The sequence below is a fragment of the Ruminococcus sp. OM04-4AA genome (assembly GCF_003462585.1).
Classification (GTDB): domain Bacteria; phylum Bacillota; class Clostridia; order Lachnospirales; family Lachnospiraceae; genus Mediterraneibacter; species Mediterraneibacter faecis.
The window spans coordinates 1-57671 of the sequence record NZ_QTZH01000010.1 but is presented as its reverse complement, the minus strand read 5'-3'; the positions used below and the strand labels follow the sequence as shown (position 1 = coordinate 57671).

Here is a 57671-nt window from a genome sequence, read left to right as displayed (position 1 = left end):
CCACTGTAACAAGCTTGTCTCATTCTTCTCTTCCGGCGGAAGTTTCGACAATTCTAAGATATGCATCTCCATAAGGTCTGTATACTCTTTTCCTGTCTTCGTATCACAAAATGCGATTCTCCGATAACACTCTTTATCATCTAGAAAATGATCATATGCAAGAATACTCACATGGATACACTTCTTCAGGCAATCGTATCCATCGCCTTCTTTTATTTCACTTGTATACATCTTACTCAGATAATAAACAGAACGATTTGCCCAGCAATCAAATGCTTCTACCTGCATCTCAAAGTCAATCTGTTCTCCATCTTTCAGTTTCACCCGGACATCTAAAATCCCATACTTATCATCTTTCGATTCTTTTCTAAGAATCGTAGGCATAAGTTCCGTGTTCTCTACCTCACTGGATGGAACATTTAATAGTGCTGCAATAATATTCTTGCGGATGTTATCATTCTGCATTAATTCCTTGAAACAGAAATCTACTGTTGGAAGCATGATAAAGTCTTCTTGCTTCTCTTTCGATGCTTTACAATGTGATGATACGCTCTTAGTTGATACACTTTTCTTGTTTTCTTTCATAGAATTCTCCTCTCTTCTGTGCGATGAATCTTCGCTTGAGGAAAGGATTATAAAACTACTTCCATCTTAACATAAGATTACTTTCTATGGAAGTGATTGGATAGCAGAATCGAAGACTGAAGATCCGTAAAATCTCAGAATCAAAAGTATCAGAACTTTTTAATCATATAATCTCTCAAACAATATTCATCTTTTTTCGGTTGTCATCGGATTATCTGCTCAAGATACTGAGCTTATTGAATAATTACCGATTTGGTTAATAGATCTTTTTGCAGTCCACCAGAATGTGGACTGCATGGTATTAGATTAACATGAGAATCCTATTATTGCAAGCTGAATTATTTTTGAGATCAGAACGGTATTTTATTACCTGTATCTAAATTTTTGTTTCCGTGGCAAACCCATACACGTTGATTTCTTAAGTGTTACTAACCTCATGAGCTGTCACTAAATTAATCAACTTTCCATCATCCTTTCGATTCCCCCTGGTCTGACAATATAATTTTTAAATCCATCAATTATATCCCGGCCCAACATTGGCTCTCCGATTACTGCCGGTACTTCAGCTTCAATTGCCATAGCTATCGTACTGCAAGGTTCATAGTATTCTGCATTTTCCCGAATTTGTAACTGTGTTTCAAATTTCGGTGACTGCAACTTTACATGATCAGCACTTTCCAGATATGCAAGTATGACTTCTATATTCTCATTTTTGAAATGAGTAATCTCATCCAACATTCTGCATACTGAAAAATGGGTAACATATAAACAGTCAAATTTCTCTAAAATCTCTAATTTTTCTACAACTGCAAGCAAATACAATCCCCACACATCGATTGCGATTGACCTTTGAATTTCATATTTCAATTTCTTTGCAATGCTCTCTGGTGAAATATGCCACTCTTCCCTCTCAAACAATTTCCTCGCTTCATTTGCTCTTTGGATATTAATTGCTCTCCATTTCATTTCCATATGTGGTGGATATTTTCTCTGCCATATCAGAAACTGCGCACCCTCATTTGTTAAAGCCGGAATGTCTTCTCCTTCCCCTCCAAACTTTCCAAACAGTGGATTTTTTTACTAAAATGTTTCCACGCATTATCACTGTCAAGATTACACATGTATGCAACCAATGAAATTCGATGAAATTCCTCTTCCGGCATTAATCCCTGCTCCACCAGAAGCTTTCTTTCTTCTTCAAACTGTTTTGGATTATTAAAGCTGTTCGTGCACATCATCAGTTCTGATTCCCAAAACTCTCTGATGTCCCCATCCTTCATTTCATCCTTATGCATCGTGTAAAATTGTAAAGCTTTTTTCAAATCCCTTTGATAATCAAGAATGTAAAGAATATATACTCTGTAGATATATTCCGGTTCACTTTCTACATATTCTTTATGCTCTGTAAAAAGCTTTTCAAACATTTCATCTGCTTTATCAAGCATATTATTTCTTTTATAGAACTGTAGAATTTCCTGCCATAACTCAAAGGACGGATTTTCTTCCCAACTCCTGATATATCTTTTCTCTGCCTCTTCCGATTCATGGGAACATTCATAGATAAAGTTATCAAACGTTGTAATCATTTTCTGATTTTTGGTACTCTTTATATACTTCATATGCTCTTTCATCCGGGAAATCACATTCCATCCAAAAAGATATTTTCCCCACCTGTAAAGATTAAGTAGCATCGATATCACAGAAATCTGTTCTTTCTCATCTATTTCTGAAAGTTTTCGCTCTGTATTTTCTATAACAGCATATAACCTTTTATCCAGATTCGGTATACTCTTCAGACGAGCATGGCTCTTAAAGTCAAGTATATGAAGCATATTGATTTCTTCTGCCAACACAAAAAGCAAAGTTTTGTCTTTCGCAGTTAAAGCACGAAACTGTGTCAGATTAATTGAACCTGACTGGCATACCGTTCTTGCATACTTCATCTCAAAATCACGTCTCATCTTTGCATCATCATCCGGCAAATTCTTCATCAAAATCGGATAAAGTGTCAAAATACGATAATTGTCTTGCTCGAAATAAAATGTATTGTAAATAACACCACCTTCCCGTTTCATCATTGCTGCAAGATACAATTCATCTGCTTTATCCAGAAGAATCAGAAAACATTCCCTCGCTTTATAGAGTGAAACACGATCCATTTTCTCTATATCTACAGTATCATCCTCCTAAGTGCATCCTTAATTGCCAGAAAATAGTATGCACATCCAAGTGTTTCCAATACCGCATGATCCTGTTCCAAACGGTATGCACGGTTCAAACACCGGACTGCTTTCACATATTGCTTATAATGCTCTCCATATGCATATCCAAGCATTTGATAAACAAGAGCTTCCGTTCCCATATCATTAATCCTTATAATCAGACACTCTTTTTCATCAAGAAACTTCCCAATCGTTTCCTCTGCCGGAACATTTTCCACATAGGCTCTGCTGATACTTGCATAGACCTCCGCAATTATTTTTACATTCTCCTCAATTTCTTCTTTTTTCAGGAGTTCTTCTGTAAATGCAATCGTTTCTTTAAAATTCCTTTTTCCAAAGTTTAATGTGATCCAACGCAGTGGATCATGACCTTCCAGAAAACTTCTCCTCTGCATTTCCTTCTCCAGCTCGCCATACTCTTCATATAATAAGCATCCCTCATAACAATATAGTAAATGCTTCATATGTTTAGATGCCACTATTTTGCTGCACTTTACAAACCGACCATCATTTATCGCACTTTTTGCAGTATCAATTGCACTCTGAAACTTCACATCATCAATATAAGCTCTGACCTTTTCTGTTTGTCCAACTAGCCACTCATCATATACATTACTGATTTCTGTTTCTTCCTCTTCACTAAAACAGGTTGAATTTTCTCTTTCAGGTGCAACATCTTTCTCGGGAATTCCAAGTATTCGCGTTTCCATTCTTATCTGAAAAAATATCTTCATAATACTTTTTATCGCTTCTATTTTTACAGCATGAACCTTCCCCCTATAAATCGTCCTTCCAACTCCATTGGTAAATAAACCAACAATACTCTTCTCATTATCCTCCATATTCCAAACAGGCGAACCTGAAAAACCATTTAATTCATACACCCGATTTCCCGGATCTAAATGCAAATCCTCTATCTGCCACAATATATTCTCTTTGTCAGCAGCATTGTGAAGTACCTTTCCATACGTCCCTTCTACATAATCCAACAATTCCTCTACCTCTGTCTCCTCTCCCGGAAATCCCTGGGCTAGTATATTTGCATTATTAATAACTGCATTACAATACTTTTCTCCATAAATTTCCAATTCCATCAAAGTTAATATTAAACTAAAGATATGGTGCAATTGACTATTTCGTAGGTAGTCTGGATTTATCAACGTGTCAAATTGTTGGGCAAGCTTTAAGTTATTTGTCATTATTAGGCCGCAGGTGGGTCCCGGTAAAGTTTTATGCGTAGCACCCATTAATATAAACTTTTGATCATTATTAAACCATTTCAGCGGATTTTCTATACTTTTTGTTGCTATTAATCCTAATATCTGCGTTGCATCGAAAATTAGCACACAATCCTCAGGCAAGTTTATTCTATTCAGCTGTGGCATAATGATGATATCTGAAAGACAGATCAGTATACCTTCAATTTTTTGTGAGTTCAATATTTCATTTATTTGACAATAATCAAAATCATATAAATCATAATTGTACGGCATTTCAATAGTTTTAATTCCTAATCTTTGACAGATTTTAGGCATAGATCCATGTCCGCCACACTCTTCAGAAGAAATTAGTATCGTATCCCCAGCAGAGAATAAACTCATCAGCAAAGTCATGACTGCATTTACTCCGGATAGAGTTCGTGCATCCGCATATTTGCATCCATATAACTTATTGCATTGTCGAGATAACAATTCATATATTTTGAATAGCTTTTTGCTTCCAACAAAATTACTATGATTTTGATATTCCATTACACCACCCATTATGTATTTTTCTTGCAGAAATGTATCAAGAGGAATTTTACTGAAAGGTGAAGCGACATTTTCAGCAGCACATAGTGGTAATAATTTGTTTTCTTGATTAGAAATATCTGCACATAAGCTGATTAAATCTTCAAAATATTCTGGTTTCATAGGGTGCCTCCTCGCATTTGTATTGTATATCCAAATTGCTCAAATTCTAATAGCTCAACATAACGGATAACTCAGAATTATCTATCACTCATATTATAATATATCTTCGCAATTTAATCATTAAAATATCAAATCTTTTTTCCATCACATATTAAGATGTTACTGTTCAAAGGTCAATGATATTCGTTATCTAAATATCATTGGTTCAGTTACTACTTCCCTTATACATAAAAAGAGCCTTAATATCTTCCACAGTACCCTCGTATCGTTCAGATATTAAAGCTCTTTTTATTCCTTTTATTTTTCTTTTCTTATACTACAGCTTCTATGATCGTCTTAGAATCCACTTCTACCTGCCGCACTCCGATCTCTTTCTTCTGATTAAAACTGAATGTCACCATATAGCCCTTATCCAGATGCTAGCTGCTCAAGTAATCAACCATAATTACCGACTCCATTAATAATTGGTCTGAGATACAACAGAAAGTATTTTCGGCCTTCTTTTTCAATGAATTTCTCATCCCGATCTCCGTAAATATCATGAAAATGAACAACAAACCGTTCTAAGATCAAATCCATGTTCAAGTGCCCATTCATCACAAATTAATTTTTGTCCTGCACATTTTCCTACTTAAGATTCTACCATTGCACCTTATAAAAGGCAAGTTTGTTATTTTCTGTCTTGTTCTGCAAAAAATACATTTTATCGTCCACTCTCCGCCCTGCCCTCCTTGAATTTTCTCCTGAAAAATGGTATAACGTTAAATGTATAATGATTAATCTGTTAATTCTAATTAATCAATTCACGTTACTGTCTGATTTCTTAAGACGGTTAAAAACTAATTCACACTGAGGAGAAGAAAATGACGAACATCGAAATGTTAGAAAACACACTCCCGATTGCACCTCTGAAACTGATTGCTATGGAGAGCTGCAAACCTCTGGGACAGAAGGTAAATGATTATATTGTTTCCTTCCGTGAGAACACGATCAACGAAGTAACAGAATCCCCACTTTACAGAAACTATAAGGCCAACAATTACCAGGTAGACTGTAGTTGTCCGAGATTCGGTTCCGGTGAAGCTAAGGGTATCCTGAAAGAGACAATCCGTGGTACTGATCTTTTTATCATGACTGATGTATGCAACTACAGCCTGACTTACACAGTAAACGGACATCTTAATCATATGTCTCCAGATGACCATTATCAGGATCTGAAGAGAATTATCGCTGCTGCAACAGGTAAGGCTCGCCGTATCAATGTTATCATGCCTTTCCTTTACGAAAGCAGACAGCACAAGCGTACAAGAAGAGAGTCTCTGGACTGTGCTCTTGCACTGGAAGAACTGGACGCAATGGGCGTTTCCAACATCATTACATTTGATGCTCATGATCCACGTGTACAGAATGCAATTCCACTTAGTGGATTTGACAGCTTTAACCCACAGTATCAGTTCTTAAAAGCACTGTTCCGTGAAGTACCGGATCTGAAAGCTGACAAAGAACACCTGATGATCATCAGCCCGGATGAAGGAGCTATGCACCGTGCAGTATACTTCTCTAACGTACTTGGTGTTGATATGGGTATGTTCTACAAACGTCGTGACTACTCTACAGTTATAAACGGAAAGAACCCGATCGTTGCCCATGAGTTCCTCGGTGATGATGTGACAGGAAAGGATGTTCTTATCGTTGACGATATGATCTCTTCCGGAGAAAGTATGCTTGATGTTGCAAAACAGCTGAAAGAGCGTAACGCCGGACGTGTCTTTGTATGTACAACATTCGGACTGTTCACAGACGGATTTGATAAATTCGATGAGTATTATAATAAGGGATATATCAGTAAAGTTATTACAACAAACCTTACATATCTCCCACCGGAACTTTATGAGAAACCTTACTTTGTAAAAGCTGATATGAGTAAGTTCATCGCACTGATCATTGATTCCCTGAACCATGATGTGCCGATCAGCTCTGTTATCAGCCCGACTGATAAGATTCATGCTCTTCTTGAGAAGCGTGAAAAAGGACTTCTGTAATTACAAGGGCGTGTGAAGAAAATCACGCGCCCTTGTTTTTGGACTATTCCTCTTTCACAGCCCTTTATAGTTTAGTCTGATAGCTTTCTAATTGATGAAAAATCCCCAGTACATTCACAATATCCTCTCTTATATCAAAAACAATAATATATGCCATTTCTGAAATAATAGCTTCATGATACCCTTTTGCTGAAAGGTAAAAATCTCTACTTTCAGGAAATTGAAATGGATTTTCCTCAAGTCTATCATAAATACTGTCCACGCTATCTAAGAGATGCTTTGCCGCCTGTTCATTTTTTAAATTATTAACCAAATAATCCACTAAATGATCTAACAATTCATCCGCATGTTCTGTTACATTCAATTTATAAGCCATATTTTGCCCTCGTTTCTCTGAGTGCCATCCTTGCGTCTTTTACTTGTCCTGTTTCAATTTGTCTTTCAGACATCTCCAAATCTCGATACATAGCATATCTTCTTATTGTAGATTCATAACTTTCCATGCTCATGATCACCATATCTCCATATCCATTTTTTGTAATATAAATTGGTTCTTCTGTCCTATGACACATATCAGAAATCTCTGAGGTGTTTTTTAAATCTTTTATTGGTATAATTTGTGGCATAATCAGTACCTCCTTTCTATTATAATTATACCATAATTATGGTATAATTCAATCTATTCATATTAAAAATCCCTTCTTTAGAAATATGTTGAATATTACTTTTTCAATAACTATTTCATATTCTAAAGAAGGGGTTCTATTATTTCATCTCCGCAACACGGTCCTGAATCGTCTTATTGAAATTCTCAATCTGTCTGGAATAAGGCTCGTTCATGAACTTGGAGTTCAGCATGAAGTCTGCTGTTGCAAGGTTGTTCGCAACCGGAATGTCATATACTACAGCAATTCTAAGAAGTGCCTTAACATCCGGGTCGTGTGGCTGTGCCTCTAACGGATCCCACAGGAAGATCATGAAATCGATCTGTCCTTCTACGATCTTCGCACCGATCTGCTGGTCTCCACCAAGTGGACCACTGCAATATCCTTTTACCGGAAGTCCTGTTTTCTCTGCGATCAGACGGGCTGTTGTTCCTGTTCCGCAGAGGAAATGTCCCTGTAATACTTCTTTATTTCTATCGCACCATTCAATCAGTTCTTTCTTTTTTCCATCATGAGCTACAAGTGCAATGTGTTTTGCTTTTCCAATTTCCATTGTTACAAAATTATCTGTAAGCATTTTCGTGTCCTCCTTCAAGTCTTCCTGTTGTTGATTCTTTTTATCATTTTCAACAGTTTTTCTTCTGATGTCTATTATATTTTCTTTTTCCTGTTACTTCAACCTGCTTATTGATTCTTAACAGAATTTTTACGGTTATCGTTCGCAGATTTTTACTCTTCCGTATTTCGATGTTCTTCATCGTAGAATTTCATCAACGCCTGTGTTCCGAGATCTCCGTATCCTTCCTGCTCAAGTTCTTCGTAATTGGCAAGAACCATACTGAGTACATCGAGGGAAAGTCCTTTTCTGTTTGCTTCGATCAGTGCAAGCTTCATATCTTTGATGAAGTGTTTCATAAAGAATCCCGGTGCATAATCATCTTTTAAGATCTTTGGTCCGAATGTGTCAAGCTGCTTGCTTCCTGCTGCCCCTGTCGCAACGGACTTCATGAATACTTCCGGATCCAGTCCCTGTTCTTTTGCATAAGTAAGTGCCTCGCACACACCGGACAGTGTTCCGGCGATCATGATCTGGTTCGCCAGCTTACAGTGCTGTCCGCATCCAGCCTTACCCTGATAATTAATGTTTGTTCCCATTGCCTCAAAGAGTGGCATACAGGCTTCGTAATCTTCCTTTTCTCCACCAACAAGAATGGATAATGTTCCGGCTTTTGCTCCTGTATCTCCACCTGTGACAGGTGCATCCATCACATGGAAACCTCGTTTTGTACCTTCCTCGTAAATCTTCTCAGCAATCTGCGGACTTGTTGTTGTCATATCGATCAGATAAGCGCCTTTCTTTGCACTGTCTAAAATATTTTCCCCGTCAAAGTATACTTCTTCTACATCCTGTGGGAAACCGACAATTGTGATAACTGCATCACAATCCTGCACGCAATCCTTGATTGACTCATGGAACTGTGCTCCTTCGCCGATCACATCTTCTACTTTACTCTTTGTTCTTGCATAGATATGTAATTCAAATCCGGCTTTCATGAGATTTCTGACCATGGATTTTCCCATGATTCCTACACCGATAAAACCTACTTTATTCATCTGCTTTATTCCTCCTGTCTAAGATAGCTCCCATGTCATCACACAGGAGCCATTCTTATCATTTTCTATTTTCAACTATCTTTCTTCTTTTGTCACAACTTCACCCTGTTTTTTGTAAATGCTGTTTGCCGGAACGAATCCACGTACAGAAGAAAGTGGATAGATGTTGCTGTGATTTCCAACAACTGTTCCCGGATTCAGAACGCTTCCGCATCCTACTTCTACTTCATCTCCAAGCATTGCGCCAAACTTCTTCATTCCTGTCTCAATCTTCTCTTCTCCGGCTTTTACCACAACAAGTTTCTTATCTGATTTTACGTTAGATGTAATTGATCCGGCTCCCATATGAGATTTGTATCCAAGAACAGAATCACCTACATAATTATAGTGCGGAACCTGAACTTTATTAAAAAGGATCACGTTCTTAAGCTCTGTGGAATTTCCTACAACAGCTCCTTCTCCTACGATCGCATTTCCACGGATAAATGCACAGTGACGAACCTCTGCATCCTTTCCGATGATTGCCGGTCCATTGATAAATGCAGTCGGAGCAACCTTTGCAGATTTCGCTACCCATACATTTTCCCCGCGTTTCTCGTATTCGTCCTCGCTCAATGTAGCTCCAAGCTCAAGGATGAAGCTGCTGATCTTCGGAAGTACTTCCCACGGATAAGTAACTCCGTTGAAGATATCTTTTGCGATTGTCTGGTCTAATGAATAATTTTCTTTTACTGTTAATGCTTCTAACATGGTAATTCCTTTCTGCCGGTTAGAACCGACTTACATTTTATGCCTTTTTATAGAATCCTGCTGCTTTTTCATAGCAGGCTCTAAGCTGATATTGATTGTTCAGTCCTTTCACCCCAACGGTTCTGCTGGTGATAAAATGATCTAGTTTTCTCATATATTCATCTGATGTGATGGAACCTTCTGCCACATAGTTCAGTCCCTTCTCCCAGCTTGCTGTAAGTTCCGGGTTCAGGAGTGACCGGATGGAATGATCAACAACATCATAGATCATCTCTCCTTGCAGCGTCGGTGTGATCACCTGTGTCTTCTTGTTCAATGCGAGATACTTGATATTCACAAGCTTTTTCAGAATCTCTGCTCTTGTCGCACTTGTTCCGATTCCGCTTCCTTTGATCTGGGCACGAAGTTCTTCGTCCTCGATCAGCTGTCCTGCATTCTCCATTGCCAGGATCATGGAACCGGAATTGTAGCGCTTCGGAGGTGATGTCTCTCCTTCTTTGATATCCAATGCTCTGACCTGAAGGACTGCTCCCTTCTTTAATGACTTGATCACTTCGAACAATCCGGTGTCCAGGCTTTGATCGGAAGAATCGGGACCTGCCTCGTCATTTGTATCATTGTTATTATTCTCACTGTTTCCATTACTGCTATCTTTTGTGGCTGTCTGAGAAGCTTTCTTCTTCGGAATGCCTGCCACTTTCAGATAGCCTTCCTCTACCAGCACTTTGAAGCTTGAAAAGAAGCTTTCTTCTTTCATCTTCGTCACGATAGCAACCTTTTGGTAAACTGCCGGTGGGTAGAAGATACTTAGAAATCTCCGCACGATCAGGTCATACACGCCCTTTGCAGTAGATGAAACAGTACTCAATGCATTCAACCCTTGCCCTGTAGGAATGATTGCATAATGGTCTGTGATCTGCTTGTCATTCACATAACGTGTCTTTGCAAGTGTCTTATAACTTCCGAAATTCAAGATATCCTGCATATACGGTGCCGCCATCGGATATTTTGACAGCCCGTTCAGATTTCTTGTGATTTCCTTTGCCACTGCGGTAGACAGAACACGGGCATCCGTTCTTGGATAAGTCACAAGTTTTTTCTCATACAGTTCCTGCACGATTCGCAGTGTCTCATCCGGACTGATCTTAAATCTCTTGGAACAATCATTCTGAAGCTCTGCAAGATTGTATAAAAGAGGAGGATTCTTCTTCTCTTTCTTTTTCTCAATCGACTCAATCCGACAGTTTAATCCTGATTGTTCCTGCATTCCTGCTGCCACATTTACAGACTTTTCATCCGGTGTCTGCAGATATTGAATTAATTCTTCTGCTTTCTTGCGCTCTTTGAATCCGTTTTCCTTATAAAGATCATAAGATTCAAAATAGCGAGAACCTTTCACTGCTCTCCATTCACCCTCGAACGTATGCCCTTGTGCATCGATCGTACTGAGTACACGGTAAAACGGTGTCTTGATGAAATCACGGATCTCGCGTTCTCTGCGCACGACCATCCCAAGAACACACGTCATGACACGACCGACTGAAACTACAGAGTACTGCGTATGCAGGAAATTTGAAATACTATTTCCATACTTCAAAGTCAGCAGACGGGAGAAGTTAATTCCCATCAGATAATCTTCCTTGGCACGCAGGTAGGCAGATGCACTGAGATTGTCATACTCTGACAGATCTTTCGCCTCACGGATCCCTCGAAGAATCTCTTCCTCTGTCTGGGAATCAATCCACACTCTCCGGCGCTTTTTTCCCTCAACGTGTGCTTCCTGTTCTACGAGACGATAGATGTATTCTCCCTCTCGCCCGGAGTCAGTACAGACATAGATCGTATCTACATCTTCCCGGTTCAGGATCCCACTGACGATCTGAAACTGTTTCGCCACTGACGGAATGACTTCGTATTTGAATTCTTCCGGGATAAACGGCAGTGTCTGCAAGTTCCATCTCCTAAGTGCCGGATCATATTCCTCAGGATAACTCATCGTCACCAGGTGACCTACGCACCAGGTGACAATGGCTTCGTCTGACTCAAGATATCCGTCCCGTCGTTTTGTATTTAGTTTCAATGCTTTTGCGAATTCCTGGGCAACGCTCGGTTTCTCCGCAATGTATACTGATTTTCCCATAAATTAATTATTTGTCTTCCATTCAATTATTTTACACGGAATCTGTAGGCAGTACGAGTATCATATTTCTCGCCTTTCTTACAGATCGGTCCCGGGAAGTTTTCATGGTGGATTGCATCCGGATAGTACTGTGTCTCTAGACAAATGGCATCTCTCATCTCATAAACTGCACCGTCTCTTCCTTTCTCTCCGTCAAGAAAGTTCGCAGTATAGATCTGCACACCCGGAAGGTCTGTCAGTACACTCATATGGATTCCACTTTCATCCCCGGCCACTTCTGCTACTTTATCAAATTTGCCTTCATTTTTCAATACCCAGTTGTGGTCATAACCTTTTCCGAATACCAGCGGTTCATAGTCTGCTTCAATGTCTTTTCCGATTGTCTTATCTATTCTGAAATCCATCGGAGTTCCTTCCACACTGCGGATCTCACCTGTCGGAATGGATGCTGCGTCTGCCGGTGTAAATGCATCCGCATTCAACCATAATGTATGATTCAGAACATCTCCGCTCTTATGTCCGTTCAGGTTAAAGTAACTGTGATTTGTCATATTGATGATCGTATCCTGATCCGGCTCTGCTTCGTAGTGGATCATCAAAGTATTCTCTTCATCCAGAGAATAGGTCACTTTCATAACAAGTGCTCCCGGATATCCCTGATCCCCATCCGGGCTGTCCATCTCAAATGTTACATGAGTATCATCTGCATCCGCAACCTTCCACATTCTTCCGTGATAGAAATCAAGTCCGCTGTGCAAGTTGTTCTCTCCGTCATTCTTTGTCAAGTGATATTCTGTTCCATTGATCTCGATCACTGCCCCACCGATACGGTTTGCGTTACGTCCGACAGATGCTCCGAATGCATTTCCAAGTCCGGCTTCATATCCGGTTGCATCATCATATCCAAGTGTTACTTCTACCGGATTGTTATCCTTATCCGGAACAAGAACGCTTGTCAGTGTTGCTCCGAAGTCGGATACACTGATCTGCATTCCTGCTTCATTTTCCAGTGTATATACGGTAGCCAATTCCCCTTTCGATGTCTTTCCAAAGTCTTTTTTCTGTAACGGTTTCATCTTTCTCTGCTCCTCCATCTCTCGTCCTTCTATTGTTTTTTTCTGAAAATCTTCCGTACGGTTGTTAAGAATCCTTCTTTTTTCTTCTTCGATACAGCGGCTGCAGCCGGACGTTTTGCCTGTGATGCTTCTCGCATAAAGGTCTCCTGTGCATTCACAAGACTTGCTCCGTCTTCCACCGGTTTCTTCATATATATTCCGTCACTTGTCATCGCACGGGCTTTCACATTGTCAGAAAGCATTACATGAAGCTGATGGAACAGGCGTTTCCGGATCTCTACATCATAGACCGGGCACGCGACTTCTACACGCTTCTCTGTATTTCTTGTCATCATATCAGCAGATCCAATATAAACTGTTGCATCTGCTCCTTTTCCGAAGACGAAAAGTCTTGGATGCTCCAGATATCTTCCGACGATACTTGTCACACGCAGATTCTCTGTCTTTCCCTTGATTCCCGGGAGGATACAGCAGATCCCACGCACGATCAGATCTATCTTCACCCCTGCCTGAGATGCTTCTGTTACTTTGCGAATGAAATCCATGTCCGTAACAGAATTCATTTTCATAATGATTCTTCCGTTCTCACCTTTTGCAATTTCTTCATCCATCAAGGCAAGTACTTTCTGTTTCAGGCTTGTCGGTGAAACAATCAGATGCTTGTAAACTCCATTCAGATTGCTGATCGACATATTCTGGAAAAAGACTGCTGCGTCTTCACCAATCTCTTGTCTGCTTGTCATCAGCGAGTAATCGGTATACATCTTCGCTGTCTTTTCGTTATAATTTCCGGTTCCAATCTGTGTAATGTAATGAATTCCGGTACGGTTTCTGTATGTGATCAGGCAGATCTTGGAGTGTACCTTATAACCCTCGAATCCGTACAGAACACGGCATCCGGCCTCTTCCAGACGCTCGGACCAGTCAATGTTATTCTGCTCATCAAAACGTGCTCTCAGCTCGATCAGGACCGTAACCTCTTTTCCATTCTCAGCCGCTGCGCAGAGATATTCTACAAGTCGTGCTTTCTTCGCCAGACGGTAGATTGTGATCTTGATCGTCAGAACTTCCGGGTCTGTTGATGCTTCTTTGATCAGCTGGAGGAACGGTTCCATGCTTTCGTATGGATAGCAAAGAAGTACATCTTTCTTCTTTATCTGCGGAATCACCTTACCCTCTGCAAGCATGGAAGACGGTTGCGGAGAAAATGGTACATCCACGAGCGTTTTTTTCTTCGAATCCGGAAGTTTATCAGCGATTGCAAAAATAAAATCCAGCTTCATCGGCATCTTTGTTCGGAAAATGCATTCCGGACGGATATTGAATTTCTCACAGAAATATTTCTCCATCTCTTTACTCAGAGAATTGGCTGCCTCAAGACGGACAACGGCCATCCTTCTTCTCTTATGAAGTGTCTCCTGCATCACATGACGGAAATCTCCGCTGTCTGCATAAGCTTCATCATCCGGTGATACATCTGCATTTCTCGTTACACGGATATAGTTCTTGTCTGAGATCTGATACTGGTCAAAAACAAGATCAATAAATTCCAGGATAATCTTTTCCATACGGATATAACGGATGTCATACCCCGGAAGATAGAGAATATTAGAAATATATTGTGGTACCGGGATGATTCCGAGCATCGTCTTGTCTCCCTGCTTCAGATTCGCAACCACATACAGTTCTTTACTTAACAGATGTGGGAACGGATGGTTCGCATCTACGATCTGTGGGGAAAGCACCGGCATTACTTCTTCTTTGAAATATTTCTTTACAAACTTCTTCTCCTGCTGTTCCAGTTCCTTGAAGTCAAGACCGCAGACACCATACGGACTTAACTGTTTCTTGATCTCTGCATATGTCTTATCGCGTTCCTTGTAAAGTGGGGAAACAGCTCGATAAATTGCATCTAATTGCTGTTTTGCTGTCATACCGGATCGCTGATCGATCTTTTTGCTGTCTGCTGATGCCATATCATACAGACTTCCTACGCGGATCATAAAAAACTCGTCTAAGTTACTTGTGAAAATAGCTACGAATTTCATACGTTCCATCAAAGGAACTGTCTCGTCCCGTGCTTCTTCGAGAACGCGCTGATTGAATCGAAGCCACGATAATTCACGGTTCTGAGTTTCTTCTAAAATCTCTCTCATATAACTCAACTCCCTTTTCTCTCTTCTTTTAACAAGTCGATTTATTTTTATTACTGTTCAAGATACTTCAGCATTTCTTCTGTCTTTCGCTCCATCAGATGATATCCATGCTCATAAAATGCATGCAGGACATCCGGATGCTGTTCGAGCCGTGACACTGGTTTTACATGTGGACGAAGGACATAGATCTCTCCACGCTTCTCAAGCTGGTCCAGATAATTCATCGTTTTATTATAGATAAAACTTCTTCTGAAGATTGTCCGGACTGCATTCGGATAGGACTTATATGCCTGTCTGTAAAGCTTCTGCACTGCCGTTGAGATCACTTTCTTACGATAGCCCTGATTTCTCGTCAGGATCACTATGATCTTCTCATTCCCAAGCTTCTGTGCACGACGGATCGGAACAGAATCTGCAAGTCCGCCATCCAGATACGGGACACCGTCAATATTCACCATTGGAGTCACAAGCGGCATACTGCTTGATGCACGACAGATCTTCATCAATCGGTCAGGATCTTCTGTTTCCGTCATATATTCTGCATTTCCAGTCAGACAGTTTGTCGTTACCAGCTCACAGTGCATCTCTGACTGAAAATATGTATCAAAATCAAATGGGATCAGTTCATTCGGATATTTATCAAAAATCAAATCCATATTCATCAGACTTTTCTCCCTGATCGTATCTTTCACTCCATTAATATACTTCATATCTTTTGTATTCGGAATCATACAGTCTCTTGTACGTCCCGGCTGTCTGGAAACATAATCTACTGCATTACATGCGCCGGCAGACACACCGATCACATCTGAAAAATAAATATCCTGTTCCATAAGGTAATCCAGAGCACCAGAAGTAAATATGCCTCTTGTTGCTCCACCTTCCAGTACGATTGTTGCTTTCTTAAGTGCCATGGTTTCTCCTCTTTTCTACTGCTATTTATATTGTGAGATTCTTAGTAACATTATAACTTTTTACAATGGAAAGAACAAGGATTAGTTCTTATACATTTTCACACAGTTTACCCTGTTTTTTCGTATGCATTTTTCTATTTCAGTACTTGTCAGCACCCTTTCTTCTATGTTAATATATGGATTGGTATGTTCTTATTCACACGTATTTGAAAAAGGACAATTATAACAACGTAATCACAATTCTAATTTATTTACAAGGAGACTTTCAAATGATTAGTGCAAATAACGTAACCCTTCGCGTCGGGAAAAAGGCGCTGTTCGAAGATGTTAACATCAAATTCACAGAGGGGAACTGCTACGGAATGATCGGTGCGAATGGTGCCGGTAAATCTACATTTCTTAAGATTCTTTCCGGACAGCTTGAGCCGACATCCGGTGATGTAGTTATCTCCCCGGGCGAGAGACTTTCTTTCCTTCAGCAGGACCATTTCAAATATGACGAATTCCCTGTTCTTGATACAGTTATCATGGGAAATGCACGTCTGTATGAAATCATGAAAGAGAAAGAAGAAATTTACGCAAAAGAAGATTTCACAGATGAAGACGGAATCAAAGCAAGTGAGTTGGAGCTGAGTTCGCTACAATGGATGGATGGGAAGCAGAATCTGATGCTGCCAACCTTCTGAACGGACTTGGTATCGAGACAGAACTTCATTATAAATTGATGAAAGACCTGACAGGTTCTGAGAAGGTCAAGGTTCTTCTTGCACAGGCACTGTTCGGAAACCCGGATATCCTGCTTCTTGACGAGCCTACCAACCACTTGGATCTTGATGCAATCGCATGGCTGGAAGAATTCCTGATCAACTTTGACAACACAGTTATCGTTGTATCCCATGACCGTTACTTCCTGAACAAGGTATGTACACAGATTGCCGATATTGATTACGGTAAGATCCAGCTTTACGCAGGAAACTATGACTTCTGGTACGAGTCAAGCCAGCTGCTGATTCGTCAGATGAAAGAGGCCAACAAGAAAAAAGAAGAAAAGATCAAAGAGCTGCAGGAATTTATTTCCCGATTCAGTGCGAACGCTTCCAAGTCCAAACAGGCTACTTCCAGAAAGCGTGCCCTGGAGAAAATCCAGCTTGATGAGATCAGACCTTCCAGCCGTAAATATCCTTACATTGACTTCCGTCCGAACCGTGAGATTGGTAATGAAGTTCTCACTGTAGAAGGACTTTCCAAGACAATTGACGGCGAAAAGATTCTTGATAATCTTACATTCACACTTGGCCGTGAGGATAAAGTTGCTTTCGTTGGTGGAAATGAATTTGCTAAGACAATCCTCTTCAAAATCCTGATTGGCGAGATGGAACCGGATGAGGGAACATATAAATGGGGAGTTACAACTTCTCAGGCTTACTTCCCGAAGGATTTCGGCGGAGAATTCGACAATGACTACAATATCACAGAGTGGCTGACACAGTACTCTGAGGAAAAAGATGTAACTTATGTTCGTGGATTCCTTGGAAGAATGCTCTTCTCCGGTGAAGACGGAGTGAAGAAAGTTGCTGTACTTTCCGGTGGTGAGAAAGTTCGCTGCCTGCTCTCCAAGATGATGATCTCAGGAGCAAATGTACTGCTTCTTGATGAGCCAACGAACCACCTGGATATGGAATCTATCACAGCACTCAACAATGGTCTGATCAAGTTCCCTGGAGTACTTCTCTTTACATCAAGAGACCACCAGATCGTACAGACAACAGCGAACCGTATCATGGAGATTGTTCCGGGCGGTAAGCTGATCGATAAGATCACAACTTATGATGAATATCTTGAGAGCGATGAGATGGCCAGAAAGAGACAGACTTACTCTGTACAGACAGATGATGAGGATTAAGATATAATTCTTTAAGATTTAATAATATTTTTATTAGAATAGTTACGAGGTCGGTCTTACTGTTGCAACAGTAAGACCGACCTCTGTTAATTTACAAATATTGGATTTAATTTATGTTTCAGTTAAGCCTATATAAAGCAGTCAATATAGGCTATTTCCGTACAGTCATAGGAACAAATTCTATTTTCAGAGCCATTCCCATTCCGGCGGCTAATCTTTTAAGCATTTTTAATGACGGGTTTCTTGTTCCGTTTTCAAGCTTGCTAATATCTGCTTGGTTGATTCCTGTTCTTTCAGCAAGTTCTTTTTGCGTTAGATTTTGAGCAATTCTATTATCAATCATTGCTCGAATAACATCCATTTCCGGTTGAATGTCATCCCATTCCTTTTTAAACTCTGGATCTTTAAGTTGTTCATTTAACAAATCTCTAAATTCACTCATTTTATTTACCATTCCTTTCTATAAAATCTTTTCGACTTTCTTTAGCAATTTTAATTTCTCTTGGTGGAGTTTTTTGAGTCTTTTTAGTAAAACCATTCGTTAATATTATTCTCCCTTCATAATAGAAAAAATATATAGGCGTTTGCGAAACGCCAAACACCGCATAAATACGGCATTTTTTTGTTGTTAAAATAAAATATCTCCTCAAGGTTTATGGTAAAATAGAGTTGACTAGAAACTAAATACCAATCCACCTAAAGGAGATATACCTATATGATAACACATAAGCAACTCACTTTGGCAGAAGTTTTTGAAGATTATCAAAATAAATTCGACAACGATAAATATCAGTTTCTTTCTCTTCTTGACGAAGCCATTAACCTCGATGAAATTGTTCCTGTTTCTTTTGTTTCTCATTTTCATGCTCGAACCGGAAGGCCACGCAAGCACCAGCTTTATCCTATGCTCAAGGCACTTCTGCTCCAGCGTATTTTTTCAATCCCGACTGACACGCTCCTGATTGTGTTTTTGAAATACTCTCAGGAACTGCGTGATTTCTGCGGCTTCGATGTTGTGCCGGATGGTTCAAAATTCACTCGATTTAAACAGGATTTCTTGGCAGACTTACAATCTATGTTCGATTATCTTGTAGACCTGACTGAACCGATATGCCAAAAACTGAATCCTGCTCTTGCCGGCATGACAATCTTTGATACCTCCGGTATTGAAGCATGGGTTACGGAAAATAATCCGAAGTATGCCAACCGTATTATTAAACAGCTGAAGGTTTTTAAGAAATCCCATAACCTTGATGATTCCTATGATCCTTACAAAGCAGCTTATGGTTCCATGCCAACCCATGCTGCAGCCACCCCGGCAATCCAACAGATGTACATCAATGGTCACTTCTGTTATGCCTATAAATTCGGTATCGTCACAAATGGACTTGGTATTGTCCGCGACATATCTTTCTACAACAAGGATTTTCTAACTGCACATCCTGACATTATTGTAGAAAAGAAATCAGATTCTCCAGATGAAGATAAATCTCTTGCCGACTCAAAAGCTCTGCTTCCTGTTTTAATTGATTTTTTTCAAAAGCATCCTTTGATTGAACCAAAGACGTTTCTTGGAGATGCCGCTTTTGATACGATTGAAATCTATAAGTCTCTTTTCGAAGATATCGGATTCCGTAAGGCTTTTATTCCTCTCCGGGTGAAACTATCCATGGAAGGGACGGACTACACAGTAAATGAAAATGGCATTCCCTGCTGTCCACATGATTCGTCACTTCCCATGAAACGGGAAGGAAGTAAATCTCATTTACGTAGCAAGCTTCCTACCATGAAATTTGTATGCCCAAAAATGAAATGGGAATACAATCCTGCCGACAAGTCAAAACGTCGGGTGTGTCACTGTGATAATCCATGCACCACTTCTTCCTGCGGACGAATGATTTATATTTATTCAGAGAAGAATCTCCGCGCCTATCCTGGTGTAGAACGAGGTTCACAGGAATGGGACGACACTTACAAGATCCGTGTAAATGTCGAAAAATCAATCAACCAATTCAAGGATAGTTTCTGCATTGCGAATCGCAAAACACAGAACGAAAAAACACTTCATGCTGATTTACTTCTTGCCGGAATTACACAGCTTGTTACCGTACTTGTTGCTGATAAAATCCACCAGCATCAATATATACGAAGTTTAAAACCTTTGATTGCCTGACCTTTTGGTATTTATAGCATTTTCTTCGCAGTCCATCTGGGAAGTCTTTTTGTCATGTCTAATTTTGATATCACCTGCTTCTCATCTTAAGAATCCTGCATTGCAGGATTCTTACCGCATTTTTAATCAGGATTGCGAACTTGTTTCGCAATTACCTATAGAAAAAATATAACACTCTTGTAATATCTGTTCCTAATTTACAACGAAGCTCAAATATACCGTCACCTAAATGTTTACTGTATGGTTCTCTTAATTCATTGCCATAATTTTCTAACATATCAACCAAGTGAAACATTTTCGCTTTCATTTTTGGTTCTAGAGTTATACAATAATTTCTTCTATAAAATATTGCAAATAATTTTTGATCTGCATTTGATAAAAGGGCACTACACCAGCAATTTGCCAAGTCTAGTACCCTTTATTTTTGTCATTATGCAATCTAATTATTCACTCCATGGTGCGCTGCCACACTATCAACGGTCAGTCCTTTGAATGTATATCCCTGACTTCTATAGTAATCAATAATCTGTGGCAATGCCTGTACGGTTGTATCTTTTGCATCTGTATCATGCATCAGAATATCAACATGATTTGCCGTGCAGGATGTTGCGTTTGAAACCAGTTTTTCTACTGGCACATTATTTCCGCTTGCGTCAGTAGAATCACAGTTCCAGTCAAAATACTGATATCCTTTGTCTCTCACTGCTTTCGTAAGTGTTGTCATCAATCCTTTGACATATTTTGCACTGACGGTATTGCTGGAACCTCCTGGGAAACGAATGATCATGGATTTCGTTCCTGTGATACTCTCTACCAGATCTGATATTTTCTGCAAATCTGCGAAGTATGCATCTTCGGATGAGTAAACTGTTGCATAATCATGTGTATAGGTATGAAGTCCAATCGAATGTCCTTCGGAAAAGGCTCTTTTAATCATATCATCATGTTCCCGATTATTTCCTGTAACGAAGAAGGTTGCCTTTGCATTTTTTTCTTTCAAAATGTCAAGAATCTTTCCGGTATTCTCTGACGGACCATCATCGAAAGTCAGATAAACAACTTTCTCATTCCAATCCGGATTCTCTTTCACTTTGATCTTTCGCTCAATCTTTGTCTCGTTTCCGGAACGGTCTTTTGCAAGATAGGTAACAACATAGGTTCCCGGTGTCGCAAAATCCACTTTATCAGCGCCCTGTACTTCCAATGTCGCTCCGGATCCATATCGTCCTTTATCGTAACCCCTTCATTGAAGTCCATCGTATCGCCCTGTGCAAGTTCTTTATCATCTGCTCCTTCAATCGTCGGCCCTGTTGTATCCTCTTCCAAATTCAGTGTTGATTTGCCTTCTGTCTTATGACCGTCACTATCTGTTGCAACAACAGTTACTCCGTATTTTCCTTTCTTCTCCCAGGAATCCTGTCCGACAAATTCAAGTGTGACATCTGATGCATCTTTTACTGATTCTACAAAATCTTCCGGCTTGATATCTTTCGGAAGTTCTGTTGTATAACTGTCTTTCATTTTAAGCTCAGGTGCTTTTGTATCCTTAACTTCGACTTCAGCTTTTACTTTTTGTTTACCATAGACATAGTAAACCGTATATTTTCCTTCTTTATTCGTATCTACTTTCCCTTCTGTCTTCACATCTTTCACTTTTCCACCGACAACGAAACGGATGTTGGACATCAGATCCATACTTTCTTTCTTTTCCTGCGCGATCACTTTACTCCGTAATACAATCGGATTCATTCTAAAATAAGTAAATGTTGAAACTGCCGGAACTAATACAACGAGCAGAATCAATACAATTGCAATTCTCCTTCGTCTCTTGAGGCGTCGAATGCGTTGTTCATTCCTCTTGCGTCTCTCCCACTCTTTTCTAATGGATTCCTTGCTTTTTCCCATCGCGCCATAATGTTCATAAAACGCTTGTTCTTTCTTGCGTTCTTTTTCTTCTTTTGTTTCTTTAGACCACATGCTTATCCCTTTTTTCTTTTCTATTCTTAGAATCAGGAGCCAATCAAAATTGTCCCCTGACTTTTTCTTCCATATTAATCATAGCATTCCTTTTTTGCAGAAACAAGGGAACTTTGACAATCCTAAAGATTTATTAAGAATCTTAGTTACTGTTCACACACCACTATCCCGCGAGGTGTTTTGGCATGAATATGCCAAAATCCCGAGACATACAAGCCAAAATTCCATTGCCGCAGGCAATTTGGAATGAATTTTGGCTACGTTACTGTGAACGGAGTGAGCAGTAACGTATCTTACAGATTGTTCTTTAGGATTCTTCATCTTTCCAGTGTTTCAGACGCTTTACAGCATCTGGATTCTGTTTCTCAAGTCTTCGCTCCAGCCGCTCTCTTCGCTCTTCAATATGCTCAACAATCTCTGGATGCTCTTTCAGAAGACGATCTCTAAGTTTTCTTCTTCTACGCTCGATCAATTCAATGACGAGTTTTTTGTTTTCTTTTACATCACTTGGAAGATCATCTAAGTGAAGCTCCATTCTGCGGAGCAACTCATCTTCATCAAGTGCTCCAAGTGAATTCCAAAATTCCAGTTTTTCTTTGATTCCTTCTTCGGAAAGTTTCTCGAGATCTGTAATCTCATGGATCTGCTTCACAATAGAAAGCACTCGTTTCTCAATTTCTTTGACTGCATCATCACCAAATGCCCATGCAAACTCTTCCAGTGTATTTTCTTCTTCTGCAGGAAGGGAAAAATATTCTCTTCGTTTAAGTTTTTCGAGATCTTCTTCTGGAATATCCAATGGGCAAGGCTGCTCAATCCCCGCATCATGAAGTGCCGCAAGAATTGTTCTTCGCACAGCACCTTCTTTTATCAAATGTCCGATTCCAAGCTTTCTCATCTGATCGTTAACTTCTCTGGAATGTTCTGTGATATAGAACTTAATTCCACGTTTTTTCAGACTTGCTGCAAGCATTTCGAGTGCATCTGCCGCTGTAATATCCAGGCTGTTGATTGCTGATGCGTCCAGAATTACGACCTTTGTATCCTCTTTGATGCTGTTTTCAATATCTGAAACCAGCACTTTGTTATTTGCAAAGAAAAGGTTCTCGCTAAATCTGTAAATAATCACATGCTTGATTGGATATGCAAAACGGTTTCTCTCCAGATCATAATAAACTTCTTTTCCCGGAATCATTCCACGGAAAGATCTCGGAGGGTTTGTAGCCCTTAAAATCACTGCTACAAAAGATAACAAAATTCCGATCACAACTCCGTAAATCGTACCAAGGAACAGCACACCGATCCCTGCTGCAATAAAAATATAAAATTCGTTTCTGCTTACTTTAAACAAACGTACTGCAAGATGTGTCTCTACAACATTCATCAGTGCAGAGATTACGATTGCCGTCAATACCGGAACCGGAAGATATTCGATAAATCCGGTTGCACCTATAAGTACAACTGCCATGGTCAGTCCCGCTGTAATGGATACAACCTGTGTCTTTCCTCCATACTGTTCATTCATGGAAGTCCTGGAAATACTTCCATTTACCGGGCAGCATCCAACTGCACCGGCAGCAAGATTTCCTGCGGCACAGGCAAGGATTTCCTGACGGTCATCCAGTTCATATCCGTTTTTGGATGCAAAATTGTTCTCTGACAAAAGTGTCTCTGCCATGATCACAACAGCAACCATAAGTGCTCTTCCCACAGCCTGGGTAAGATTGATCCCTGTAAAATCCGGGAAAATAAGCCGCGGAAGCCCTGGTTGAACTGCCTGCAGGAGAACTACACCATACTGGTTTACATGAAAGACAATTGTCGAGAGAACTCCGGCAATCATAATAACGATTGCCATCGGGAACTTTGGAATCAGTTTTTTGGATACAATCAAGATTACAAGTGCTCCAATTCCCATTCCAAAGGACAACCAGTTTATCTTTGTGATTGCCTGAAAAATGTGTTCTGCAAGTTCTATGAATTCTCCAGTTCCCGCCGGGCTTCCCATCAGTTTCGGAATCTGCATCATAATAATTGTCACTGAAATACCACTGATAAATCCACCCATAACCGGTGTTGAGATAAAATCAACAATCTTATCTGCATGTAAAAGATAAAACAACAATAACCAGAGTCCTGTAAACAATGCGATCAATGGTACATACTGCAATGCCTGGCTGATTCTGCCGTCACTCCAAGTGTTGCCAGTGCAGCTCCGACAATTGCCGCCGGTGCCGCATCTACTCCAAAGATAAACTGTTTTGAAGTTGAGAGCATGGCAAATAGCAGGATCGGCAGAACAGATCCATAAAGTCCATACACCGCCGGAACACCTGCGATCTGTGCATACCCCATAGAGATTGGAATTGAGACCGCTGCCATGATAATTCCGCTTAAAATATCTTTTGGCAAATATTCTTTTTTATAATTTTTTAATGTTGGAAATATTTTTACAGACACTTTTATGTCACTTCTTTCTTTTACTTCTTTTTTGCTGTTAATTCTCTACGCTTCCAAATGGTCCGATGTCTAGAGGATTCTGGTTCTGAACTGCGTCTGTCCCATCCGCATCTTCTGATATACCGTAACCTTTTTTATCACCTGCTGTCACTTCTTGAATCTTATCAAGAAAAACTGCTCCGTACTGTTCATATTTCTTAAATCCCATACCATGTACTTCAAGCAGTTCCTCTTTTTTGAATGGAACAAGTACACACATCTCATGTAATGTACGATCTGAAGCGACCATATATGGCGGAATTCCTTTTTTCTTTGCCAAAGAATAACGCACAGAACGCAATTCTTCGAATAATTCTCGGCTTTTATCTGTAAGATTCCCGAAACTCTCTCCCTTTCTATGAGACGCTTTCTTTCCACTTCCGGACTTTTTCTTTTCTGTAAGTTCTGACTTCTTGCAGCGAAGTTTCAATTCTCTCGATTTCAGTAATTCTTCTGACCGGTCTGTCAGTTTCAGGATCGCATAACGATCTGCGCTCTGTTGAAGGTATCCGTGTTCGAGCAGTGTATAAACTACGTCTTTCAGCCTCTGCTGAGAACATTTACTCTGTCTTCCATAAATGGAAAGTTCATTCATCCCTGCACTTCTGATCTTCGCTGTATTCGCTCCCGCCAGTGTGGAAAGGATCATTGTCATACCGTATCTCTGTCTGGATTCGCGCACACACTCGATCACGTCTGCCGCAATCTCTCCGACATCAAGCTCTACGAATTCTTCCAGACAATTGGAACAATTCCCACAATGTTCTTCTGTCTCCTGTCCGAAATAATTCAATATGTATTTCCTGAGACACATGCTTGTCGTACAATAATTACTCATCTTACGCAGTCGGAGAACATCCTGTTCCCGGATCACCCGGAGTTCTTCTTCTGTGTATTCTCCAATCTGCTCTTTACTATCCAGCAGGAGCTGATTGATCATGATATCCTGCGGTGAATAGAAAAGGATACATTCTGCCGGTTCTCCGTCTCGTCCGGCTCTGCCTGCCTCCTGGTAATAATTTTCCATGCTCTGCGGCATATTATAATGAAGTACAAAACGGACATTGGACTTATCTATTCCCATTCCAAATGCATTCGTTGCGATCATAATCTCTATCCTGTCATAAATGAAATCTTCCTGACTTTCATTTCTTGCCTCTGTCCCCATTCCTGCATGATATCTTCCGACAGAGAATCCGGCATTCTGCAATTCCAAATAGAGTTCATCTACATTTTTTCTTGTTGCACAGTAAATAATTCCACTGTCTTCTCTGTGCTGTGTAAGATATTCCTTAATTGCATCCTTCTTCCCACGCGCTGGTCTTACTTCGAAGTAAAGGTTCTCTCTGTCAAAACCAGATACATTTATATAAGGAGATTCAAGATCAAGTACTTCAAGAATATCTTCTCTTACTTTCTGTGTTGCTGTTGCTGTAAATGCACTGACGACCGGGCGTCTTGGAAGCTGGCGGATGAATTCTGTGATCTTCACATAACTTGGGCGGAAATCCTGTCCCCACTGGGAAATACAGTGAGCCTCATCGATTGTCACCATAGAAAGTTCTGCATGACATGCAAAGTCCAGAAACCGTGGTGTCAACAGACGTTCCGGCGCAACATAAATCATCTTATATCTGCCTGCCGCTGCCAGTTCTAATGCTTTTGTAATCTGCCGTTCTGTCAGTGCACTGTTAATATACGCTGCATGAACTCCTGCTTCATTCAGTGCCTTCACCTGATCGATCATCAATGAAATCAGCGGTGATACTACAATCGTGATCCCAGACATCAGAAGTGCCGGAACCTGATAACAAAGTGACTTTCCTGCTCCGGTCGGCATGATTGCAAGCACATCTCTTCCATTCAAGATCTGATCTACAATCTCCTCCTGCCCTTTGCGGAAAGAATCGTATCCAAAAATTTCTTTTAATATCTGTTTTTTACTACTGTTACTTTCCATCTTTTGCTGCCTTTCACATATTGTTGGCTTCCCTTTTTAAAATCCAAACATTGCATTCAATCGCTCCAGTCTTTCTTCAAATTCCGGATAAAACTGTGCTTCTTCCTCTGCCTGATAAGGCATCTGATAAAAGTTGCGAAGAACCACAACCGTCAGTACTTTCGCGTTCTGCTCATCAAGTTCTTTCATGCCTTCTTCACAATTCTTAAGAAATGTGTGCCATCTCCACACAAAATCTTCGTATCTCTTCTGATTTGAAATTCCAAGCCACTTCTTAATCTTCACCTTGCCACGTTCCTGCTTCTTACATTCATGTATCTGGATGAAATATTTAAACCCATCTTCTTCATAAATACGTCCAAGAGGGAACAAACGGCAGATTCCCGGTCTGTATCCATGAATAGAACATCTTCCATCTTTCAAGAACAGACAGGCTTCTTCCTCTCCTGCCATCTTTAAATTAGGAAGTACCATCCCGTCAACTACATTCAATTCCAGATAGTTTGCAAGCAGTGTATCAAAATTCTCTTTTTTTCCGAGTTGTAATCTCCACAGATCCATTGGATCCAATAGGATGGAATTTCCCATTCCCTGGCAGCATGCAGAGCAGCCTTCACAGTCATGACAGTCCACCTTAACCATATCTCCGGAGGAATACAGACGTCCGTCTGAAATTTCATTAAGATCTACTTCGCGCTTCATTTTTCTATCTCCATTTTTTCTGAATTTAATCGTGTTCTATTAGTATAATACAGATGGACTGTTGGTTGCAAGAGCTGTGTTATTGTTCGCGGTTGGTCAACATAATTTACAAATGATACAAAAAAGTTGTTGATGGCACAGAAAACTACACTATCATCGCGCGCCCTTGCTCATCAACAACTTTCCATTTCACATTATAAATGATTAATCAAACTTAATCCTCGTATCCGTTTGGATTCATACTCTGCCATCTCCAGGAATCTTCACACATCTTGTTCAGATCTCTCTCAGCTACCCAGTGCAGTTCTTCCTTTGCCTTGGAAGCATCACAGTAACATGTAGCAATATCTCCTGCACGACGTGGTTTAATCTGATAAGGAATCTCTTTTCCACAAGCTTTGGAGAATGCTTTCACCATGTCAAGTACGGAATATCCGTTTCCTGTTCCAAGATTATATACGGAAACTCCTGCTTTCTCTTTCAATTTCTCTACTGCGCGGACATGTCCAACTGCGAGATCGACTACGTGAATGTAATCACGTACACCCGTTCCGTCGTGTGTATCATAATCGTCTCCAAATACACCAAGACACTCAAGTTTACCGATTGCGACCTGTGTAATGTATGGAATCAGGTTGTTCGGGATTCCCTTCGGATCTTCTCCGATCAGTCCGCTCTCATGAGCTCCGATTGGGTTGAAGTAACGAAGAAGTACGACGTTCCACTCCGGATCAGCTGTATGAAGATCTGTCAGGATCTGCTCCAGCATCCATTTTGTCCATCCGTATGGGTTTGTACATGTTCCCTTTGGGCACTCTTCTGTGATCGGGATAAATGCCGGGTCACCATATACTGTTGCAGAAGAACTGAAGATGATATTCTTCACGCCGTGATTTCTCATTACATCACAGAGAACTAAAGTTCCTGCAATGTTATTCTCGTAGTATTCGAGTGGTTTAACAACTGATTCACCTACTGCCTTGAGTCCTGCGAAATGAATAACCGACTCGATCTCTTCTTTCTCAAAGATCTCGTTCATTGCTTCTTTGTCGCGGATATCTGCTTTATAGAACTTCAGATCTTTTCCTGTGATCTGTTTTACCCTGTCTACAGCTTTCTCTGATGCGTTGTAAAGGTTATCTGCGATTACAACATCATATCCTGCATTCAAAAGTTCTACACATGTGTGGCTTCCGATAAATCCGGCGCCTCCTGTTACTAAAATTGCCATTTTAAAATTCCTCCTCTGAGCTTTATTGCTCAAATTGCTGCCACTCACAGTAACTGTGTTCGACAGCTTGCTTATCTTTGCTTTGTTATCTCTGATTATAACACATCCACCACAAAAATCTTTATACGAATAGTTCCTCTTATGGTAAAAATGTTGCATGATCATTATGATTCACAAATTCTGTAACTGACAACACATAATCTAATCCCACAATTTCTGTGGATAAAGACCTTCGTCTTTCAAAGCCTGTACCGCTGCGACTACAACCGGTTTGTCCTCTTTGTATGTAACTCCATACCATTTATCTTCGGATTCAAGCACTCTTACGGTTGCTCTGCCCTCTGCCAGAAGGTCACTGACTACGGATGGCAGGAAGTACTCACATTTCATCGGATTCTCCTTAATACCTTTCTCAAGGAATGCCGGAAATCCTGCTTTGATCTCATCTAAAATACTTCTTGTGAATCCCCACATATTCATGGATACAAGAGTATCTCCGTCGATAGTTGTCCATGTCTCTCCGTCGTCTTCTGAGAAAGCGATTCCACCGTCACGCTTCTCGATCTTTGTACGCTCTGTGATTCCAACCAACTCTTTCGCCTCATTGAGTTCACATACGCCACGAGCAACATGTCCGTTATCTGTAACTGTATTCTTCAGACGATAACCTACCATTGTATAACGGTACTTATCATCATCTTCATGTGTTGTAAGGAATTCATAGATTGTCTCAAATGCATGACGTCCGTAATAATCGTCCGCGTTGATTACTGCAAATGGTCCATCCACCTCATCGATCGCACTTAAAACAGCATGTGCTGTTCCCCAAGGCTTTACACGTCCTTCCGGAACTTCGTAACCTTCTGGGAGATTGTTCAGATCCTGGAATACATATGCTACATCCATGATCTTCTCAATTCTCTTTCCAACAGCTTCTTTAAAATCTGCTTCATTTTCTTTCTTAATAATAAATACGACTTTCTCAAATCCTGCGCGTTTTGCATCAAAGATCGAGAAATCCATAATAATATGTCCTTCCTGATCTACCGGGTCAATCTGCTTCAGCCCGCCATATCTGCTTCCCATTCCTGCTGCCATAATGACCAGAACCGGTTTCTTCATAATGAAATCCTCCAAATATTTTTAAATATTATGTTGCCTGACGGCAAGTACATTTCTATTGTATGACATATAGATAAAAAAATCTAGATGAAAATCAAAGAAATATATACACAAAAATCCATGCATTTCATCCCACTGGGATTATAAAATGCATGGATTTTACTGGCTGTCAGATTATTTTACTGATGTTATCTCACATTAAATGCGTCATTCCCCGGATATACTGCGCTTGTTCCAAGTTCTTCCTCGATGCGGAGTAACTGATTATATTTCGCTACACGCTCCGAACGGCTCGGCGCTCCGGTCTTGATCTGGCAGGTATTCAATGCTACCGCAAGATCTGCAATCGTTGTGTCCTCTGTCTCACCGGAACGGTGGGAAGAAATTGCTGTGTAACCTGCTTTGTGTGCCATCTTGATTGCTTCAAGAGTCTCAGATACAGATCCGATCTGATTCAGTTTGATCAGAATAGAATTTCCGCATCCGAGTGTGATTCCTTTCGCCAGTCTCTCTGTGTTTGTGACAAAAAGATCATCTCCAACCAGCTGGACTTTATCTCCCAGCTCCGCTGTCAGTTTTTTCCATCCTTCCCAGTCTTCCTCGTCAAGCGCATCTTCGATTGAGATGATTGGATATTTCTCTACCAGTTTTTTCCAGTGGTCAATGAGCTGTTCTGATGTATAGACTGTTCCTGCCTTTGGAAGTTTATACTCTCCAACCGTCCCTGTCTTCCATTCTGAGGATGCCGCATCCATTGCGATCTTGAAGTCTTTTCCCGGCTCATATCCGGCCATCTTCACAGCCTCAAGAATTGTCTCGATTGCTTCTTCGTCTGATTTCAGCGCCGGGGCAAATCCACCCTCATCACCTACAGATGTTGCAAGTCCTCTGTCTTTCAAGATTCCTGCAAGTGCATGGAATACCTCTGTACACCAGCGGATGCATTCTTTAAAAGACGGTGCTCCAACCGGCATGATCATGAACTCCTGCACATCCAGTCCGGAAGAAAGTGCATGACACCCGCCATTTACAATGTTCATCATTGGAACAGGAAGTCTGTTTCCATTCACTCCTCCAAGAAAACGGTACAGCGGAATCTCAAGTGCATCTGCTGCCGCTCTTGCACATGCGATTGAAACAGCAAGAATTGCATTTGCGCCAAGATTCGATTTATCTTTTGTTCCATCTGCCTGGATCATAGCCTGATCAATTGCATAAGTGTCGCCTGCATCCATTCCAACTAATGCACTGTTGATCGTTGTATTAATATTTTCTACCGCACGGGAAACACCTTTTCCACCGAATCTTGACTTGTCTCCATCACGAAGTTCAAGTGCCTCAAATTCTCCGGTAGAAGCACCACTTGGAGCCGCACCTCTTGCTACAGTTCCATCTACAAGATGCACTTCTGCCTCAACCGTTGGATTTCCGCGTGAGTCGATAATTTCTCTTCCAATTACTTTTTCAATTTCCAGATAATTCATAGTTGTCCATCCTTTCTGAGGACTCCCTCGCCTGTGTTCAGGTATTACAGACAAAGGAGTATACATGATTTATTCACACAGTTAGTTTTCTCTAACTATATGCATTCTATCAAGTTTCTTTACAAAACGCAATATTTCTATTTGATAATGATTCTCATTTTATAGGATTCTATATATTATCTGCACTTACTATTATTTATATTCTTACTTTTTTATAAATACTCCCTCAGCTTCTCAACCTTCCCCATATCTGTCGCCCAGCTCGTGGCCAATCTCACCACCGTATGCTTCTCATCCGTCTTCTCCCAGAAACTGACTCTGACATTCTTCTCAAGTTCTTTCAGCTTCTCATCTTCCATCTCAACAAAGATCTGGTTCGTCGGAGAATCAATATAGAAGTCATATCCTTTTTCTTTCAGGATTTTTTTTAGTCTCGCAGCTGTTATGATTGCATTCTTACTGATTTTCATATACAGATCATCTGTAAATAACGTATCAAACTGAACACCAAGGAACCATCCTTTGGCAAGCAGTGCTCCGTGCTGTTTGATCAGTGTCACAAAATGTCTCGGTGCATTTTCTTTTGTAAATACAACTGCCTCTCCGCAGAAGGCACCTACCTTTGTTCCACCAATATAGAAAATGTCACAGTATTCTGCAATATCTTCCATTGTCACATCTGTATCTTCTACTGCAAGACCATATCCAAGACGTGCTCCATCAAGATACAGAGGAATATGGTACTGCTGACAGATATCAGAAAGCTCTGCGAGTTCTCCGCGTGTATACAGTGTGCCATACTCTGTTGGGTGAGAGATGTAAACCATCCCCGGGAAAACCATGTGTTCATGATTCCCATCACTATAAAACTGATTCAAACAATCAGCCACGTCTTTTGGCTGGATCTTCCCTTCCTGCTGTGGAAGGGTCAGTACTTTATGACCGGAAGCTTCAATCGCACCCGCCTCGTGTGATGCAACATGTCCTGTCTCAGCTGCGATAACTCCCTCATAGCTTTGAAGTACAGAATCAATTACTGTCTGATTTGTCTGTGTTCCTCCCACAAGGAAGTAAATGTCTGCCTCCGGGCATTTACATGCCTGACGGATCTTTTCCTTTGCGGATTCACAATATGAATCATTTCCGTATCCTGTAATTCCTTCTTTATTTACTTCTGCCAGTCTGCGCAGGATTTCCTCATGTGCGCCTTCTGAATAGTCATTTTCAAACGAAATCATTTCTTAGCTTTTCCTTTCTTTCTGAATGTTGTATTTTTATTTACATTTCTTTTCTCTGGAGATTTCTTGCTCCTTGATTCATTTTTTGTTGTGATCTTCTTAGCAGTTCGTTTGTCAACGGTCTTCTTTTTTCTCACGCTGTACCCAAACGTTCCGATCTTTTTGCCAAGTCCAAGATATTCTCCATGGGAATATGCCAGAAGACCTGTCTTATTGAGTTCAAATTTACCATTTTCATTCATATAGGACTCATCCACCTGAACTGCCTTCACTTCTGCAAGAAACATGTGATGGCTTCCGAGTTTCTCAACTTTTGTTACAACACATTCAATATTGACCGGTGCTTCTTCAATGACCGGTGCGTAAGTAAGCTTCTCTGCCTTTTTCGCAGTCAGATGACACTCTTTCCATTTATCCACATCCCGGCCGGAGCGCACACCGCAGTAATCTGTCGCATGGGCGAGCTGTTCGGTTGTCAGATTGATCACAAACTCTCCACTCTCTTCAATCATATGATACGAATATCTTTCCGGTCTTACGGAAATGTATACCATCGCCGGGTTTGTGCATACAGTCCCTGTCCATGCAACGGTAAAAATGTTCGTATTTCCTTCTTTATCTGCCGTACTTACCATAACTGCCGGAAGTGGGTAGACCATATTACCGGCTTTCCATACCTGTTTCGCCATTTCTCTTTCCTCCTGAAAACCGTCCCCTGTTACGGAGACGGTTCTGACTTTCTATTTAAAAATGTCTTGGGCTTTCTTACTGCTGCAGTGCTGATACAAGTGCCGGAACGAGCTGTTTCTTACGTGATACGACACCTTTGAGCATCAGTTTCTGTGCATTATCTTCCAGATCATAAGCTCCGATGATCTTTTCTCTTGCTTCATTACCACTGCAGATCAGTTCAGAGGATTCTGCAATAATATTTGTCAGCATAAAGAAAATCATATCCAGACTGTGGTTCTGTCTTGTCTTTTCCATCTCCGGAAGTACTGTTGCCTTAATCTCTTCAAGCTCTTCTTCGCTCATTGAATTCACCTGACCAACACCAAATACCGTATCATTCACTGTAAACTGTTTGAAATCAAGGAAGAGAATTTCCTCGGCTGTCTTTCCTTTGAGGTTGCTTCCTGCCTTGAACATCGCCTGCGCAAGTTTCTCTATATTGATCCCGGCAATCTCTGCAAGCTTTTTCGCTGTGCTTTCATCAAGTAGTGTACAAGTTGGGGAACGGAACATCAATGTATCGGAAATAATTGCGGAACAAAGAAGTCCTGCATTCACCGGATCTATTTCGACACCATTTTCCTCATACATCTGAGATACAATTGTTGCTGTACATCCAACCGGCTGATTTCTGAAAAATACAGGTCCGATCGTCTCGATACTGCTCAATCTGTGGTGATCAATAATCTCCTGGACATCTGCCTCTTCCACTCCGTCGACTGCCTGATTCTTCTCATTATGATCGACAAGGATCACCTGTTTCTTGCTGACATTAAGAAGTCTTCGTCTGGAAACAAGACCTAAGAATTTTCCATCTTCATCTACGACCGGGAAATCACGGAAACGCTTACGTGCCATAACTTCTTTCACATCATCTACATAATCATTCTTACGGAATGTTACGAGGTGATCCTTCGTCATGAAAGATCTTACCGGAATACTCTGGCTGATATGCTGTGCTGCTGTAAATGTATCATGCTGTGTCCAGATAACAACAATTTCTTTCTCCTCTGCCTGATGAAGAATATCTTCTGAGATCGGATCATTCTGGCAGACTACCATACAGCTTGCATCCAGATCGACTGCGCACTGCTGTGCATCAATTCGATCCCCAATGATAACAAGATCATCTTTCTCGATAAAGCTTGTCATCAACTCTTTGCTTGATGCTGCAACAGTTACTTTTCCTTTATAAAAATAACCATGTTCATTTCCTGTTACAATTTCACCTTCTACTGCCGCTGCAATATTACGGTACTGTGTTCTTGCCTTCGCTAGCATTGTGTTATCATAGACTTCCATATAGGATTTCGCAATATCACCTTTTGTGATCACACCTTCCAACACACCGTTACGTGTGATTGGAATTGTATGAGTATTCATCTCTGACATCTTTTCCCATGCTGTACGGATTGAGAGGCTTCCTTGAATTTCCTGACTTTCTTTCAGTTCCACATTCTTTATCTGTTCTCTAAGATCAGAAAGCAATGTCGGAACTTTTACGCCAAAGTGTTCCAGTACATATTGTGTCTCTTCGTTAAGCTGCCCTGCACGACGAGGCTCATACGTTTCTCCGGTGATCTTTGTCTTAAGATTTGCATAAGCAATTGCTGTACAGATAGAATCTGTATCCGGATTCTTATGACCTACAACATACACCTTTTTATTCTCAGCCATTTTTTCTATCTCTCCTTCTCAAATTTATCTCTTATTTACTTTTACACTCACATCAATTTATCTCTGTATTCTGTCATCTTACATGAACAGCTTCTTCATTAAGTATTAAACCTGACAATTTACTATTCAATAAGTAGAGTAACATTTTTTTTCTATTAATCCAACCGCATTTTTCATTTTCTTCACGGATTTTGGCTCTTTTGTTGTATTTTTTCTCATACATATGTTATACTTTTGATTAACGAGAAAAAGAAAATGAGGTGCTTTTAATGAGCGAAGAAATGAAAGAATTACAGACAAATGAAGTAACAGAAACAATGGCAGACTATGAAGATCATTTCGATGATGCGAATCCATGGAACAGAGTCCAGGATTATATGGATAAAAAAACTGTTCTTCCTGTTAAAATTGAAGGTGTTGTTAACGGCGGTGTAATCGTTATAGTAGAAGGACTTCGCGGATTCGTTCCTGCTTCCAAGCTATCCCTTTCCTATATCGAGAATCTGGAAGATTATCTTCTCAAAGATATCGAAGTACAGGTGATTGATGTTGATCAGGCAAACAATCGTCTTGTCCTTTCTGCACGTGAGCTTCTGAAAGAAAAAGAGAAAGCCGCACGTGATGCACAGGTTGCAAGTCTGAAAGTTGGAACTGTTCTGAAAGGAACTGTAGAGACACTTCAGAACTATGGAGCATTTGTTAAATTAGAAAACGGACTTTCCGGTCTGGTTCATGTTTCCCAGATTTCCCAGAAGCGTGTGAAAATGCCTTCTGATGTTCTCACCGTTGGTGACGAAGTTGAAGTAAAGGTGATCGGTATCAAAGATGGTAAGATCAGCCTGAGCATGAAAGCTCTCGAAGAAGACAAAGAGAAGGCTGAAGAGAAAGCTGAAAAGGTTGTGATCCCGAAAGCGGAAGATATCGGAACAAACCTTGGAGATCTCTTTAAAAATATCCAGTTATAGAAATTGGTGCTGTGATCCTGTTCAGATTGATAATCTGCGTAATTGGCAGCATGATACAGAAAAATCCCTTTCAGGAGTTTATTTCTCCTGAAGGGATTTTTCTATTTTTAACGCAATAATTCAGATATATTTATTATGCACAAACATTCTCCAAAATTTCTTCCAAAGCATTCTTGCTGCTGGTGTGGCATCGAATCACATCCGCATTACATCTGCCGGCCTCTTCTACCGCACAGCGAACCATTTTATGGGATACTGTGTTTGTGAAAAGAACGATCAGATCAGGACTTCCAATCTGTTTGCTTAAGCTTGCTGACATCTGGGTGAAGATCTTCGCCTTACAATTAAACTGTTTACAGACTTTCTTATACTGACATACCATTCTGTCATGTCCTCCAATGATTACTACACTCATACTGAACCTCCTGAAATTAAGATCTGATTATCTATTATTTTACTTATTACTTTTCCTGTATGGTTTATGAATTCATTTCCACATGCCTCTGTTGCTCATGTTAGTTACGTCTAACTTATGTATTTACTATACTATAACGAAAACGTAATATCAATATCATTTACTGATAATGTTTCTCATTAGAATAAAGAATGTGCCTTGGCACATTCTTGCGCCTGCGGTGGTCGCTTGCGACACCTACCTTGTACGCCGCAGTGCGCATCCTGAGCGGAGCGTTTTTTATATGTTAGGAAAGAACTTTCCTATCATATAAAAAAGAACTACCGGGACAAACCTCTACAAAAGTTAATCCCGGCAGTTCTTTTTCTTGCCTTTTTTATTTTATGTTGTTTCACTCAAGATTGCTGTTCACAGTAACTACTCAAGTTCTGTTCTTTTATTTTCATCCAGCAGATTCTTCATGCTTCCAAGGCTTATCATTAATGTAGACGCATTGTGCAAAAGTGCAGATACTGTCGCTGGACAATTCCTGTCACGCCAAGCAAAATTAATCCTGAATTAATCCCGACAATATTTCTGTAATTCATATGTATCCGCTTCATCATGGCATTTGCCAGAAGTTTCAGCGTCACAACTTCACGCAGATCATCCGCTGCAATCGTGATATCCGCAATCTCTCTTGCAATCTCAGCGCCATCACTGATCGCAATTCCTGCATCCGCCGCCGAAAGAGCCGGTGAATCGTTGATTCCATCACCGATCATAATTACTTTTCTTCCTTCTGATTTCTCTTTCTCAACAAAATTCGCTTTATCCTCCGGAAGAACCTCAGCATAATATTCGTCAACACCAACACGTTTCGCAATTGCCGCTGCTGTACGTTCACTGTCACCTGTCATCATAACAACTTTACGAATACCGGCTTTCTTCAAATCACGAACCATTTCCACAGCCTCTTCACGAAGCGGATCTTCTATACAGATAACTGCAACAAGTTGTTTCTCGATTGCTAGATACAGATGAGAGTATTCTGGTTTTAATGAATCGTATCTATCCTGATATTCGGATGGAATCGTACATCCTTCATCTTCGAAAATGAAATGACTGCTTCCGATCAGAACCTTTTTATCATCAATAGAGGAAGAGATTCCATGTGCCACAACATATTCTACCTTTGAGTGCATTTCTTCATGAGACAAATGTCTTTCTTTCGCTGCATCTACAACGGCCTTTGCCATAGAATGAGGAAAATGTTCTTCCAGACATGCTGCAATACGAAGCAGATCATTTTCTGAGTATTCACTGAAAGCAACAATCTCTTTCACTGTCGGCGTTGCCTTTGTCAATGTTCCTGTCTTATCAAAAACGATTGTATCTGCATCGGCCACGGCCTCTAAGAACTTACCACCCTTTACTGTGATATTGTTCTCGCCTGCCTCACGGATTGCCGAAAGTACAGTGATCGGCATCGCAAGCTTCAATGCACAGGAGAAATCTACCATCAAAACAGACAGTGTCTTCGTAATATTTCTTGTCAGGAGCCAAACTGCACCTGTCCCCAGTAATGTATATGGAACAAGTCTATCTGCAAGATGTTCTGCCTTACCTTCTACAGAAGACTTCAGTTTTTCAGAATCCTCGATCATGGTTACAATTTTCTCAAACCTCGTTGAACCTGAAACAGCTTTGACAAGGACTTCTATCTCGCCTTCCTCCAGTACTGTTCCGGCAAAAACCGACTGTCCTTTGCTTCTTCTTACAGGTAATGACTCGCCTGTCAGAGAAGCCTGGTTGATCATGCCCTCTCCAACGACCACTTCCCCGTCGAAAGGAATCACATTTCCCATACGGATCACAACATGGTCTCCCGGCTCAATATCTGATGATTTTACAAGAATCTCCTGTTCATTTCTCTTCAGCCACACTTTATTGACATTAAGTGACATACTGCGCGCAAGATCTCCGACAGACTTTTTATGCGTCCATTCTTCTATGATCTCACCAATTCCAAGCAGGAACATGACAGATCCAGCTGTAGCATAATCTCTACGGAATACGGAAACGCTGATTGCTGTAGCATCCAGGACAGGAACCTCTATCTTACCATGCATCAGGCAACGGATTCCGTGCCAGATATATTTCACTGATTTTACAGATGTAATCACTGCACGGACCGGCATTGGAAGGAATAATTTACTTCCATAATGAAGAACCGTCTTCATAACCAGCTTTTCCTGATAAACAGCATTCAATTCTCTTCCTGAACCTGCTGCGACATGCTCCGGCAGTTTTGTATTTTCATAAGAAAATTCCTTTAATAAATTCAATACCTCTTCCCGGGTTCCAACATAACAGATCACAGCATCTGCGGTGCGTTCATATACTTTTACGTCTGTTACATTCTTCTGATTGGAGAGAAACCAGGATAGAGTATCCGCCTCCGTATATGTCATCCTTTTCTGGACAACATGGATACGAAGGCGGCCATTGATCTCATGCTTTACAATGAATTTCATAGAGAATTAAACTTCTTCCTCTTTGAAATCCTGCGCACCTGTATTCTCTTCCTGAGTTTCTGTCTCTTCTGCTTCTTCTGCTTCGTAGACAGCCTCAGCCTCTTTTGCTGCACGTGACTCATTGATCTGCTGAGCCTCTGCAAGGATATCCTCTGCATTCTCCTGAACAGTTGTTGCTGTCTTCATCACACAGTCTTTTGCTCTTAAAACTGCTGCTGTACAGTTTGTGTAAACTTTCTTTGCATCATCACTCGCAAGAATTTTCACTCCCGCTGTTCCGAAAAGAACACCTCCTGCAAAGATTCCTGCTTTTTTCAATTTAAATATATCCCACATTATATAAAACCTCCTAAATTTTTTATACATCATATCAACCCAGTATACAGATAGTCAATTCTAACTGCATTTATCGATAAATTTTATCGTTTATTCTCCGGTAATTTAATCGATGTTACTTTTTGGTCTTTTACATAACCGCAATGTTTTAATCCTTCGCGAACCACCTTATTCCATCCTGTTTCTGTGAGTTTAAAAATCGTATCATCATCCAACATGATAATACAGCCTCCCTCTTCCGGGCAATCCTGCGCACAATCAACTTTATACATATTTTTTCTGTTGATTGCTCCGATTTCTTCTAATGCATTGATCATTCTGTAGACCGTTGCCACGCCAATATTTTCATCTTCCTGAGATGCCTTATAAAAGATTTCTTTACAGCTTGAGCATTCATTTTCCAGAATGATATCGATCAGCATCTTACGCTGTTTTGTGATTCGGCATCCGTTTTCTTTTAGTTTTTCAATAATCTGCTCTTTTTTACTCACGGCACTCCTGCTTTCTGGTCTTCGCTGCATCAGTTGCTTCGCTATCTCACAGAGTTTTGCTCTTATGAGACAGATGTGACCTCATATCCTGCATTTTTTACTGCATTTTTTAAATCTGTCAGATCAATTTCTCTATCATAGGAAACTTCTGCACTATTGTCCTTCAAACTCACCTTTGCAGTAACGCCGTCCAATCCATTTAATGCATTCGTTACGGTATTTGCACAATGCTCACAATGCATTCCTGAAATCTTCAACATCTTTCTGCCAATCACCGGTCCGTCTAAAAATTTTGTTTTCGGTTTCTTACTATTTCCAGAACCTCCTCCGCAACAAGGACCTTCTCCTTTAAAATGTTTGATTGATCCTTTCAGAGCCAGTCCGAGCAATATAATTACAATCAGTACAATAATAATATCTGCCATTTTGAGCTTCCTCTTTTAGTCTTCTTTCTCTTCTCTGTTTTCTCTCCATCTCTTAATCCACAGATAAATCTGATAAATGGATACACCTACAAGGTAAATCAAAAGAAATGCGCCAAACGCATAAAACATAGAACCAGTCGAATTTCCCATTCTAATCACCTTCTACTTTTTCTTCGTATATTGGGATTTTCCCACTGCCGTGCTGCATCCACCGCAACTGCCACAATTGCCACTACATCCGGCGCATCCGACATGTTTTCCTTCTTTATGATTTTTATATGCTTTATAAATGAGAAAAATACAATATCCGATAATTAAAGTTATTATTACAATATTTGCTATCATTGTCTTCAACACCTCGTTTTTTCTCTTAACTATAACAAAGAGCCGGATACATTTCCTGCACCCAGCTCTATTTTTTCTTCAAGAGTGCTTTCGCAGTTACTGTTCACTCCCGTGTCAATCACTCCGCTGATTGCACGGAGGATGCGCGTTTTGACTTGAATGCATCTCGCCCCATCGCCAAAGGCGATTTAAAATGGCGAGATGCGTTGCTGGTCGCACATCGTGTGAACAGTAACCTTTCGCATTCTTGCTTTTCCATATTACGCTGCCTGCACAGAACGTTTAGAATATACTTTCTGATCTTTATACGGATCTGGTCTGAAGAGCATGAACAGAAGGAAGATCAGTAAGATAAATCCTACTGCTGTACCTACGCCAAATGCTCCGCCTGTTACGAAAGATCCTACCTGGTATACGATCAGGCACACAACATAAGCAAATACATTCTGGAACAGGATTGCAAACCAGAACCATTTTCTGGACTGCATCTGCTGTGCATTGTTGCGATTGCTGCAAGACAAGGTGAGTCAAGCAGGTTGAACAGAAGGAATGTAAATGCTGCAATTGTTGATGGGAACCAAGAAGCAACTCCCTGTGCTACTGTCACTGCATCTTCTGTATCTCCGGACACATTTGCAAGAACTCCCATTGTAGAAACGATTGCTTCTTTCGCTGTAAATCCTGAGATAGATGCTGCTACAGGCTGCCACTCTCCAAATCCAAGTGGTGCGAACAGAGGGGCGATCACTCCACCGATTGCTGCCATCAAGCTGTCTGCGCTGTCTTCTACAAGTCCAAATCCATCTGCTGTAAATCCGAATCCGCCAAGGAACCACATTACTACGCATGCAAGGAACAGGATTGTTCCGGCTTTGATGATGAATCCTTTCAGTCTCTCCCAAACATGAAGGAGAACTGTCTTAGCCTGTGGAATATGGTACTGCGGAAGTTCCATTACAAATGGAGCCGGTTTTCCTGAGAAAGGTTTTGTTTTCTTCAGGATGATTGCAGAAACAAGTACTGCAACGATTCCTACAAAGTACATCAATGGTGCAATGAAGGAGCTCTCCTGATATCCTGCCACTTCACCGGCAATAACTCCACCCATCATAGCGATAACCGGAAGTTTTGCTCCACATGGGATAAATGTTGCTGTCATGATTGTAAGACGTCTGTCATTATCCTGCTCAATTGTCTTAGAAGCCATGATTCCAGGAATTCCACATCCTGAAGAAATCAAAAGCGGAATGAAACTCTTTCCTGAAAGTCCAAAATGTCTGAACACACGGTCCATAACGAATGCGATACGTACCATGTACCCGCAGTCTTCAAGAATAGAAAGGAAGAGGAACAGGATTGCCATCTGTGGAACGAAACCAAGTACTGCTCCAAGTCCGCCGATGATACCATCTACGACAAGTCCGTTGATCAGGTCACTTGCTCCGACATTTGTAAGGAATCCTCCGACTGCATCCTGGATTGCTCCAACGAATGTATCATTTGTCCAGTCCGTTACAAATGTACCGACTGTTGTGACAGATATGTAATATACAAGCCACATAACTGCGATGAAAATCGGAATACCAAGGATTCGGTTTGTAACGATACGGTCAATCTTATCCGATGTTGTCAATTTTTCTTTTGCTTTTTTAACAGTAGTTCCGACAATCTTCTGGATAAACTGATAACGTCCGTCAGTTACAATACTTTCCATATCGTCATCATGTTTCTTCTCCAATTTTGTTCTTTCGTCTTCAACAACTGCTTTTGCTGCACCTGAGAGTTTAATCTGATCTACAACTTTGCTGTCATTTTCAAGGAACTTTACAGCGTACCATCTTTTCTTATCTTCTGTAATTGTGTCAGGAAGGATTTCTTTTACACTCTCTACTGAAGCTTCAATGTCTTTTGCGAAAATTTCCCCCGGAAGTTTTACTTCTTTCTGCTTCGCAACTTTGATTGCTTCGTCGATCAGTTCATTCAGACCTTTCTGCTTTAATGCTGAAATCTCAACGATTGGGCAGCCGATCAGCATGGAAAGACGTTTGACATCAATCTTAATACCTCTCTTAGCAAGAAGATCGCACATATTCAATGCGATTACAACCGGTACTCCTGTCTCAACAAGCTGTGTTGTAAGATACAGGTTACGTTCAATGTTTGTTGCATCAACAAGGTCAACGATTACATCCGGATTCTCATTCAGAACATAATCACGGCTGACAACCTCCTCAAGTGTATATGGAGAAAGGGAATAGATTCCCGGAAGGTCAGTTACTGTAACATCTTCCTTTTTATACTTCTTATTCTTGATCTTACCTTCTTTTTTCTCTACCGTTACGCCCGGCCAGTTACCAACATACTGGTTTGCTCCTGTAAGAGCATTAAACAGTGTTGTCTTACCACAGTTCGGGTTTCCTGCAAGTGCAATTGTGATTGCCATTACTCTCTTTACCTCCTTAAGTTATATCAATCAGGCTATTCTGCATATAAGGTTTTATTTAACTTCTACACACTGTGCATCCGCTTTTCTGACAGTAAGTTCGTATCCACGGACTGTAATTTCAACCGGATCACCAAGTGGTGCAACTTTTCTGATAAAAAGTTCACTTCCTTTTGTGATTCCCATATCCATAATACGGCGTTTGTAAGCACTGTCTCCATCGATTTTTGTAACTACAACAGTAGTTCCTACTTTTGCATCACCCAAAGTCATAACACATACTCCTTCCTTTCTTTACTTTACTCATCACTTTTTCGGCGTCTCAATCAGATCATAATATGGCGCGCCATATCAGCATTTACTGCTACTCTCGAATCTTTAATATTAACAATAACGTTACCGCCAATTGCAGATAGCACAATCACTTCTGCTCCGGGCACAAATCCAAGATTCGCAAGAAAACGCTTTGTCTCATCATTTCCGCTTACTCTTTTAATTGTATTGCTTCGCCAATGTTGGCCATTGTAAGTGGCATAATCTCACGCTTCTTTCTTAAATGATATTAGAATCCATTCTCATTTGATATAGATTATTAAAAACAGTTGAGATTGATAATTTTTTTCATTTTCTCTTCTGTTCGTAAGTTAGTATATGCTAATCTCTATTAGTTGTCAATGACTAATTTATATTTTTTTAATTTTTCTGTTCCGTGTAAATCGGAATTGGGGAATCAAAATTTGTCTGGCAAATCATTTGCTGTAGGGAATAAATTATGATATACTAAGCAAAGACATGAAAATTCACTGTAAATAGTGATACAGATAAATTATAATTTATATAGAGGAGGCCATTACCTATGCATGTAAATGAATCATCTGAAAATTATCTGGAGACAATCCTCATGTTAAGCAAGAAGCTTCCTGTCGTACGTGCCGTCGACATTGCAACAGAGCTTAACTTTAAAAAATCAAGTGTCAGTGTAGCAATGAAAAAACTCAGAGAAAGCGAACATATTATTGTATCTCGTGAGGGCTATATTACATTGACAGAATCCGGACAGGCAATTGCTGACATGATATATGAGCGTCACACTCTTCTCTCTTCCTGGCTTGAAAGACTCGGCGTTGATCCACAGGTTGCAGCTGATGATGCATGCCGTATGGAGCATGTGATCAGTGAGGAAAGTTTCAACGCAATCAAGAAGCATATTGTTTCTCATTCTTAAAACGAAAAAGCACTTTCAGAAGAGTGATATCTCTTCTGTTAGTGCTTTTTTCTTACTTTTACTTATCGTTATAATGATACCTACATGCTAAACATACAAACGGAGTTGGTGGGATTCGAACCCACGTGCCCCGGAGGGCTAACGCATTAAATAAAGGATTTTCAGAACAAATAACGTAACGTGACAACTTCGTGACACTATACAACATATAGATACAAATATGGGAAGGAGCATTTCCAATACACCTGTTAATAAAACCCTCTGCTGCTAGTTCCATAGAATAGTTTTCCTTATGATATTATTATGCTGCTATAACATCTCGTCTTATCAATGCTTCAACATCATATCTTAGCATTGCATCATAAGCACACTTTGGTATCCTTCCAAGATTCTTCTCTGCAACCTTTTCTATACGCTCTTTCTTTTTATTACAAGCGAATCCAAACACTTCATCATATGTCTCATATACTTTTTTTCTATTACTGCCAACAAAGTATTTTCCATCTTCATTTTCATATATGTTGTCTTGTGCATGACGCTCAAATATTGTATTAATATAGTGTTCAATCAATACACATGTTTCAGGGGAATACTCCTTATTTCCCGGCTTCAGTATATCCTTATCTAAATCAATTCGATTTCCAAATACATGATGCTCGTCATACCAGAGCTTGAAGTTTGCATAATTCTGCCACTCTTCACACACACATTTATCTGCATATTCTGGCTATATTTTTTATGCACTTCTCTATCATGACATCTCTGCATCATGTCCTTCCACTTAGTATATGATTTTTCATAACAACCTTCTGTTCCAACAGTCATTCCGCTATATCCTATTCCACACATTCCTCTTCTATAATGTGCCGGATTCCATCCATCTTGCTTGTATTCTACTGCATTTATTACCTGCATTATAAGATCTTCAGATAGTGGAAAGACAGATTCATTCTGTAATTCTGTCAATCGGTCATATTGTTTTTCCGTAACTGGATACAAATTCTTATAATACAAGTCGTTTTCGTTGTTTAATTGATGCCATATTCTTGTGTTATTTGTCTTGTCATAATTAACGATAAACGTTTCTACTGCTAATTCTTCCGCAGATACCCTGTGTTTTACATACTTGAATATTTTGGTAGGCTTAACATATTTTTCCTTCTCAAGTGTAAACATCCTTTTTCCAGTTCTTTTATCTTTACTTCCACGCTGAACCTTATATTTCCCATCTCTATATTCAACTACACGTCCATGACTACTGTACCATGTATCTTTGTAGTATAATAGCTTTACAAATCTTTCATCTCTAGCAATAAAATCTATTCCAGACTCATTCTTTCTCAAGATTCTTGAAGAGTCAATTTTCTTATATTTTCTTTTAAAGTGCATGGATTCATCAGAAAAATATTGTTGTAATGCACTTTCATAAAGTGATTTTTCTCTGCTTTTCTTTGTACATTCCTTGCATGTGTGTAAACGATTTTTCCCATAAATCATTATATAGTTCTCTATCGGTAATTCTCTTCCGCACACTTTACACACTTTTGTTCCATTATATTTTATTTTTTTATTTTTTCTCAAAATGTCCTCCATTCTTTTACCTACATGAACCTATTTCTCATGCAGGTGCAGTCTATTATTCATTCCGGACTACACGGGATTTTTTTGCATTAAAAAAGGCAGTATTTACACCGCCCTCATTTAATTTCTATTCAATTATTTTTTGGAATTTCTTTTAGACTTTTGATATATGCAACCATAGAGCCGAAGTCACCTGTTCTTTTTTCCGCTCCATTAACATAAAGATATTTTGCTAATTGATTTCTTTTAATATTAGATTTGATTAAGATGATATATGCATTCGTATTCGTATACTTTAGTTTTTTATTTAACTCTCTTTTTTGGCGAATACGTTGCTTTTTAATTGCTTCACATATAAACTTCGAATCATGCTTATTAATATATTTGCTGATCCAATTATAACAAGTATCCCATTTGTACGGTAACATATCAAAGTATGTCGCATCCTCTGGATACCACTCAAGCCATAATGCCTTTACTGACTTGCTTGTAATTGTCATATCAGTATGTGATATTTCATAAGCAATAAGCATTTTCTTTTCTTTGACGCACGACAATTTTAATTTTTCTTGTTGTTCCACGTAATTCTCCCTCTATCTAAATTTCTTCAGTTTTTCATTCCATCTAACAGACGAGTATATTGTTCTTTTAATGCTCGAATATCAGATATTTCCTTTTCCCAATTATCTTTTAACTTTTCCAATTCCTTGTATTTTTTATCTAATGAACCGCTCTGTGCAAGTTCTTCTTTTAATTTTTTATTTTCTTTCTCTAAAAGTGTGTTTCTATTTTCCATTATTTTAAGTTTCTTGTCTAAATCCATATCAACTATATCCTTTCTCAAAAGAGACGATGCATTACTACACCGTCTCACTTTTAAAATCTTTGTCTATATTTACTCATGCTACCCTTGCCAGTAATCTGTCCAAGTGTCATATCTTGAATAATTTTTTCTGCTTTAACATCCTTTTGGAATCGTCTCATCATTTCCGAATAGAATTCAGCATAATTAGCAGGATTGTCTACTTTAACATCAAAGTTAAATGTTTGATTCGCAGTAAACTCATTAAACATGTTCGGAACTTCCGGTGGATTCTGAATCATGCTTTCAATGAATCTTTGTGGATCGTTTGCAAAACTCCATAAGTTTTCATGAGCATCGTTATTAAACACAGATGAATTCTTACTTAGCGGAGTTAAAATAGAGCCATCATCAAGTACAATTGTTTCAGGTTTCTTATGCTCTCCGACAACAGCCATTTCATCTTTTGGAACAGACTTAATACCTTTCTCATATCCACTAATCTGACTTAAATCAACCCATCCAAGAGGATGTGCTGCATTTTTATCTTTAGCAATATGATATTTCTTTTTTGCCCAAGATGCGTTGTTGATTTTAGTAATGTATACTGTCTGTCCATGCATCTGTGTTCCAGTAGGACTTATACCATCTGAACTATAATAATATGCACCACTGTTAAATATACCGCATCTCCAACATTCGGAACACCATCACCGCTTGATGTTGTTGCAGGTTTTGGAGTAGGTTTCGCAGGTTGTGAAGCAGGAGTGGAAGATGATGGTTTCTTAGTACTTGGAGAACTAGCACTTGCTTTCTTATTAGAAGCATCTACAGCTTGTTTAATAAGATTCGTCAAATCATTTATTGCATTCTGAACTCCTGTAATAGAAGACAAGAAATTAGTACCATAATTGGTAATAACTTAATTTGCCGAATTCCAAATTGTATTCATGCTTTCAGTCATTGTGTAACCAACGCTATCAGCTTTTGCTTCTAATGTATCTCTAATTGCGCCAGCTTCAGAATTTACATTTGCAATCACATCAGATACAAGAACATCAATATTATCCAGTCGCATATTAAGGACTTCTTCATACTGTTCATATAAATCATCCAATAATTTCTTCTGATCTGCAATTGAACGTTCATATTGAGTTTCAGCCAAATCTTGTTTCGCATCATTCAAATCATTCTGTAACTGCTGTCTCTTTGATGCACCTTCTTCAGAAGTATCCCCTTGATATGCAGCTAATTGTTTCTCGATGGAAGATATTTCTTTCTGCTTTTCGGCTAACTGTTTCTGATAATCATACATATCCTTGTTGGTATCAAGTAAGTCAGTGTACTTATCAATCAACTTTTGAAGCGCATCAAGTTGAGATTTAATACCATCTTCAACTAAATCTTTAATCGCATCCTTTTCCTGCTTTGCAGACGTAATAGACTCTTGCTGAAGTTTAAGTAATTCACTTCTACGGTCAATGAGTGTCTGATTGAATGGATCAGATTTTAACTGTTCGTCAATCTTTTCCATTTCTTTTCTATACTCATCAGCCTGTGCCATGAAAGTATTGTGTTTTACGCCATGAAGACCAAATGTAGCTTTTCCATATTCTGTAATCTGACCACCATTCTTGTCGTCATACATCTTCTCACTGGACATAAGTTCTTTAAGGAAATCTGCTTCGTCGTTGATTTTAGAGATTCTGTCTTGAAGTTTGTCAAATAAATCCCATTGAATCTGACGAATACTATTTTCCCATTCGATAGTACTCTTATTGCAATTCTGAATAGACTCATCAATAGAATCTATTTCGTCTTGCATGTTATACCATGACTCAGAATACTTATCTATTTTTCCACTACTAAGTGCGCTATTTAAAGAATTAACCAGTGCTTCACGCTCTGCGTACAGCTTATTGATTTTTTCATTTTCGTTAGAAATCAGGCTGTCATAATACTTTGTGCTAACAATATATCCAGATGTCTCCGTAATATCAATCGCACCCTCAAGCATTGATTGTGTATGTTCAAACTGTTTTAAGATTGCATCGTATTCATCTTTAATGTTATTGAACGTTGTTCAATTAGTTTAGACTCTTGTTCTTTGAGATCAATAATCGCATCTCTACAATCAAGAGCTTTTTCATCATTTATCTTTTCATCCATTCGCTACATGGACGAGAGTATATTAAATACTCCTCACACTTTCATGTGAGAATGGGACTATATCTTCTATTTGAATAAAATTATTTTGGATTTTGTTTTGAAATGTTTTGAGAGAATTGTTTTAGATAATTTAGGACATTATAAAAGAGCAGTAGTGATTTACTGCTCTTAAACATAAACAGCGCGCTGTTTTATATTAAATCATTCGCATAATTTACAAGTATTTTTGTTCTTTCTTTTATAAATTCTTCATATGATAAATTTAACGAATTCGCTGGAGCCAATGCAGATTCCATGATATTATTTAAATTACCAATAATTAAGTTCTTATACTCACTCGGAGCGCGGTCTTTTATCTTTTGATTATCTGCATTATTTAAAAAGCAAAAATTTGCAAGACAATATATTTTCCTTTTATCAAATCCTAATCTTTGCAAATACTTATCTGGGAAAATATGATGAAATTCTCTTGAAGTGGACATTTTTAAAGTTTTAGCCAAATCCACTTTGCTTCCAGATATAAAAGACCGCGGTGTATGACTTGCAAGCATAAGTACAAATGTTTTTGTAGCAGATGCTCCAGCACTAAATTGATTTTCTTTAAAAAATGACTCTGTTACATGACAATTAAAATCACATATATTATAATTAGAGTCTTGTCTTAATTTTTTCATCTTTTCAATATCATTTTGCTGTACGTCATTAACTCCACTAGAATATCTTCTTGAAAAGCAACACCTCCAAAACCATCTAGTTAATGATTCTCGTTGTTTGTCATCATATAATTCGCCATTCTTCTTATCTGACGCAAAGAATACCGTAAGAGGAACAAGCATGGATGTATAAGGCAATGATTTTAATGAATATACATTAAGTTCTTTTCTTAAAAAGTCAATAGAAGATTTAATTCCAGTTTTAATTTTATTATAATTATCACGAATTAAAACCCCATTAAGTTTCATAACATCTTTCGGTGTTGTATTTCCTAGTATAACTCCTGTAAAACACTTTAATAGCAAGTCTTGCTGTTCTACTAATCCCTCGAATTCAAAGTCTTCTAAGTCATTCGATAATTGCTCAAGTTGTTCCTGTAAATCGAAAGATTCACTCCAACTCCACGCATTGAAAAGTTGAAAATTATTAAGCGGAATTCCCGCGCGATTTATCCTTTCAAAAACAAGTGCTACATTTTCTTTACTGTCAGTTTCCAACACTGTATATGGAATAGCATAATCTTTGAATTTTTCTTGTAGATCATCAATTTCTTTAATACACTCATCAGATAAATTTGAAGTGGCTTTTCTGTATTCCACAGTATTAAACAGCACGCTTATTGGAAAATATTTTTTTAAATCTACCTCATCAGACTTATAAAATGGAACAAATCTACTATTTTGAGTATCTTTTGGTTCATTCATAATAAAGTATATTTGAGCGTCGTTTTCGTTTATAGGTGTTAATTCTGTTTGGAATACTGAAAATATAGAAGTTATTCTTTGTTGTCCATCCAAAACATAATCAATTGGATAATTTTTAGTTGGCTCTGGTAAACAATAATTCCCTAGTTGCTTTTCCGTATGTAACTTTTCAGATGTTCTCCAAAACAAAACAGAACCTATTGGGAATCCCTTGTATATACTATCCATAAGAAAAGCTACATTTTCAGGTTCCCATATATAATCCCTCTGAAAAGAAGGAATTCTAATTTCTCCGCTTGCTATTTTATTAATCACCTTGTTAATTCTATAATCTTGCATATAACAGTATCCTTTTTCGCACAAATTTGTTAATATATACCAAATTTATTATATAAAAAAGTTATCCATAATACAATATTTTTAATAATTTAATCATCATTTTATTCAAATAGTCTATATTTTTCAAGCCGCCAATAGCTTGCGACCCTACATTAAGGCTTACGCCACCCATAAAGGGTTAGTCTCTGAATGTCTTCCATATCATTTCTGACTTAGGAAGTTCACTGCGTTTGGGAGACTTGCACTCCCGGTTGTCCCTAACCTATTTATTTTTTATGGTTTCTATCTTTCGACTGTTGAGTTTTAAACTCGCACCGCATTCACGCTTACCGTTTCCAGTTACGTTGTAGCAAAATAGGGTTATGGGGATGTTCCCGCAATTAAATAGATTTTACATTGGCATGTAAATTCACCAATTCTTATAATCACTGATCTTTTCTTTCAGATCAGAATCCGTGATTGTTTCAATGTCAATTTTACCATTCTGGATTTTATCAATCCAATCCGAAGAAAGACCTTCTCCGGCTGATTCAGCTTCTTTAATATATCTGTCATATGCCTGTTGCTGTAATGAGATTTTTTCGGTTACTTTTGAAAGCTCAGAAGATAATGCTTCATTACGCTTTGACCATGTACGATATGTACTTGAAGCAGTTGTATCTAATTCGTCAATCTTACGTTTGATACGGTCTAACTTTGTTTCAATCCAATCAAGGGTTTCTTTTGTTTCCTCTTTGTCGTTTGATGAATTGGAGGAAGTGTTAGATTTTGAAGATGAAGTTGAGGAATTGGATGAGGATTTTGAAGAGGAACTTGATGATTTCTTTTTGGAGGAAGAAGATGATTTACTTCCACTACTGCCGACATTAAATTTACCAGTTCCATTAGAGAACGCTGTACCTAAAGAATGCGCCCCCTCATAAGCTAATTTCCCATGAGAACCAGTTACATATCCATTCTTTAATAGAGCTTCTGACTGTTCTCCATTAAACACAATGTCCCCTTGCTTCAAACTTGTAAATGCAGGATCTCCATCATTTACTATGAATGGCTGTCCATCTCTTACAATGATTTCAGGTTTTAACTCATTGACAAGTGCGTGTGGCTCATTCTGCTTTAATCCCCAATTCTTATTTGAGGATACATTAGTTGTTCCTGCTGCATGAGCAGTACCAATTGAATGAGCCGTACCATTTGCCGGAGATACGCTACCATTTGTTTTAACATTATATGTAAGGTTTCTTTCCTTATTTCCTGGAAGATTCTCAAGTCCAGATACGTGTACAGTATAATTTACTTTTGCATTCTTATTTGATGGTTTGTAAGCATCTACATCCGAATGTTCCGCAGTAAACTTAACCTTTGCATCCTTATCTTCAGGATCATATCCATCAACAAGTGTCTTGTCTACTTTTGCATTTACTAACATCTGTGGTGTAATTGCTGAAATAGAAGATTGAATCGTTCCAAGAGCAGCCGTATCAAGATTTACTCCTGCATTAACATTAACTTTCGTTTCTGTCAAGGTCGTAAGAGCAGATTGTACTTCAGAAGTATCCAATGATAATGATGCTTTTGTGTTCCCATCTAATCCTTGAATTTTACTTGCAAGATCTTGAACTTTCTGCTGTGCTTCAGTTGTATCTATGTCCACACCAGCTTTGCCAAGCTCATTCTGTGCATTTAAGTTGTTTACAGCTGTTTGATACTCTTGCAACAGAGCAATGGCTTCTCCGATTTTTCCATCAACTTGACTTGTATCAATTGACATAACCGCAGAAGTGTTAGTGAGCATTTCTTTCTGATAGAGAAGTGTCTGTAAATTATCAACCGCATCCTGCGCACCACTAAGAGAGATATCTACAGTTCCACCTTCATTCTTAAATTCACCCAATGCTGATTTGGCATCATTTATTTTGGATTCTAATTCATCTGCATTAACTGTGATTTCAATATCTGACTGTCCAAGTTCTTGCTGCTTTTGAACAATGTATTCAAGTATCTCATTTGCATGTTGAAGCTTTTCTGTCTTTACATCAGGATCTATCTCAGAATCTTCTTGAATAGTTTCAATGTAGCTTTGAACCTTTTCAATCTCATCCGTAACTTCACTAAATGAAGAGGAATCAAGGTTAATACCATTGAAAGATGTCTCATTCATATCAACAAGAGATTCTTTTGCAGATTCCGCAGATGTTTTTAACTCGTCCAATGATTGTACTGGCTGATCTAGGTTAATATCAAAACCATAATCTTTGAGTTTTCTCATTACCGCCTGAACTGCTTCTACATCAATACCAAGTTTATCTGCAATTTCTTGATCGTTGCCTACTCCGAAATCAATTTTCCATGAACCATCATCATTCATGTGCGCCCATTCAGAATTGATGTCTTTAATATCCTTTAAGAAATTTACAGCACCTTCCTGACCTTCAGTGAAGTAACGTTTAATCTTAGGCATTGCAGATTCATATGCAGAAACAATCTCTTCATTTGAAGCAGTTGATAAGTCTTGATTACTCATCAAATCAACAAATTCACGGAACTTATTTGTGCCTGTCAGTCCTTTATCATACAATTCCTTTGCAGATTCAAGATTTCCTTGAATGGAATCATATATATCACCTTCTTCGCCACGAGACATAGCAGCTTGCCATTGATTATAAGCAGAAAGAGTATTCTGATATTGGTATGCAAGATCCTGAAGGGATGAGATATTACTTTCAATGCTTTCTTTCTGAGTCACATAACCACTTACATCCTGTCCATCCATTAAAGCTTGAGCCATACTTTCCTCAACTTGACGTAAAGCCTTCTGCTGTTCAGAGATTGCATTTAAGTAGTCTGTTTTTGTTCCCTGTTTTTGCTGTTCCTGTAACTGAGCTAATGCTTTTTGATTCAAATGGTATCCATTTGCTGTTTTTTCCAGTGCTTTGTCTGCATCATCTCCAAACATTTCTCTGAAAGATTTTACGCTATCTTCAGAAATACCGGAACCAGATACAGATTCAGAAAGCATAGAGTTTAGAGATGCTACATTTTTCTCTGCTTGCTGGATGGAAGTCTGTGCTTCAGAAAATGATTCTGTAAGATTACTCATAGAAACAGAGCCAGTAAGTCCCATCTCTGTGAGAATGTCTACTACCTTTGATACAGATTCCGCATCATCATCTGACACAACACCAAGCTCAATTGCTTTGTCAACCACAAGTCGTAAAGCACTTTCACCTTTCATCAATTCGTCATCATCAAAGCTGATTCCCTTTAAATCAACGTCCTGAAAGTCTTTAAAATCTTTGACAATATTCTTATAATTATCAGATTTTAATGCATTCTGGAAGTTATTTGTATTAATTGCAGTCGTGTTGAGGGATTCTCCGACCTCATCAAATAATGTTTTATACTGTGGGAATTTATCTAATACTCCATCTACAGTTGATGACATTACATCAAAAGAATTCTTTGCACGGTCAATCGCAGATGTATCACCACTGGATAAAGCATCATTATAATCGTCTACTGCCTGTTTATAATCTTCCAAAATGGCAGCAGGCTTTCCATCCTCTAATCCCTTAGACACAATGTCTGCTTGCAAGAAATCACTGTATAAATCCTGATATTTCTCAAGAGTTTTACTATTTTTGTCGAGAATTTTACTACCATCATTTATGATGTTGGATAATGTATCATTCTCTCCATATTTTTCTTCCAAGTCTCTGACATCATTCATAAAGGAATTAATTTCTTCCTCAGCCTGTGTCGAATCGCCTTCAAAATAAATCGTATATGCTCCACTTCCATCAGAGCGTTCATGTAATTTTAAGCCAAAATATTTTTCTACAATATTCTTTAACTCTTCTCCATAATCAGATTTAATATTAAAGTCCGCTGCACTATCTCCGAAATTGAATCTACGCTCTTTTTCCATCTCTTTCTGAGCTTTGGAGATTCCTTTTTCATTTTTATTTAAGAAAGTCTTCGCTTCGTTCTCTGAAATCTGATTCATCTTCTGAATCTGTTCATCCAGTTTACCATTAACCAAATCAATGCCCGAAGCCTGTGATCCATAGCTGTCAGTCAATTGATTCTGAATATCTAATAACTGAGATTTCGCATTGTATGCTTCTTCCTCTGATAATGTTCCAGATGCAAGAGACTCCTTTAATTCTGATACTTTAGAAATCTGTTCATCCATTGACGATAGGTTTTCAATAAACTTCTGTCCAGCACTAGATGCACTATTGACAGCATCTTCTACAGACTGTTTATATGACTGCCACACCATTACTCCGGCTGATACTGCCGCAGTTAATAAGATAATTGGATTCGCCATCATCGTTGCGAACAATCCTTCTAACGCAGAACTAAAAGAGACTGTACTTGCTGTGGCTGCTCCATTTGCAGTAGATAATCCCATCGCTGCTACTGTAGCTTCTGCTTCAGCCTGTGCGACTCCTGAATTGGTAAGTAATTGTACTCTCTGTGCGTCCGACAAAGATGTACTAGAAAGAACCAACTGCATCTGAGATTCAGACAATCCCTGTGTTAAGTTCAGAAGTTCTTTGAATCCTTTCGTATCAATTGTTCCGCTCTTCACAAGATTCATTGCATTTCCTAAGTTAGAGAATTCACGCACTGTACCTTGAATCATGGATGTTAGATTCTTGAATACAAATGCCCCACCGAAAGTTCCAAGTCCAGCAAGTGCGCCTTTGAGAAGATTTGTTTTGTCCACAAAATCTACAATTGCTTTAGAACCATCCAGGAATCCTGCATACATATCATCCGAAATTAATGATGTTGATAATCCCTCAAGAGAAGATTTTAACTGATTTGTCTTAGCTTCAAGGGAATTAAGGTAATTATCTTCAAATTTCTTCTGAGCTGTTCCCTCTGAGTTATAAGCCACATTCGTCAACTTTTCAACTTTATCCCAGTTGTCCATTGCTGCAATAAATTTGTTATACTGATATGTTCCGGCTGTTGCGGTCGCAACGGCTTTCTGACTATTGCTATCTAATGTCTTCCATTTCTTTGCGATATCATCAAGAACCCCTTCACTATCCCTGAACATTCCAGTGTTGTCACGCATAGATACACCGATTTTCTTCAATACTTTTTCCGTATCGTTTAGGCTTTCTCCTGTCTCCGCATCTACAAACTTCCCTGCCCTAATCTGATTCATACGAGACAAGATGGACTTCATAGCTGTACCAATTGACTCATCGCTATCCTGTGTTACGTCCTTAATTGTAGCAATGATAGCACTTGTCTTTTCCAAGCTTACCCCTGCATTGTTAGCTTGTGATGCTACCTTCATCAATGCTGTTCCGATGCTGTCAGCTCCTGATGCACTTTCCAAATCAATGCTTGTTAGAATGTCATTCACTCTACTTGCTTGGTCTGCTGCTAATTGGAATCCATTTAGTGTTGCAGTAAGAATTTCTGAAGCATCCGAAGAACTTAATTCTGCATCTTTTGACAGTACAAGAGAGTCCTTAATAAGCGAATTCGTGTCTGCCATTGACCTTCCTTGTCTCAGCCAACTATCCGCTGATTCCGCTACGCTACTCGTCAAACTTCCAAGTTCCTGTGCTAAACTGTTATAGTCATTCATCAGATTATCAATGTAGTCTGAATCGGCATTTGTAGCCATAGCGAGATTCGTTTTAATGTCATTGAATTCTTTAACAGTTTCCGTAGCTTTCTTTCCTGCTTCAAACATCTTATACATTACATCCTGGAGCAAGTTAGAGACATTGTAAATACTTGAGAATGCTTCTTTTACACTTCCTCCAATTGAAGAAAAGATATTCTGACTCTGCCGTCCTGCATTATTTACACCTTGCAAAGCATTTTGCAACTGATTAATAGCAGAACTGTCAACATCTAGTTCAATCTCATTTACACTTCCTTTTACAGCCTTTTTCACAGAATCAGTATTAACGCTTAAATCTAACTCGATATCCGTAATACTATTAACTGCCGCCTTAATTTTACTTGCTATATCTTCAGAGTCAATTTTGAAATCAACAGGGATTTCCATGTCGTGACAAGCTACATTCAACTTCTCTTGAAGTCCATTTTTATCAACGTCAATATCTACTTTTACAGGCTCATCACCTGTTGCAATCTTGTTAATTGCGCTTCGAAGATTAGATAACAACTCTTCTTGATTGAATTTCAAGTCAATATTTAATGCTTCGCCTGCTGAGCTGACGCAGAACTGATTGCTTCTCGAATCTGTGAAGTGATTTGTTCCGAATTGATATTGACATCTAAATCGATCGTAGTTTTTCCAATCTCTGTTGCTTCTGATATACTATGTTTTAGTGCTGATTCCATCTTAGAAGCCATATTGATGACAGAATCCCATGCTCTTGAATCAACGTTTCCAGCTTCAAAAACATTCATATTTTCTGCTGAAATCTTCTTGATATCAGCTTGCGCCTGTTTCCAAACAGACAGCGCATGATTCAACTGATCTACTTGATTTGTAATATTGTCCGGGAATAAATTAGGGAATTTACCATTGAGTTCTGACCACATTGAATTAATGGTCGCTGTAGATTTCTTTGTATCGGTAACGAGTTTTCCAATATTTTGATTTAAAAGGGATTTGTAATTTGAATCACCAAGCTCTTTCTTAAGAGCATCGGTAACAAGGATTTTCTGATTTTTGAAATAATCATAGAAGTCATCAAACGCCCCTGAAGAACGGAGCGTCTTTGCATTTTTCTTTAGCGTATTTACTACACTTGTCATTGATGTCTCAAATCCATCTCCAATATTAAACTTCTGCCCATTCCACGACTTTCCAAGACTTTTTATCATTGAATTGAGCTGTTTCTGAAGTTTGCTAATTGTTGATTTGTCCGTGATATTAAAAGAGTCTGCCAGGGATTTACTCATAGCAGACGTATCAATTTTTACATTTTTTAATCCGTTTTCTATATTCTGTTTTAGTTTCTTCGCTGTGTTCTGACCGCTCACATCTACATCTATTGTAAGCTTATGCTTCTCTTTCAATAGAGCATTTAATTTTTGTTCTGCTTCTGCGGTATTCAGATCAGCATCTATATTTATCTTAAAATCTTGTGACATAAGTACTTGCTCCTTATATAGATCTTCTTACTTCACCTTTTAGGCAAAGTAAAGATAAGTCCATTCTACGAATTGTCTCCTTAAGCTGTTCGGTTTCTGATGCTAGATTTGATGTTTTTTCCATCAAATTCACAATGATATCATCATCCATTTTTGTACGAATCAAACTACTTAATTTTTTCTTTTCTTCCTCCGTATAACCACTCCAATTTAAAATTATTTCATCCATAATTTCTGCTTTTTCAAATCTTGGATTAATTCCAAAATCTTCAAGTTTACTGTCCATTTCAGAACATATTTCCGTAAAGTCATATATATTAAC

General features: G+C 39.1%; 50 protein-coding genes and 5 pseudogenes (1 of these 55 running past the window's edge). 5 read left to right on the top strand and 50 right to left on the bottom strand.

Annotated elements, in window-relative coordinates:
• From DXB52_RS05060 to DXB52_RS16130, 5 genes are all read right to left on the bottom strand, one after another.
• Positions 1 to 585 carry the 5' portion of an Rpn family recombination-promoting nuclease/putative transposase gene (locus tag DXB52_RS05060; protein ID WP_118106666.1) on the bottom strand. The gene continues 369 nt to the left of window position 1, outside the view, so the window shows 585 of its 954 coding nt (coding positions 1-585); its start codon is at positions 583 to 585; the stop codon falls past the left edge of the window.
• Between the two features lie 456 nt (positions 586 to 1041).
• Positions 1042 to 1557, bottom strand: a complete 516-nt coding sequence (locus DXB52_RS05055; RefSeq protein WP_118106665.1) for a hypothetical protein — start codon at positions 1555 to 1557, stop codon at positions 1042 to 1044.
• A gap of 50 nt (positions 1558 to 1607) precedes the next feature.
• Complete coding sequence (locus DXB52_RS05050) at positions 1608 to 2744, bottom strand: hypothetical protein (RefSeq protein WP_118106664.1); 1137 nt, start codon at positions 2742 to 2744, stop codon at positions 1608 to 1610.
• Positions 2745 to 2755: 11 nt separating this feature from the next.
• A complete protein-coding gene (locus DXB52_RS05045; protein WP_118106663.1) occupies positions 2756 to 4720 on the bottom strand; it encodes a PLP-dependent aminotransferase family protein in 1965 nt (654 codons plus the stop codon).
• 435 nt (positions 4721 to 5155) lie between these two features.
• Positions 5156 to 5299, bottom strand: coding sequence for a hypothetical protein (locus tag DXB52_RS16130; protein ID WP_181989163.1), 144 nt, complete (start codon positions 5297 to 5299; stop codon positions 5156 to 5158).
• Positions 5300 to 5583: 284 nt separating this feature from the next.
• Between DXB52_RS16130 and DXB52_RS05040 the strand changes: the two genes are divergently transcribed.
• Positions 5584 to 6762, top strand: coding sequence for a ribose-phosphate pyrophosphokinase (locus tag DXB52_RS05040; protein WP_117861362.1), 1179 nt, complete (start codon positions 5584 to 5586; stop codon positions 6760 to 6762).
• 64 nt (positions 6763 to 6826) lie between these two features.
• Here DXB52_RS05040 and DXB52_RS05035 read toward each other — a convergent pair whose 3' ends face one another.
• The 9 genes from DXB52_RS05035 to DXB52_RS04995 all read right to left on the bottom strand — a co-directional run bounded on the left by DXB52_RS05035 (position 6827) and on the right by DXB52_RS04995 (position 16077).
• Positions 6827 to 7138 (bottom strand): type II toxin-antitoxin system RelE/ParE family toxin, encoded by a 312-nt coding sequence (locus DXB52_RS05035; RefSeq protein WP_117861361.1) that lies wholly within the window; start codon positions 7136 to 7138, stop codon positions 6827 to 6829.
• Complete coding sequence (locus DXB52_RS05030; protein ID WP_117861360.1) at positions 7128 to 7388, bottom strand: type II toxin-antitoxin system Phd/YefM family antitoxin; 261 nt, start codon at positions 7386 to 7388, stop codon at positions 7128 to 7130. Before DXB52_RS05030 ends, DXB52_RS05035 begins: the two co-directional genes overlap by 11 nt.
• A 139-nt stretch (positions 7389 to 7527) precedes the next feature.
• Positions 7528 to 8004, bottom strand: a complete 477-nt coding sequence (locus tag DXB52_RS05025; RefSeq protein ID WP_020435679.1) for a methylglyoxal synthase — start codon at positions 8002 to 8004, stop codon at positions 7528 to 7530.
• Positions 8005 to 8156: 152 nt separating this feature from the next.
• Complete coding sequence (locus DXB52_RS05020; protein WP_118106662.1) at positions 8157 to 9041, bottom strand: NAD(P)-dependent oxidoreductase; 885 nt, start codon at positions 9039 to 9041, stop codon at positions 8157 to 8159.
• 75 nt (positions 9042 to 9116) lie between these two features.
• Positions 9117 to 9791, bottom strand: a complete 675-nt coding sequence (locus DXB52_RS05015; RefSeq protein ID WP_055171022.1) for an acyltransferase — start codon at positions 9789 to 9791, stop codon at positions 9117 to 9119.
• Positions 9792 to 9828: 37 nt separating this feature from the next.
• Positions 9829 to 11931 carry a DNA topoisomerase gene (locus DXB52_RS05010; RefSeq protein WP_118106661.1) on the bottom strand — a complete coding sequence of 701 codons (2103 nt, stop codon included), beginning with the start codon at positions 11929 to 11931 and terminating at the stop codon, positions 9829 to 9831.
• Positions 11932 to 11957: 26 nt separating this feature from the next.
• Positions 11958 to 13007: an aldose epimerase family protein gene (locus tag DXB52_RS05005; RefSeq protein WP_181989162.1), complete on the bottom strand. Its 1050-nt coding sequence runs from the start codon at positions 13005 to 13007 to the stop codon at positions 11958 to 11960.
• 29 nt (positions 13008 to 13036) lie between these two features.
• Entirely contained in the window at positions 13037 to 15163 is a 2127-nt protein-coding gene (gene ppk1, locus DXB52_RS05000) for a polyphosphate kinase 1 (RefSeq protein ID WP_118106659.1), read from the bottom strand.
• Between the two features lie 50 nt (positions 15164 to 15213).
• On the bottom strand, positions 15214 to 16077 hold the full coding sequence (locus DXB52_RS04995; RefSeq protein ID WP_118106658.1) for a patatin-like phospholipase family protein: 864 nt from the start codon (positions 16075 to 16077) through the stop codon (positions 15214 to 15216).
• A gap of 269 nt (positions 16078 to 16346) precedes the next feature.
• Here DXB52_RS04995 and DXB52_RS04990 point away from each other — a divergent pair.
• Positions 16347 to 17980, top strand: a pseudogene (locus tag DXB52_RS04990) (ABC-F family ATP-binding cassette domain-containing protein).
• Between the two features lie 151 nt (positions 17981 to 18131).
• Here the strand turns inward: DXB52_RS04990 and DXB52_RS04985 are convergent.
• Both DXB52_RS04985 and DXB52_RS04980 read right to left on the bottom strand, forming a co-directional pair.
• Complete coding sequence (locus DXB52_RS04985) at positions 18132 to 18422, bottom strand: helix-turn-helix domain-containing protein (protein ID WP_181966404.1); 291 nt, start codon at positions 18420 to 18422, stop codon at positions 18132 to 18134.
• Between the two features lies 1 nt (position 18423).
• Complete coding sequence (locus DXB52_RS04980; protein WP_330677946.1) at positions 18424 to 18582, bottom strand: type II toxin-antitoxin system RelE/ParE family toxin; 159 nt, start codon at positions 18580 to 18582, stop codon at positions 18424 to 18426.
• Positions 18583 to 18695: 113 nt separating this feature from the next.
• Here DXB52_RS04980 and DXB52_RS04975 point away from each other — a divergent pair.
• Positions 18696 to 20136 (top strand): annotated as a pseudogene (locus tag DXB52_RS04975) (transposase).
• A gap of 168 nt (positions 20137 to 20304) precedes the next feature.
• On the opposite strand, the gene DXB52_RS04970 reads toward DXB52_RS04975, so the two are convergent.
• The 13 genes from DXB52_RS04970 to DXB52_RS04920 all read right to left on the bottom strand — a co-directional run bounded on the left by DXB52_RS04970 (position 20305) and on the right by DXB52_RS04920 (position 34775).
• Positions 20305 to 20460: a type II toxin-antitoxin system RelE/ParE family toxin gene (locus tag DXB52_RS04970; protein WP_118106655.1), complete on the bottom strand. Its 156-nt coding sequence runs from the start codon at positions 20458 to 20460 to the stop codon at positions 20305 to 20307.
• Between the two features lie 132 nt (positions 20461 to 20592).
• The gene (locus DXB52_RS16700; RefSeq protein WP_472519964.1) at positions 20593 to 21333 is read right to left on the bottom strand and encodes a polysaccharide deacetylase family protein; all 741 of its coding nucleotides are present in this window, start codon (positions 21331 to 21333) and stop codon (positions 20593 to 20595) included.
• Entirely contained in the window at positions 21240 to 22130 is an 891-nt protein-coding gene (locus DXB52_RS16695) for a hypothetical protein (protein ID WP_472519963.1), read from the bottom strand. The genes DXB52_RS16700 and DXB52_RS16695 overlap by 94 nt, the downstream gene beginning before the upstream one ends.
• A gap of 307 nt (positions 22131 to 22437) precedes the next feature.
• Complete coding sequence (locus DXB52_RS04960; protein ID WP_472519962.1) at positions 22438 to 24300, bottom strand: SulP family inorganic anion transporter; 1863 nt, start codon at positions 24298 to 24300, stop codon at positions 22438 to 22440.
• Positions 24282 to 24590, bottom strand: coding sequence for a SulP family inorganic anion transporter (locus tag DXB52_RS16690; protein WP_472519961.1), 309 nt, complete (start codon positions 24588 to 24590; stop codon positions 24282 to 24284). Before DXB52_RS16690 ends, DXB52_RS04960 begins: the two co-directional genes overlap by 19 nt.
• Before the next feature lie 37 nt (positions 24591 to 24627).
• Entirely contained in the window at positions 24628 to 26589 is a 1962-nt protein-coding gene (gene recQ / locus DXB52_RS04955; RefSeq protein ID WP_118106654.1) for a DNA helicase RecQ, read from the bottom strand.
• A gap of 36 nt (positions 26590 to 26625) precedes the next feature.
• On the bottom strand, positions 26626 to 27291 hold the full coding sequence (locus DXB52_RS04950) for a YkgJ family cysteine cluster protein (RefSeq protein ID WP_118106653.1): 666 nt from the start codon (positions 27289 to 27291) through the stop codon (positions 26626 to 26628).
• 214 nt (positions 27292 to 27505) lie between these two features.
• Positions 27506 to 28522: a UDP-glucose 4-epimerase GalE gene (gene galE, locus DXB52_RS04945; RefSeq protein ID WP_015529727.1), complete on the bottom strand. Its 1017-nt coding sequence runs from the start codon at positions 28520 to 28522 to the stop codon at positions 27506 to 27508.
• Between the two features lie 201 nt (positions 28523 to 28723).
• Positions 28724 to 29644 (bottom strand): nucleotidyltransferase family protein, encoded by a 921-nt coding sequence (locus DXB52_RS04940; protein WP_015529726.1) that lies wholly within the window; start codon positions 29642 to 29644, stop codon positions 28724 to 28726.
• A gap of 188 nt (positions 29645 to 29832) precedes the next feature.
• Entirely contained in the window at positions 29833 to 31128 is a 1296-nt protein-coding gene (gene eno / locus DXB52_RS04935; protein ID WP_117874650.1) for a phosphopyruvate hydratase, read from the bottom strand.
• A gap of 212 nt (positions 31129 to 31340) precedes the next feature.
• Positions 31341 to 32366, bottom strand: a complete 1026-nt coding sequence (locus DXB52_RS04930) for a threonine aldolase family protein (protein WP_117908738.1) — start codon at positions 32364 to 32366, stop codon at positions 31341 to 31343.
• Positions 32363 to 33055, bottom strand: a complete 693-nt coding sequence (locus DXB52_RS04925; RefSeq protein WP_117539236.1) for a flavin reductase family protein — start codon at positions 33053 to 33055, stop codon at positions 32363 to 32365. The genes DXB52_RS04930 and DXB52_RS04925 overlap by 4 nt, the downstream gene beginning before the upstream one ends.
• A gap of 76 nt (positions 33056 to 33131) precedes the next feature.
• The gene (locus DXB52_RS04920) at positions 33132 to 34775 is read right to left on the bottom strand and encodes a putative manganese-dependent inorganic diphosphatase (protein WP_118106652.1); all 1644 of its coding nucleotides are present in this window, start codon (positions 34773 to 34775) and stop codon (positions 33132 to 33134) included.
• A 269-nt stretch (positions 34776 to 35044) separates the two neighbouring features.
• On the opposite strand from DXB52_RS04920, the gene DXB52_RS04915 reads away from it, so the two are divergent.
• The gene (locus DXB52_RS04915) at positions 35045 to 35740 is read left to right on the top strand and encodes a S1 RNA-binding domain-containing protein (protein ID WP_118106651.1); all 696 of its coding nucleotides are present in this window, start codon (positions 35045 to 35047) and stop codon (positions 35738 to 35740) included.
• Positions 35741 to 35873: 133 nt separating this feature from the next.
• Here the strand turns inward: DXB52_RS04915 and DXB52_RS04910 are convergent, their stop codons facing one another.
• From DXB52_RS04910 to DXB52_RS04870, 10 genes and pseudogenes are all read right to left on the bottom strand, one after another.
• The gene (locus DXB52_RS04910) at positions 35874 to 36155 is read right to left on the bottom strand and encodes a DUF2325 domain-containing protein (RefSeq protein ID WP_020435695.1); all 282 of its coding nucleotides are present in this window, start codon (positions 36153 to 36155) and stop codon (positions 35874 to 35876) included.
• A gap of 417 nt (positions 36156 to 36572) precedes the next feature.
• Positions 36573 to 38671 (bottom strand): annotated as a pseudogene (locus DXB52_RS04905) (heavy metal translocating P-type ATPase).
• Positions 38672 to 38677: 6 nt separating this feature from the next.
• Positions 38678 to 39007 (bottom strand): DUF6110 family protein, encoded by a 330-nt coding sequence (locus tag DXB52_RS04900; protein WP_015529717.1) that lies wholly within the window; start codon positions 39005 to 39007, stop codon positions 38678 to 38680.
• An 83-nt stretch (positions 39008 to 39090) separates the two neighbouring features.
• Positions 39091 to 39498, bottom strand: coding sequence for a Fur family transcriptional regulator (locus DXB52_RS04895; RefSeq protein WP_117539244.1), 408 nt, complete (start codon positions 39496 to 39498; stop codon positions 39091 to 39093).
• A 62-nt stretch (positions 39499 to 39560) separates the two neighbouring features.
• Entirely contained in the window at positions 39561 to 39923 is a 363-nt protein-coding gene (locus DXB52_RS04890; protein WP_117539246.1) for a heavy-metal-associated domain-containing protein, read from the bottom strand.
• A 15-nt stretch (positions 39924 to 39938) separates the two neighbouring features.
• A complete protein-coding gene (locus DXB52_RS16685; RefSeq protein WP_264466013.1) occupies positions 39939 to 40073 on the bottom strand; it encodes a hypothetical protein in 135 nt (44 codons plus the stop codon).
• Positions 40074 to 40085: 12 nt separating this feature from the next.
• Entirely contained in the window at positions 40086 to 40268 is a 183-nt protein-coding gene (locus DXB52_RS04885; protein ID WP_117861483.1) for a FeoB-associated Cys-rich membrane protein, read from the bottom strand.
• 260 nt (positions 40269 to 40528) lie between these two features.
• A pseudogene (gene feoB / locus DXB52_RS04880) lies at positions 40529 to 42711 on the bottom strand (ferrous iron transport protein B).
• A 54-nt stretch (positions 42712 to 42765) separates the two neighbouring features.
• A complete protein-coding gene (locus DXB52_RS04875) occupies positions 42766 to 42984 on the bottom strand; it encodes a FeoA family protein (protein ID WP_117568902.1) in 219 nt (72 codons plus the stop codon).
• Positions 42985 to 43037: 53 nt separating this feature from the next.
• Positions 43038 to 43246: pseudogene (locus DXB52_RS04870) on the bottom strand (FeoA family protein).
• A gap of 321 nt (positions 43247 to 43567) precedes the next feature.
• Between DXB52_RS04870 and DXB52_RS04865 the strand changes: the two are divergent.
• Complete coding sequence (locus DXB52_RS04865; protein ID WP_117539252.1) at positions 43568 to 43936, top strand: metal-dependent transcriptional regulator; 369 nt, start codon at positions 43568 to 43570, stop codon at positions 43934 to 43936.
• A 301-nt stretch (positions 43937 to 44237) separates the two neighbouring features.
• Here the strand turns inward: DXB52_RS04865 and DXB52_RS04860 are convergent, their stop codons facing one another.
• From DXB52_RS04860 to DXB52_RS04820, 11 genes are all read right to left on the bottom strand, one after another.
• Complete coding sequence (locus DXB52_RS04860) at positions 44238 to 44507, bottom strand: hypothetical protein (RefSeq protein ID WP_118106650.1); 270 nt, start codon at positions 44505 to 44507, stop codon at positions 44238 to 44240.
• Positions 44508 to 44560: 53 nt separating this feature from the next.
• The gene (locus DXB52_RS04855) at positions 44561 to 45517 is read right to left on the bottom strand and encodes a hypothetical protein (protein WP_118106649.1); all 957 of its coding nucleotides are present in this window, start codon (positions 45515 to 45517) and stop codon (positions 44561 to 44563) included.
• A gap of 131 nt (positions 45518 to 45648) precedes the next feature.
• Positions 45649 to 46098 (bottom strand): hypothetical protein, encoded by a 450-nt coding sequence (locus DXB52_RS04850; RefSeq protein WP_118085358.1) that lies wholly within the window; start codon positions 46096 to 46098, stop codon positions 45649 to 45651.
• 26 nt (positions 46099 to 46124) lie between these two features.
• On the bottom strand, positions 46125 to 46340 hold the full coding sequence (locus DXB52_RS04845) for a hypothetical protein (RefSeq protein WP_118085357.1): 216 nt from the start codon (positions 46338 to 46340) through the stop codon (positions 46125 to 46127).
• Between the two features lie 53 nt (positions 46341 to 46393).
• Positions 46394 to 46942 carry a hypothetical protein gene (locus tag DXB52_RS16680; RefSeq protein ID WP_472519960.1) on the bottom strand — a complete coding sequence of 183 codons (549 nt, stop codon included), beginning with the start codon at positions 46940 to 46942 and terminating at the stop codon, positions 46394 to 46396.
• 17 nt (positions 46943 to 46959) lie between these two features.
• Positions 46960 to 47175: a hypothetical protein gene (locus tag DXB52_RS16675; protein ID WP_472519959.1), complete on the bottom strand. Its 216-nt coding sequence runs from the start codon at positions 47173 to 47175 to the stop codon at positions 46960 to 46962.
• Positions 47176 to 47241: 66 nt separating this feature from the next.
• On the bottom strand, positions 47242 to 48336 hold the full coding sequence (locus DXB52_RS16670; protein ID WP_472519958.1) for a zinc ribbon domain-containing protein: 1095 nt from the start codon (positions 48334 to 48336) through the stop codon (positions 47242 to 47244).
• Between the two features lie 343 nt (positions 48337 to 48679).
• Complete coding sequence (locus DXB52_RS04835) at positions 48680 to 50245, bottom strand: DUF262 domain-containing protein (protein WP_118106648.1); 1566 nt, start codon at positions 50243 to 50245, stop codon at positions 48680 to 48682.
• A gap of 409 nt (positions 50246 to 50654) precedes the next feature.
• The gene (locus DXB52_RS04830) at positions 50655 to 56432 is read right to left on the bottom strand and encodes a phage tail tape measure protein (RefSeq protein ID WP_118106647.1); all 5778 of its coding nucleotides are present in this window, start codon (positions 56430 to 56432) and stop codon (positions 50655 to 50657) included.
• A gap of 8 nt (positions 56433 to 56440) precedes the next feature.
• Complete coding sequence (locus DXB52_RS04825; protein ID WP_118106646.1) at positions 56441 to 57349, bottom strand: hypothetical protein; 909 nt, start codon at positions 57347 to 57349, stop codon at positions 56441 to 56443.
• Between the two features lie 13 nt (positions 57350 to 57362).
• Positions 57363 to 57671 (bottom strand): hypothetical protein (locus tag DXB52_RS04820; RefSeq protein WP_207661751.1); only part of this gene is annotated, 309 nt, incomplete at its 5' end.

Excerpts from the sequence above, each read along its gene's own strand:
- DXB52_RS05055 (WP_118106665.1), bottom strand. The coding sequence starts at position 1,557 with ATGGAAATGAAATGGAGAGCAATTAATATCCAAAGAGCAAATGAAGCG.
- DXB52_RS05050 (WP_118106664.1), bottom strand. The coding sequence starts at position 2,744 with ATGGATCGTGTTTCACTCTATAAAGCGAGGGAATGTTTTCTGATTCTT.
- DXB52_RS05045 (WP_118106663.1), bottom strand. The coding sequence starts at position 4,720 with ATGAAACCAGAATATTTTGAAGATTTAATCAGCTTATGTGCAGATATT.
- DXB52_RS16130 (WP_181989163.1), bottom strand. The coding sequence starts at position 5,299 with ATGGATTTGATCTTAGAACGGTTTGTTGTTCATTTTCATGATATTTAC.
- DXB52_RS05040 (WP_117861362.1), top strand. The coding sequence starts at position 5,584 with ATGACGAACATCGAAATGTTAGAAAACACACTCCCGATTGCACCTCTG.
- DXB52_RS05035 (WP_117861361.1), bottom strand. The coding sequence starts at position 7,138 with ATGGCTTATAAATTGAATGTAACAGAACATGCGGATGAATTGTTAGAT.
- DXB52_RS05030 (WP_117861360.1), bottom strand. The coding sequence starts at position 7,388 with ATGCCACAAATTATACCAATAAAAGATTTAAAAAACACCTCAGAGATT.
- DXB52_RS05025 (WP_020435679.1), bottom strand. The coding sequence starts at position 8,004 with ATGCTTACAGATAATTTTGTAACAATGGAAATTGGAAAAGCAAAACAC.
- DXB52_RS05020 (WP_118106662.1), bottom strand. The coding sequence starts at position 9,041 with ATGAATAAAGTAGGTTTTATCGGTGTAGGAATCATGGGAAAATCCATG.
- DXB52_RS05015 (WP_055171022.1), bottom strand. The coding sequence starts at position 9,791 with ATGTTAGAAGCATTAACAGTAAAAGAAAATTATTCATTAGACCAGACA.
- DXB52_RS05010 (WP_118106661.1), bottom strand. The coding sequence starts at position 11,931 with ATGGGAAAATCAGTATACATTGCGGAGAAACCGAGCGTTGCCCAGGAA.
- DXB52_RS05005 (WP_181989162.1), bottom strand. The coding sequence starts at position 13,007 with ATGAAACCGTTACAGAAAAAAGACTTTGGAAAGACATCGAAAGGGGAA.
- ppk1 (WP_118106659.1), bottom strand. The coding sequence starts at position 15,163 with ATGAGAGAGATTTTAGAAGAAACTCAGAACCGTGAATTATCGTGGCTT.
- DXB52_RS04995 (WP_118106658.1), bottom strand. The coding sequence starts at position 16,077 with ATGGCACTTAAGAAAGCAACAATCGTACTGGAAGGTGGAGCAACAAGA.
- DXB52_RS04985 (WP_181966404.1), bottom strand. The coding sequence starts at position 18,422 with ATGAGTGAATTTAGAGATTTGTTAAATGAACAACTTAAAGATCCAGAG.
- DXB52_RS04970 (WP_118106655.1), bottom strand. The coding sequence starts at position 20,460 with ATGAAAGCGAAAATGTTTCACTTGGTTGATATGTTAGAAAATTATGGC.
- DXB52_RS16695 (WP_472519963.1), bottom strand. The coding sequence starts at position 22,130 with ATGTGGTCTAAAGAAACAAAAGAAGAAAAAGAACGCAAGAAAGAACAA.
- recQ (WP_118106654.1), bottom strand. The coding sequence starts at position 26,589 with ATGGAAAGTAACAGTAGTAAAAAACAGATATTAAAAGAAATTTTTGGA.
- DXB52_RS04950 (WP_118106653.1), bottom strand. The coding sequence starts at position 27,291 with ATGAAGCGCGAAGTAGATCTTAATGAAATTTCAGACGGACGTCTGTAT.
- galE (WP_015529727.1), bottom strand. The coding sequence starts at position 28,522 with ATGGCAATTTTAGTAACAGGAGGCGCCGGATTTATCGGAAGCCACACA.
- DXB52_RS04940 (WP_015529726.1), bottom strand. The coding sequence starts at position 29,644 with ATGAAGAAACCGGTTCTGGTCATTATGGCAGCAGGAATGGGAAGCAGA.
- eno (WP_117874650.1), bottom strand. The coding sequence starts at position 31,128 with ATGAATTATCTGGAAATTGAAAAAGTAATTGGAAGAGAAATTATCGAC.
- DXB52_RS04930 (WP_117908738.1), bottom strand. The coding sequence starts at position 32,366 with ATGATTTCGTTTGAAAATGACTATTCAGAAGGCGCACATGAGGAAATC.
- DXB52_RS04925 (WP_117539236.1), bottom strand. The coding sequence starts at position 33,055 with ATGGCGAAACAGGTATGGAAAGCCGGTAATATGGTCTACCCACTTCCG.
- DXB52_RS04920 (WP_118106652.1), bottom strand. The coding sequence starts at position 34,775 with ATGGCTGAGAATAAAAAGGTGTATGTTGTAGGTCATAAGAATCCGGAT.
- DXB52_RS04915 (WP_118106651.1), top strand. The coding sequence starts at position 35,045 with ATGAGCGAAGAAATGAAAGAATTACAGACAAATGAAGTAACAGAAACA.
- DXB52_RS04910 (WP_020435695.1), bottom strand. The coding sequence starts at position 36,155 with ATGAGTGTAGTAATCATTGGAGGACATGACAGAATGGTATGTCAGTAT.
- DXB52_RS04900 (WP_015529717.1), bottom strand. The coding sequence starts at position 39,007 with ATGTGGGATATATTTAAATTGAAAAAAGCAGGAATCTTTGCAGGAGGT.
- DXB52_RS04890 (WP_117539246.1), bottom strand. The coding sequence starts at position 39,923 with ATGGCAGATATTATTATTGTACTGATTGTAATTATATTGCTCGGACTG.
- DXB52_RS16685 (WP_264466013.1), bottom strand. The coding sequence starts at position 40,073 with ATGGGAAATTCGACTGGTTCTATGTTTTATGCGTTTGGCGCATTTCTT.
- DXB52_RS04885 (WP_117861483.1), bottom strand. The coding sequence starts at position 40,268 with ATGATAGCAAATATTGTAATAATAACTTTAATTATCGGATATTGTATT.
- DXB52_RS04875 (WP_117568902.1), bottom strand. The coding sequence starts at position 42,984 with ATGACTTTGGGTGATGCAAAAGTAGGAACTACTGTTGTAGTTACAAAA.
- DXB52_RS04865 (WP_117539252.1), top strand. The coding sequence starts at position 43,568 with ATGCATGTAAATGAATCATCTGAAAATTATCTGGAGACAATCCTCATG.
- DXB52_RS04845 (WP_118085357.1), bottom strand. The coding sequence starts at position 46,340 with ATGGATTTAGACAAGAAACTTAAAATAATGGAAAATAGAAACACACTT.
- DXB52_RS16680 (WP_472519960.1), bottom strand. The coding sequence starts at position 46,942 with ATGCATGGACAGACAGTATACATTACTAAAATCAACAACGCATCTTGG.
- DXB52_RS16670 (WP_472519958.1), bottom strand. The coding sequence starts at position 48,336 with ATGCTTGAGGGTGCGATTGATATTACGGAGACATCTGGATATATTGTT.
- DXB52_RS04835 (WP_118106648.1), bottom strand. The coding sequence starts at position 50,245 with ATGCAAGATTATAGAATTAACAAGGTGATTAATAAAATAGCAAGCGGA.
- DXB52_RS04825 (WP_118106646.1), bottom strand. The coding sequence starts at position 57,349 with ATGTCACAAGATTTTAAGATAAATATAGATGCTGATCTGAATACCGCA.